This is a genomic window from Mycobacterium sp. NTMscope_MAC_12, from assembly GCF_976985675.1.
This window is the reverse complement of sequence record NZ_CDRJYY010000001.1, coordinates 2,467,699-2,525,369: the sequence shown is the minus strand read 5'-3', so window position 1 is coordinate 2,525,369 and position 57,671 is coordinate 2,467,699. Positions and strand designations below refer to the sequence as shown.

The 57,671-nt window shown below is 67.4% G+C and carries 47 protein-coding genes, 4 pseudogenes and 1 riboswitch (1 of these 52 running past the window's edge); of the genes and pseudogenes, 30 read left to right on the top strand and 21 right to left on the bottom strand.

Annotated elements, in window-relative coordinates; all coding sequences use genetic code 11:
* Positions 1–78 precede the first annotated feature (78 nt).
* Positions 79–888, bottom strand: coding sequence for a SigB/SigF/SigG family RNA polymerase sigma factor (locus tag AC0KS4_RS11620; RefSeq protein WP_238955895.1), 810 nt, complete (start codon positions 886–888; stop codon positions 79–81).
* Between the two features lie 557 nt (positions 889–1,445).
* Here AC0KS4_RS11620 and AC0KS4_RS11615 point away from each other — a divergent pair.
* Together AC0KS4_RS11615 and AC0KS4_RS11610 are read left to right on the top strand one after the other, a co-directional pair.
* The gene (locus tag AC0KS4_RS11615) at positions 1,446–1,640 is read left to right on the top strand and encodes a hypothetical protein (protein WP_225341287.1); all 195 of its coding nucleotides are present in this window, start codon (positions 1,446–1,448) and stop codon (positions 1,638–1,640) included.
* A complete protein-coding gene (locus AC0KS4_RS11610; RefSeq protein ID WP_238955894.1) occupies positions 1,637–2,536 on the top strand; it encodes an SDR family NAD(P)-dependent oxidoreductase in 900 nt (299 codons plus the stop codon). The genes AC0KS4_RS11615 and AC0KS4_RS11610 overlap by 4 nt, the downstream gene beginning before the upstream one ends.
* 172 nt (positions 2,537–2,708) lie before the next feature.
* On the opposite strand, the gene AC0KS4_RS11605 is transcribed toward AC0KS4_RS11610, so the two are convergent.
* The gene (locus AC0KS4_RS11605) at positions 2,709–3,380 is read right to left on the bottom strand and encodes a TetR/AcrR family transcriptional regulator (RefSeq protein WP_225328182.1); all 672 of its coding nucleotides are present in this window, start codon (positions 3,378–3,380) and stop codon (positions 2,709–2,711) included.
* Between the two features lie 181 nt (positions 3,381–3,561).
* On the opposite strand from AC0KS4_RS11605, the gene AC0KS4_RS11600 reads away from it, so the two are divergent.
* A complete protein-coding gene (locus AC0KS4_RS11600) occupies positions 3,562–5,328 on the top strand; it encodes an N-acyl-D-amino-acid deacylase family protein (protein WP_225328183.1) in 1,767 nt (588 codons plus the stop codon).
* Between the two features lie 26 nt (positions 5,329–5,354).
* Here the strand turns inward: AC0KS4_RS11600 and AC0KS4_RS11595 are convergent, their stop codons facing one another.
* Positions 5,355–5,957, bottom strand: a complete 603-nt coding sequence (locus AC0KS4_RS11595; protein ID WP_238955893.1) for a TetR/AcrR family transcriptional regulator — start codon at positions 5,955–5,957, stop codon at positions 5,355–5,357.
* Between the two features lie 118 nt (positions 5,958–6,075).
* Between AC0KS4_RS11595 and AC0KS4_RS11590 the strand changes: the two genes are divergently transcribed.
* Positions 6,076–6,621, top strand: coding sequence for a class I SAM-dependent methyltransferase (locus AC0KS4_RS11590; RefSeq protein WP_238955892.1), 546 nt, complete (start codon positions 6,076–6,078; stop codon positions 6,619–6,621).
* Positions 6,622–6,636: 15 nt separating this feature from the next.
* Here AC0KS4_RS11590 and AC0KS4_RS11585 read toward each other — a convergent pair whose 3' ends face one another.
* The 4 genes from AC0KS4_RS11585 to AC0KS4_RS11570 form a co-directional block, all read right to left on the bottom strand.
* Positions 6,637–8,001 carry a DEAD/DEAH box helicase gene (locus AC0KS4_RS11585; RefSeq protein WP_043954887.1) on the bottom strand — a complete coding sequence of 455 codons (1,365 nt, stop codon included), beginning with the start codon at positions 7,999–8,001 and terminating at the stop codon, positions 6,637–6,639.
* Positions 8,002–8,325: 324 nt separating this feature from the next.
* Positions 8,326–8,697 (bottom strand): thiocyanate hydrolase, encoded by a 372-nt coding sequence (locus tag AC0KS4_RS11580; RefSeq protein WP_238955891.1) that lies wholly within the window; start codon positions 8,695–8,697, stop codon positions 8,326–8,328.
* A gap of 7 nt (positions 8,698–8,704) precedes the next feature.
* Entirely contained in the window at positions 8,705–9,409 is a 705-nt protein-coding gene (scnC, locus tag AC0KS4_RS11575; protein WP_238955890.1) for a thiocyanate hydrolase subunit gamma, read from the bottom strand.
* A 33-nt stretch (positions 9,410–9,442) separates the two neighbouring features.
* Positions 9,443–10,258, bottom strand: a complete 816-nt coding sequence (locus tag AC0KS4_RS11570) for a nitrile hydratase subunit beta (protein ID WP_238955889.1) — start codon at positions 10,256–10,258, stop codon at positions 9,443–9,445.
* Positions 10,259–10,389: 131 nt separating this feature from the next.
* Between AC0KS4_RS11570 and AC0KS4_RS11565 the strand changes: the two genes are divergently transcribed.
* On the top strand, positions 10,390–11,238 hold the full coding sequence (locus AC0KS4_RS11565) for an enoyl-CoA hydratase-related protein (RefSeq protein WP_225328189.1): 849 nt from the start codon (positions 10,390–10,392) through the stop codon (positions 11,236–11,238).
* A gap of 110 nt (positions 11,239–11,348) precedes the next feature.
* Here the strand turns inward: AC0KS4_RS11565 and AC0KS4_RS11560 are convergent, their stop codons facing one another.
* From AC0KS4_RS11560 to AC0KS4_RS11525, 8 genes are read right to left on the bottom strand one after another with little or no spacing between them, the layout of a single operon-like run.
* Positions 11,349–13,025, bottom strand: a complete 1,677-nt coding sequence (locus tag AC0KS4_RS11560) for an FAD-binding protein (protein WP_238955888.1) — start codon at positions 13,023–13,025, stop codon at positions 11,349–11,351.
* Positions 13,022–14,374 (bottom strand): aromatic ring-hydroxylating oxygenase subunit alpha, encoded by a 1,353-nt coding sequence (locus AC0KS4_RS11555; protein ID WP_225328191.1) that lies wholly within the window; start codon positions 14,372–14,374, stop codon positions 13,022–13,024. Before AC0KS4_RS11555 ends, AC0KS4_RS11560 begins: the two co-directional genes overlap by 4 nt.
* Before the next feature lie 12 nt (positions 14,375–14,386).
* Complete coding sequence (locus AC0KS4_RS11550; protein ID WP_238955887.1) at positions 14,387–15,922, bottom strand: acyl-CoA synthetase; 1,536 nt, start codon at positions 15,920–15,922, stop codon at positions 14,387–14,389.
* Between the two features lie 8 nt (positions 15,923–15,930).
* Entirely contained in the window at positions 15,931–16,803 is an 873-nt protein-coding gene (locus AC0KS4_RS11545) for an enoyl-CoA hydratase-related protein (protein ID WP_225328193.1), read from the bottom strand.
* A gap of 16 nt (positions 16,804–16,819) precedes the next feature.
* Entirely contained in the window at positions 16,820–17,056 is a 237-nt protein-coding gene (locus tag AC0KS4_RS11540; protein ID WP_008257090.1) for a biotin/lipoyl-containing protein, read from the bottom strand.
* Positions 17,049–18,047: an alpha-ketoacid dehydrogenase subunit beta gene (locus tag AC0KS4_RS11535; RefSeq protein WP_238955886.1), complete on the bottom strand. Its 999-nt coding sequence runs from the start codon at positions 18,045–18,047 to the stop codon at positions 17,049–17,051. Before AC0KS4_RS11535 ends, AC0KS4_RS11540 begins: the two co-directional genes overlap by 8 nt.
* A 4-nt stretch (positions 18,048–18,051) precedes the next feature.
* Positions 18,052–19,056 (bottom strand): thiamine pyrophosphate-dependent dehydrogenase E1 component subunit alpha, encoded by a 1,005-nt coding sequence (locus AC0KS4_RS11530; protein WP_238955885.1) that lies wholly within the window; start codon positions 19,054–19,056, stop codon positions 18,052–18,054.
* Positions 19,056–19,928, bottom strand: coding sequence for a mycofactocin-coupled SDR family oxidoreductase (locus AC0KS4_RS11525; RefSeq protein ID WP_238955884.1), 873 nt, complete (start codon positions 19,926–19,928; stop codon positions 19,056–19,058). The genes AC0KS4_RS11530 and AC0KS4_RS11525 overlap by 1 nt, the downstream gene beginning before the upstream one ends.
* A 284-nt stretch (positions 19,929–20,212) precedes the next feature.
* Here AC0KS4_RS11525 and AC0KS4_RS11520 point away from each other — a divergent pair, with 284 nt between their 5' ends.
* From AC0KS4_RS11520 to AC0KS4_RS11495, 6 genes and pseudogenes are all read left to right on the top strand, one after another.
* On the top strand, positions 20,213–21,436 hold the full coding sequence (locus AC0KS4_RS11520) for a CaiB/BaiF CoA transferase family protein (RefSeq protein WP_238955883.1): 1,224 nt from the start codon (positions 20,213–20,215) through the stop codon (positions 21,434–21,436).
* A 264-nt stretch (positions 21,437–21,700) separates the two neighbouring features.
* A complete protein-coding gene (locus AC0KS4_RS11515; RefSeq protein WP_225328198.1) occupies positions 21,701–21,988 on the top strand; it encodes an antitermination regulator in 288 nt (95 codons plus the stop codon).
* A 322-nt stretch (positions 21,989–22,310) separates the two neighbouring features.
* Positions 22,311–23,162, top strand: a pseudogene (locus tag AC0KS4_RS11510) (AraC family transcriptional regulator).
* 7 nt (positions 23,163–23,169) lie between these two features.
* A pseudogene (locus AC0KS4_RS11505) lies at positions 23,170–23,994 on the top strand (SAM-dependent methyltransferase).
* 168 nt (positions 23,995–24,162) lie between these two features.
* Positions 24,163–24,720 (top strand): hypothetical protein, encoded by a 558-nt coding sequence (locus tag AC0KS4_RS11500; RefSeq protein ID WP_014942085.1) that lies wholly within the window; start codon positions 24,163–24,165, stop codon positions 24,718–24,720.
* 109 nt (positions 24,721–24,829) lie between these two features.
* On the top strand, positions 24,830–25,258 hold the full coding sequence (locus AC0KS4_RS11495) for a type II toxin-antitoxin system Rv0910 family toxin (RefSeq protein ID WP_238955882.1): 429 nt from the start codon (positions 24,830–24,832) through the stop codon (positions 25,256–25,258).
* A 5-nt stretch (positions 25,259–25,263) separates the two neighbouring features.
* Here the strand turns inward: AC0KS4_RS11495 and AC0KS4_RS11490 are convergent, their stop codons facing one another.
* The 5 genes from AC0KS4_RS11490 to malQ all read right to left on the bottom strand — a co-directional run bounded on the left by AC0KS4_RS11490 (position 25,264) and on the right by malQ (position 31,243).
* A complete protein-coding gene (locus tag AC0KS4_RS11490; RefSeq protein ID WP_238955881.1) occupies positions 25,264–25,545 on the bottom strand; it encodes a LapA family protein in 282 nt (93 codons plus the stop codon).
* A gap of 93 nt (positions 25,546–25,638) precedes the next feature.
* A complete protein-coding gene (locus AC0KS4_RS11485; protein WP_238957287.1) occupies positions 25,639–27,414 on the bottom strand; it encodes a molybdopterin-dependent oxidoreductase in 1,776 nt (591 codons plus the stop codon).
* Between the two features lie 267 nt (positions 27,415–27,681).
* On the bottom strand, positions 27,682–28,152 hold the full coding sequence (locus tag AC0KS4_RS11480; RefSeq protein ID WP_225328202.1) for a nuclear transport factor 2 family protein: 471 nt from the start codon (positions 28,150–28,152) through the stop codon (positions 27,682–27,684).
* 5 nt (positions 28,153–28,157) lie between these two features.
* The gene (locus AC0KS4_RS11475) at positions 28,158–29,039 is read right to left on the bottom strand and encodes an LLM class F420-dependent oxidoreductase (RefSeq protein WP_238955880.1); all 882 of its coding nucleotides are present in this window, start codon (positions 29,037–29,039) and stop codon (positions 28,158–28,160) included.
* Positions 29,040–29,074: 35 nt separating this feature from the next.
* Positions 29,075–31,243, bottom strand: coding sequence for a 4-alpha-glucanotransferase (gene malQ / locus AC0KS4_RS11470; RefSeq protein ID WP_238955879.1), 2,169 nt, complete (start codon positions 31,241–31,243; stop codon positions 29,075–29,077).
* Positions 31,244–31,670: 427 nt separating this feature from the next.
* On the opposite strand from malQ, the gene eccB reads away from it, so the two are divergent.
* Positions 31,671–33,188: a type VII secretion protein EccB gene (gene eccB, locus AC0KS4_RS11465; RefSeq protein ID WP_014942094.1), complete on the top strand. Its 1,518-nt coding sequence runs from the start codon at positions 31,671–31,673 to the stop codon at positions 33,186–33,188.
* The gene (eccCa, locus tag AC0KS4_RS11460; protein ID WP_225328206.1) at positions 33,185–37,348 is read left to right on the top strand and encodes a type VII secretion protein EccCa; all 4,164 of its coding nucleotides are present in this window, start codon (positions 33,185–33,187) and stop codon (positions 37,346–37,348) included. The genes eccB and eccCa overlap by 4 nt, the downstream gene beginning before the upstream one ends.
* Positions 37,349–37,398: 50 nt before the next feature.
* Here the strand turns inward: eccCa and AC0KS4_RS11455 are convergent, their stop codons facing one another.
* Positions 37,399–38,562, bottom strand: a complete 1,164-nt coding sequence (locus tag AC0KS4_RS11455; protein WP_225328207.1) for a cytochrome P450 — start codon at positions 38,560–38,562, stop codon at positions 37,399–37,401.
* 189 nt (positions 38,563–38,751) lie between these two features.
* Here AC0KS4_RS11455 and AC0KS4_RS11450 point away from each other — a divergent pair, with 189 nt between their 5' ends.
* From AC0KS4_RS11450 to AC0KS4_RS11370, 17 genes and pseudogenes are all read left to right on the top strand, one after another.
* The gene (locus AC0KS4_RS11450; RefSeq protein ID WP_225328208.1) at positions 38,752–38,946 is read left to right on the top strand and encodes a ferredoxin; all 195 of its coding nucleotides are present in this window, start codon (positions 38,752–38,754) and stop codon (positions 38,944–38,946) included.
* 476 nt (positions 38,947–39,422) lie between these two features.
* Positions 39,423–40,652 carry a PPE family protein gene (locus AC0KS4_RS11445; RefSeq protein WP_225328209.1) on the top strand — a complete coding sequence of 410 codons (1,230 nt, stop codon included), beginning with the start codon at positions 39,423–39,425 and terminating at the stop codon, positions 40,650–40,652.
* Positions 40,653–40,702: 50 nt separating this feature from the next.
* A pseudogene (locus tag AC0KS4_RS11440) lies at positions 40,703–40,864 on the top strand (PE family protein); the annotation flags it as partial.
* 7 nt (positions 40,865–40,871) lie between these two features.
* On the top strand, positions 40,872–42,077 hold the full coding sequence (locus tag AC0KS4_RS11435) for a PPE family protein (protein ID WP_225341286.1): 1,206 nt from the start codon (positions 40,872–40,874) through the stop codon (positions 42,075–42,077).
* A gap of 80 nt (positions 42,078–42,157) precedes the next feature.
* Positions 42,158–42,409: a hypothetical protein gene (locus AC0KS4_RS11430; RefSeq protein WP_225328210.1), complete on the top strand. Its 252-nt coding sequence runs from the start codon at positions 42,158–42,160 to the stop codon at positions 42,407–42,409.
* A 169-nt stretch (positions 42,410–42,578) separates the two neighbouring features.
* The gene (locus AC0KS4_RS11425; RefSeq protein WP_225328211.1) at positions 42,579–43,835 is read left to right on the top strand and encodes a PPE family protein; all 1,257 of its coding nucleotides are present in this window, start codon (positions 42,579–42,581) and stop codon (positions 43,833–43,835) included.
* Positions 43,836–44,166: 331 nt separating this feature from the next.
* Entirely contained in the window at positions 44,167–45,366 is a 1,200-nt protein-coding gene (locus AC0KS4_RS11420; protein ID WP_014942103.1) for a PPE family protein, read from the top strand.
* Between the two features lie 377 nt (positions 45,367–45,743).
* A complete protein-coding gene (locus AC0KS4_RS11415) occupies positions 45,744–46,043 on the top strand; it encodes a PE family protein (RefSeq protein WP_014942104.1) in 300 nt (99 codons plus the stop codon).
* 317 nt (positions 46,044–46,360) lie between these two features.
* A complete protein-coding gene (locus tag AC0KS4_RS11410) occupies positions 46,361–46,657 on the top strand; it encodes a WXG100 family type VII secretion target (RefSeq protein ID WP_003874404.1) in 297 nt (98 codons plus the stop codon).
* A gap of 51 nt (positions 46,658–46,708) precedes the next feature.
* Positions 46,709–46,993: a WXG100 family type VII secretion target gene (locus AC0KS4_RS11405; protein ID WP_007771417.1), complete on the top strand. Its 285-nt coding sequence runs from the start codon at positions 46,709–46,711 to the stop codon at positions 46,991–46,993.
* Positions 46,994–47,101: 108 nt separating this feature from the next.
* Positions 47,102–48,004, top strand: coding sequence for an ESX secretion-associated protein EspG (locus tag AC0KS4_RS11400; RefSeq protein WP_225328212.1), 903 nt, complete (start codon positions 47,102–47,104; stop codon positions 48,002–48,004).
* A gap of 267 nt (positions 48,005–48,271) precedes the next feature.
* Positions 48,272–49,783 (top strand): type VII secretion integral membrane protein EccD, encoded by a 1,512-nt coding sequence (gene eccD / locus AC0KS4_RS11395; protein ID WP_238955878.1) that lies wholly within the window; start codon positions 48,272–48,274, stop codon positions 49,781–49,783.
* Positions 49,761–51,587: a type VII secretion-associated serine protease mycosin gene (locus tag AC0KS4_RS11390; RefSeq protein WP_225341295.1), complete on the top strand. Its 1,827-nt coding sequence runs from the start codon at positions 49,761–49,763 to the stop codon at positions 51,585–51,587. The genes eccD and AC0KS4_RS11390 overlap by 23 nt, the downstream gene beginning before the upstream one ends.
* A 19-nt stretch (positions 51,588–51,606) precedes the next feature.
* Entirely contained in the window at positions 51,607–52,806 is a 1,200-nt protein-coding gene (gene eccE, locus AC0KS4_RS11385) for a type VII secretion protein EccE (RefSeq protein ID WP_238955877.1), read from the top strand.
* Entirely contained in the window at positions 52,803–54,632 is a 1,830-nt protein-coding gene (gene eccA5, locus AC0KS4_RS11380) for a type VII secretion system ESX-5 AAA family ATPase EccA5 (protein ID WP_043954905.1), read from the top strand. Before eccE ends, eccA5 begins: the two co-directional genes overlap by 4 nt.
* An 84-nt stretch (positions 54,633–54,716) precedes the next feature.
* Positions 54,717–54,892, top strand: a riboswitch (M-box (ykoK) riboswitch).
* Between the two features lie 437 nt (positions 54,893–55,329).
* Positions 55,330–56,498: pseudogene (locus AC0KS4_RS11375) on the top strand (PPE family protein).
* A gap of 802 nt (positions 56,499–57,300) precedes the next feature.
* On the top strand, positions 57,301–57,671 hold the beginning of the coding sequence (locus AC0KS4_RS11370; protein WP_225329212.1) for a PPE family protein. It continues 889 nt past the right edge of the window; 371 of the gene's 1,260 nt are visible here — the first part of the coding sequence; it begins with the start codon at positions 57,301–57,303; its stop codon lies beyond the right edge, outside the window.

The following is a 57,671-nucleotide window of genomic DNA, read 5'->3' as shown; positions in this document are numbered from 1 at the left end:
TCGGGTCCGTCCTTCGAATCGCACAGTACATTGCTCCGCGGCGAGGGACGCCGCGGAGCGTACTGGGTGCCGGATGGGTTACTCGAGTTGGTCGCGCAGGCAGCGCAGGGTGTTTGCCAGGATGCGCGAGACCTGCATCTGCGACACCCCGATCCGCTCCGCGATCTGGCTCTGCGTCATCGATTCGAAGAACCGCATGCGCAAAACGTCGCGTTCGCGAGGCGGCAGCGTGGCGACGAGGACGCGCAGCGCTTCCCGGTTGGTGATGTGCTCGATCTGCGGATCGATGTCGCCCACCGAGTCGGCCACCGAGCGCGGCGTTCCGGAACTATCGGCGCCCAGCGGTGCGTCCAGGGAATCGAGCCGGTAGGCATCGCCCGCGACGAGGCATTCGACGATCTCCTCCCGTGGAACCTCGAGCATCTGCGATAGCTCGCCGGCGGTGGGGGCGCGCCCCAACTGCTGGGCGAGATCGGCTGTCGCCCTGCTGATTTGGACGTGCAGCTCGCGCAGCCGCCGTGGCACACGCATGCCCCAGCTGTGGTCGCGGAAGTAACGCCGGACCTCGCCCATCATGGTGGGGACGGCGAACCCGATGAAGCTGGGGCCCTTCGCGGGGTCGAACCGGTTGACGGCGTTCATCAGGCCCAGGCGCGCGACCTGAATCAGGTCCTCGAGGCCTTCGCCCCGGCGGGCAAAGTGGCTGGCCACGTGGTCGGCCAGTGGTAGGCATCGGGCCACGATGCGTTCGCGCTGGCGGCCGTACTCATGCGATTCGGCCGGCATCTGATTCAGTTCCACGAACATGTCGACGACGTCGTCGTAGGAATCGTCTGATTGTCGGGCGCCTGCCGGTGCCGGACGGGTTGGGGCAATCGTGTTGGTCATCGGGCGACGCACCTTGTGTTCACTCGAAAAATCGCGTAAACGCCTGCGCGAGAACAAGTTTGCATTGCCGACTCACTTCCCTGAGTCTATGCAGAAAGACATTGCGGAACGCCGCACAGTCGCCTCCACTGCATCCTGATCCGCGGGACTTGTCGTTTACCCACCGCACCCGCGCTACCAACGGGGAGATGACTCTCGGGTGTTTGATCGCCGGAGCCAGTACCAAGCTCAGTAGCCGTGGGGCTGACTGGCCGCTTTGAGCTAAACGGCGACAAGTCCAGAAGCGGACTTCAGTGGAGACTATACGCCCCCGCGCAGCACCCGGCGATCGGTCCCGGCAGCCGGTTGGTGGCATTGCTTAACTGTTTCCGCGGTGTACTAGTGGCGTTCAGCAAGTCGGCGATCTGGGCGCCGCGCCTGCACGCTGGCTGCCGTCATGGTCCCGAGCTGCGGTGTTGTGAACTACCGGCGGCCCGACCACCCAGGACGCGGCATGGTTGGCAAACAGAGTCGTCGTCTCGCTCGGCTGGCGCCGCCTGCGGGTTGGTGGCTGGGCCATGGACGCGAACACCCGGTTTGAAGAGGGCGTTTGCGACTCGGGTGGCCCGAAGATGATCGGCGCCAGTGTTCGCTTCGGTATCGTTCGCCTGATGTTCATGATCCAATCCAGTGGCGTGCGTGGGACCGATCGCGAGAGCGATTCGCGCGCAATGCTTTACGTGGGCCGTGCGGTGTGCCGGGGCTCCCGGTGAGCGGACGTGGCGCGCAGGCCCTGCTGGAGGGGCGCGGGGTGGCGGTGTCCGGTGGCAGTCGCGGGATCGGACGCGCCGTCGCCGAATTGTTGGGCGTCCTGGGCGCCGGTGTGGTCGTCAACGGGCGCGACGGGCACGCCGTGGAGGAGACGGTCGCCGCGATCATCGCGTCGGGCGGACGCGCCGCCGCGGTGGTGGGAGCCGCGGATGAGGAACGCGTGGCCCAAACACTCGTCGACGCGTGCGTCAGCACTTTCGGGCGGCTGGACTCGCTGATCAATTGCGCCGGAATCGCCGAGCCGCCGGGTTCCTCGATCCTGAAGATCTCCGCGGCCGAGTTTGACCGGCTGATCGGTGCGCACCTGGGCACGGCGTTTCACACGTGCCGGGCCGCCGCGCCGGTCATGGCCGCGCAGGGCCACGGAGCCATCATCAACACCAGTTCGGTGGCGTTTCTGGGCGACTACGGCGGGACCGGCTACCCCGCGGGCAAGGGGGCCGTCAACGGCCTGACGATGGCCATCGCCGCCGAACTGAAGCCCCACGGCGTTCGCGCCAACGTGGTGTGTCCCGGCGCCAGGACGCGGCTTTCTACGGGTCTCGAGTACGAAAGACATATCGAAGACCTGCACCGCCGCGGGCTGCTCGACGACGTGACGATGCGGGCCTCGCTCGACAGCGCGCCGCCCGCATTCGTGGCCCCGGTCTACGCCTATCTCGCGAGCGACTTGGCGCGTGACGTGACGGGCCAGATCCTCGTGGCCGCGGGCGGTTTCGTCGGCAGCTTCGACCGCCACACGCCGCGCCTGTTGGGTTATCGCGATCACCACGAGGCCGGTCCGTGGTCAGTGGAAGACGTGCACAACATGATCGGCGCCGCGACCGAGGCGCGATGAGCGGTGGCGCACCGGACGTCCGAAAGCCGCCGCCTGCCGCATGATCCGGGCCGGCGGGCCCCGCACCGTTTACGGGCGAACACACCCGCGATGGACATATCGATGGAAATGTATGGCCACCGTCGGGGCGCCCGGCGGGTGCGGTACGTGCGAGCCTCTTCGGCGGTCCGGGTCAGGATGCCTTTGACGAGCGCCGGCGCGTTCGCGGCGGCTCGGCGGTGCCCAGCGCATCCATCGCGCGGACCAGCTGCGGGTAGGCGATCGCCGGCCCGATCCAGCGGGTGAGATAGCGCCGCAGATCGGCTCCGCTGCGCGGCGGCCGCCCGGGGTCGGTGAGGAAGGAATGCAGGACCCGCAACGAGAATTCGTTCAGCTCGTCCAGGCCCGCCTCGTCGAAACCGTAATGCTCCCAATCGATGTCGTAGCGATGCAGCATCGACCGACCGAATGCCAACGCGGTATCGGAGATGATCGACACCTTCTGGCCACCGCGATGGCGCTGGTTGAGGACGAATTCGACCTGATTGTCCGAGGCCAGCTCCTCGACGGCGAAGGCCATCCCCTCCGTGATGGCCACGACCGGGTCGGTAACGCCTTCGAGATGGGCCGCCATGCGATCGAGGAAGCCGTCGGCCGAACGCATCGCGGACGCCACCAACAACGCCTGGGTTCCGGGGAAATAGCGATAGACGGTCTGGCGGGTGACGCCCAGCGCCCGCGCCACGTCGGCGATCCGCAACGCTGAACCGCGTTCGTCGATGATCCTGTCGGCGGCGTCGAGGATGCGCTCGATGGCCTCCGTATCGGAAGCCGGAGTATTTCCTGCCCAACCGTGACTGCGCATGATTACCGAACGGCAAACCGGTAGGCGGTGATCCCCACAGCTGGATCATAGCGTCCGTCGCGGCGCCGCCGTTGCTGGCTAACCATCGCGTCGCGGACCGAGAACGCGGCCAGACACTATGCCCAGTATGTATGATCACTGTGGATCCAGCAGGCAGGGCGCCCGGCAGAAAGGCCGACCGATGCAGTACGACACCGTGATCACCAACGGGCGCTGGTTCGACGGGACCGGAGGACCTTCGGCGCTGCGGGACATCGGGGTACGTGACGGCCGCGTCGTCACCATCGCCGAGGGGCCACTCGACACGACCGGCGCCGACGTCATCGACGCGACGGGCCAATGGGTGATCCCCGGCATCATCGACATCCACACCCACTATGATGTCGAAATCCTTTGCGCGCCTGACCTTTCCGAATCGCTGCGGCATGGTGTGACGACCGTGATGCTGGGATCGTGTTCGCTGTCCACCGTGTACCTGAACAGCGTTGACGCCGGTGACATCTTCGGCCGGGTCGAAGCCATCCCCAGGCGCTACGTCATCGAGCACCTCGACGCGGCGCGGTCGTGGACCAATCCCAGGGAGTATGTGGCCGAACTCGAACGCCTCAACCTGGGTCCGAACCTCGCGGCCTTCATCGGCCACTCCGATCTGCGCGCGGCGACGATGGGTCTGGATCGGGCGACGCGCAAGGACGTCCGGCCGTCCGCGGCGGAACTCGCCCGCATGGAAGCGATGCTGAACGATGCGCTCGATGAAGGTTTCGTCGGAATGTCCTCCCAGCAACTGCTGTTCGACAAACTCGACGGCGAAGTCTGCCGGTCGCGCACGCTGCCGTCGACGTACGCGTCACCGCGCGAGCTGCGCCGCCTGAACGCGATTCTGCGGCGCCGCGACAAGATCTTGCAGTCCGGCCCGGACATCAAGAACCCGCTGTCGGTGCTCTCGCAGCTGCTGACGTCGCTCGGGTTCCGCCGGCCCCGGCTGAAGACCAGCCTGTTGTCGGCGGCCGACATCAAGGCCATCCCGTTCGTCATTCACGTCATGGACCGGCTCGCCCGCGTCGTCAACGCCCTCGGCGGCAACTTCCGCTGGCAGCATCTGCCGGTGCCGTTCGAGGTCTACGCCGACGGGATCTCGTTGGTGGTGTTCGAGGAGTTCGGCTCCGGTGCGGCGGCGCTGCACCTGCAGACCGAGATCGAGCGCAATCAGCTCATGCGTGACGAGGAGTATCGGCGCAAGTTCCGCAAGGACTACGACAGCAAGTTCGGGCCACGGGTCTGGCACCGCGACTTCTTCGACGCCGAAATCGTGGCCTGCCCCGATGAATCCGTCATCGGCAAATCGTTCGGGCAGGTCGGCGTGGAGCGCGGCGGGCTGCACCCGGTCGACGCCTTCCTCGACTTGGTCGTCGAACACGGCGAGAAGCTGCGCTGGCGCACCACGATCTCCAACCACCGCCCCGAGGTCCTCAAGAAGATGGCCCAGAGCCCGACCATCCAGATGGGGTTCTCCGACGCGGGCGCGCACCTACGCAACATGGCGTTCTACAACTCCGGACTGCGCCTGCTGCGACACGCGCACGACGCCGAGAAGTCCGGCAGGCCGTTCATCTCGATGGAGCACGCCGTGCACCGGCTGACCGGCGAGCTCGGGGAGTGGTACGGCATCGACGCCGGGACGCTGCGCGAGGGTGACCGCGCCGACATCGTCGTCATCGATCCCGACAAGCTCGACGACTCCCTCGACCGCTACGCCGAGCATCCCGTCGAGTCCTACGGCGGGCTGTCGCGGATGGTCAACCGCAACGACGAGACCGTCACGGCCGTGCTGGTGTCGGGGAAGCTCGCGTTCGCTGCGGGCAAGGCCGCGCCGGCGCTGGGCAAGGAACGATTCGGTCAGTTCCTGCGGGCGGGCCGCCCCTCCCGAAAGCTCGCCGCCACCGGCTAACGGATAAGCTTGCGCGGCAAGGGCTTTCACGCCACCGAGGCGCCCAGGATCAGGTTGACGGCCTCGTCGAGCTGGCCGGCTACCTCGGCGAAGCTGACGAACCGGGCGGTCATCAGCGCCCCCGAAAAGGTCATCTGCAGCGTGGATTTCACCGCACGCGGCCAACCCGGCCCCAACGCGGCGCCGATCCGCCGGGACACCTCCTCGCCGATCTGTTCCCGCAGCGGCGTGACCGCCGGATCGTCGGCCATCAGCGCCGCGCCGCACGCGGCGGTCAACTCCGGCTCATCGGCGACCACCACCGCCATGTCCCGCAAGGTGGCGCTGACCCGGGTTTTGGTCGTCTCGTTGACGTCGGTGTGCAGCGGCAGGTCGCGCAGGAAGCGCAGGTACACCGCGGCGACCAGCGCGCTCTTCGACGGGAAGTAGGTGTAGGCGCTCGCCGGTGACACCCCTGCGCGAGTCGCCACGGCCCGCATCGTCAGGTTCGCGTACGACGATTCCCGCAACTCCTCCAACCCGGCATCGAGTACCTTGCGAATCGTCTGGCCCGGACGGCGATCCGACCGGCGGGCCGCACCGGCGGCGGTTCCGGCGACAACCGCCGGGAACGACGCCTCTTTGGACACTCGTCCAGTGTAGGAAGGCGGCCCGCTGCCAACAACTTCCATTCCTCGCGGTCGTCTTCGCCGCGCGATTCCAATAGCAGACAGCTGTCCAGAAGAAGCGGGTCCTAGAGTGTCGCGTATGGGCGAATCGGACCGGCATCGCTGGGACGAGCGGTACGCGGCGAAGGCGCCGCCGACGCTGGATTCGGTTGCGCCGCCCGATGTTTTCGCGCGCCACGCGCAGGAGTTTCCCACCGCCGGCACCGCGCTCGACCTGGCCTGCGGGCAGGGAATCGGCTCGGTCTGGCTGGCGTTGCGCGGCCTGGACGTGGTGGGGCTGGACATCTCCCCGGTGGCGATCGCCCACGCGCGGGATTTGGCTCAGCGTGCCTCGGTGGCCGGCCGCTGTCGCTTCGACGTCGCCGATTTCGACGGCGGCCTGCCGGCGGGTGCGCCCGTCGACGTCGTCCTCTGCTGCAAGTTCCGGGACCGTCGCCTCGACCGTGCGATCATCGAGCGCCTGGCGCCCGGTGGGCTGCTGGCGATCGCCGTGCTCAGCGAGGTGGGGGCGCCACCGGGGCCGTTTCGCGCGGCGCCGGGCGAGCTCACCGCCGCGTTCGCCCAACTGGAACCGGTCGCCGCCGGTGAAGGAGGCGGTCAGGCCTGGCTGCTGGCGCGAGCCTGACCGCCAGAAGGCGGACTATCCGGCGCTGCCTTGTGCGCGGCTCGAGCGGCGACGATCCAGCCGCCGCGTCGGTGTGGCGTTGCGGTGCGATATCGCCGGTTCGGCGGGGGAACTGGCCTTGGGTGACCGGGCGTTGCCCCGTCGCCCCCGGTTACCGCCGGTGTTCTGGCGATGCTGGCGCGCGGGAACGTTGGCGGGCGCCGGGGCCTGGTAGGGCGCGACCTCACCCACGAGCACCTGCACCGCATCCGACGTCGCGGTCACCTGCTGAGGAGCGACCTTGATGCCGGCCTTGCGCAGCAACACCTGCGTATCCTGGCGCTGCTCGGGCAGCACCACGGTGACGACATCACCGGCGCTTCCCGCCCGCGCGGTGCGTCCCGACCGATGCAGGTAGGACTTGTGCTCGCTCGGCGGGTCGATGTGCACGACGAGTTCGACCTCGTCGACGTGCACACCGCGCGCGGCGATATCGGTCGCCACCAGCACGCGGGCGCGACCGGAGGCAAACATGGCCAGGTTGCGCTCGCGCGCGGGCTGAGACAGGTTGCCATGCAGGTCGACCGACGGAACGCCGGACTCGGTGAGCTGCTTGGCGAGCTTGCGGGCTTGATGCTTGGTGCGCATGAACAGGATCCGACGCCCGGTGCCGGAAGCGAGCCGGTGCACCAGGTCCTTCTTGGCCGCAGCGTTGGCCACGTGGAACACGTGATGGGTCATTTGCGCCACCGGTGAGTCGGCCCCGTCGACGGAGTGCAACACCTCGTTCTGGAGGAACCGGGTGACGAGCTTGTCGACGCCATTGTCCAGGGTCGCCGAGAACATCATTCGTTGGCCGCCGTTCGGGGTCGCGGCCAGGATCCGGGTGACGCCGGGCAGGAAACCGAGGTCGGCCATGTGATCCGCCTCGTCGATCACGGTGATCTCGATCGCCTCGAGGCTGATCACACGTTGCTTCATCAGGTCCTCGAGCCGGCCGGGGCAGGCGACGACGATGTCGACGCCGGATTTGAGCGCGGACACCTGACGGCTCTGCGATACCCCGCCGAAGATCGTGGTGACCCGCAGGCCGCAGGCCGCCGCCAACGGCTCGAGCGTCGCGGTGATCTGCGTTGCGAGCTCGCGGGTGGGCGCGAGAACCAACCCCGATGGTCGTGCGGGGCGCCGGTTTCCGGGGGAGAGGCGGCTGACGAGGGGGATCGAGAATGCGAGAGTCTTTCCGCTGCCGGTTTTCCCGCGGCCGAGGACATCTCGGCCGGCGAGTGTGTCGGGCAGGGTTTCCACCTGAATCGGAAAGGGGTGTGTTATGCCGCGCGCTGTGAGCGCGCTGACGATGTTTTTGCCCACGCCGAGTTCGGCGAAAGTCTTGTCGGTAGTCACTTTTCGGTGCCTTTCAGGCATCGGTGGTGCCGTGTCGGAGACGAGAGGTCACGCGGGCATCGGCACGAGGATGGCGAGATTGCCGGGTGGCAAAATCGATCGCCGCGAGACAAGCTAGTGCACGATGCACGCTCATCTAGGTGTCAAGCGCGATCTTCTTCGCTGGGCACCAGGGGGATGAGGAAGCGTTCCACGACGGTGTTGGCATGCAGTGTTACGAAGCCAACGTTGTCGCCAGCGTAGCGCATCGCCGACCGAAGCCCCTCATCAGCCGCGAAAAGCAAGGGTTGTTGTGCTGGAGCTCACTATTTGCGATGACGTCGCTCAGGATTCCAACCTGGCCCGCACGGCGGCCAGCCTTGCCTCGAGTTCGGATTCGTCGATGACGCCGCGCGCGACGAGCGAGTGGGCCAGCGCAACCAGCCGGTTCTCCGGGTAGGGCAGTTCGGCGTAGACGGTCGCCGACAGCGTGTCCTCATCCTCCCGCCGCTCGGCGAACCCGAGGGCCTCTGCGCCGCAACGGCTTTGGTCGATCGCATCGCAAATCCCGTCGAGGCTGGTCTGCCAGGGCGGTACCGGGTTGTCGACCCCGTACTTCGCGGCCATACGACTCCAGACCTGGTTGCGCTCAACGATTTTCGTCAGCGGCGCGACCGTGGATTCCGCGATCGGGCGTGGGGTGTGCGCGGTGCTCATCTGTGCCTCAGGGCGTCGCGGGATGGACGGCGGCTCGGGTCTGGGTGACGGCGTTGGTTGTCACCCCCGGCTTGGGCAGCGCGACACCGATCAGGCAGTCGCGCGTGACGATCTCGGCGAGTTGGTCTTCGGTCCAGCCTTGCGTTCCGTCGGGACGGAGGGGCATCACCATGAACCGGTGCTTCTGGTTGGAGTCTTCCACCCGGATCTCGACGTCCTCCGGGAGGATCAGGCCGAACTCCGCGAGCACCTGGCGGGGCCAGCGGACGATGCGGCGGCGATAGTTGGGCGTCCGATACCACTCGGGCGAATTGCCCAGAATCGGCCGCGGATAACACGAACACAGCGTGCAGACGATCACATGATGCAGCGTCGGGGTGTCTTCGAGCACGTGGAGGGCCGTGAAGTCACTCGGGGTCCCGAATCCGGTCGGTTCCAGCCAGTCGACGCCCACCTCCTTGCTGGCGGCAAGCGGATCCGAGCGAACCAGCTCCTTGTAGTCGGGATCGAGCCAGGCCCGCGCCACCAGGCGCGCCGCGGGCGTCGGGCCGATCTGTTCGGCGAACTCGGTGAAGCGGCGATGATCCTCCGCGGTGAAAAGCCCCTTCTCGATGCACAATTCGCGGAGCGCGATCTCGAGGACTTCGAAGTCGGTGATTTCATCCACCATGGGCGCGGCGGTGCGCTCGTGATCGTGTTCGTCAGCGCTCATGCCGTAGTCCTTTCTCGAACTCGGATCCCGTGGCTAGGCCGATTCCAGCCATCGTTCCGGGATCTCGGTCTGCAGGGTGTCGTTGCCGGGACCGGTATAGCCGTGCCACAGCTCGGAGAGGTTGAACCGGACGATGTAGAACCACTCGGGCCGTTGGTCCGCGCCGTCCCACGTCTCGTCCTCGGCGGCGGGGCTTTCATAGGACACGACCGCGATCTCGCCAGTCGCGCCGCGCACATATTCCTGGGTGCGGGTGTAGAGCAGCACGGGGAGATCGCGCACCACGACCTTGTCACCGACACCGAACTTCGGTGCGCCGGCCTGCCCGGCGTACACCTGTGGGTCACCCTTGCCCGCGGCGTGGATATGGTGCCGATTGCGGTTGACGGGTGCGGGATCGCCTTCGAACTTCGGCATGGCCGCCAAGGGCTTTCCGCTCGGGCCATCCGCGTAGCGGGCCTTGACCTCGGCCATTCGTTCGGCCAATTCGGTCAGGCCGATGTGGTGCTTTTCGGCGAGCACGCGTGCGACCGCCAGCAGCCACCGCCCGTAATAGGGAAGGCCGAGATAAATGGTGCGGCCGAGATCGACGTTGCCCATCCGGCGCCGTTCCTCGGACAGCCAGATGCCGCGCCAGCCGAGCACCTCGCACATGACATAGGTGTTGTGCTCCCAGATCTCGTACTCCTTGTTCTCGAACTCGATCGGGGCGTCCGGCTCGCCGCCGACGTCGTGCGGGGTCTTGACGTAGGCGGCGAATCGCTCGTGGTCGATGAGATCCGGCGTGGGAGCGTCCGGAAGTTCGGGGTAGGCGGATTTGAGCCGGGCCACGAGGTCCAGCTGCTGCACCCGTTCGAGAGGAGTCGCCGTCTCAGCCCCATCCGTCGGCACTGCGCACCCACTACAGCTCACTCCTCGCGCCGCGGTCGCGCAACCGCCAAATCACCGGTGCGCGGGATGCGGAAGGGTATGGTCCGACCATGGAGCGGCGCGAGCTCGAAGCGGTCATCTATGAACGCGAACCGCCAATTGCGCGGATCATCCTCAACCGAGCGGACAAGGCCAACACCAAAGACGCGATCCTGGTCACCGAGGTCGACGACTGCCTGCACGAGGCCGACCGCGACAAGGACATCAAGGTCGTCATCCTCAAAGCCAACGGCAAGGGATTCTGTGGTGGGCACGTGGCGCGTTGGGGCCCGGACGAAAACCCGTACCCGGATTTCGGCGAGACGTTCGAGGACCTTTACAAGGGCACCGCCGACCTGTTCCTGTGGCCGACGTTGTACCTGTGGGAATTCCCCAAGCCGACCATCTCGCAAATCCATGGCTATTGCATGGGCGGGGGAATCTATCTCGGCTTGCTGACCGACTTCTGCGTGGCCTCCGAGGACGCGTATTTCCAAATGCCCCTTGCCCAAAGCCTCGGCGAGCCCGGCGGGCACACCATGATCGAGCCGTGGCTGCTGATGAACTGGCACCGCACCATGGACTGGCTGCTGCTGGCGCCGACCCTCTCCGCGCAGCAGGCCCTGGACTGGGGTCTGCTGAACCGGGTGGTACCGCGCGATCAGCTCGAGGACACCGTCGAGGAGATGGCGCGCAGGATCGCCCAAATCCCGTTGACCACACTGATGGCCGTCAAGAACAACGTGAAGCGCGCGTGGGAATTGATGGGCATGCGGGTGCACCTGCAGGTCAGTCACATCCTGACGAACATGGTCGGCGCCGCGTCCGATGTGCAGGCGCGGCGGGCCGAGCTCATGCAGTCGGGCTTGAAGCCGCGTGAATTCGTCGACCGCGACGACGACGAGTCCCCGCCAACGTGACGACAGTGTCACGTTCGGCGGCGAGCGTGACGACAGTGTCACGTTCGGCGGCGAGCGTGACGACAGTGTCACGTTCGGCGGGAATGCCCGCCTGACGGGTCCTTTCGCCGTTACTTGCCGGCGGCGTGGCGGGCGGCGACGTAACCGAACACCATCGAGCTGGCGATGCTCGCCCCGGCACCCGGGTAGGTCCGGCCCATCACGGTCGCCGTGGTGTTGCCGGTGGCGTACAAGCCCTCGATCACCCGGTCCTGCTGGTCGAGGACCTGCGCGTGCTCGTTGGTGAGCACGCCCCCGCACGTTCCTACGTCGGCCGGGAGCACCCGGGTCGCGTAGTACGGCGCGGTGTCGAGCGGCCCGATGGCGGCGTTCGGCCGGTACCCCGGATCGCCGAGGCAGTCGTTATAGGCGGACTGGCCGCGGCCGAAGTCGGGATCCAGACCCTTGGCCGCGTACCGGTTGAACCGCTGGATCGTGCGGGCCAATTCGTCTGCGGGAAGGTCGATCTCGCCGGCGAGCTCTCCAATCGTCTCGGCCCGTTTCACGGCGCCGGACTCGATCAGCTCCGGCGGCAACGCCTGGTTCCGCTTGAGCGGGTTGGCGCTGGTGACGTATCTGCGGACGTATCCGTCGTCGAAGATCATCCAGCAGGGCACGGCCTTGTTGGCGTACATCGCTTTGCCGACCTCGACGTAGGAGTTCGATTCGTTGCAGAACCGCCGGCCGCTCGAGTCCACGTAGATGGCGCCGGGCCGCTGGCGGCCCGATCCGAGCGAGGCGGCCACGGCCCCACCGTTGGCGATGAAAACCGAAGGCAGCCACCACGCTTCGTCCAGCAGATCGGTCTTGGCGCCCAGGCGCATCGCCGCCTCGAGCACCTCGCCGGTGTCACCGGCGTTGGCGATCGACCACTGCCCTTCGTTGGGCTGGTCACCGCTGTACCGGCGGCGCATCTCCTTGTTGTGGCCGAATCCGCCCGCGGCCAGCAGGACTCCCTTGCGTGCCTCGACGTTCAACGGCGTGCCGTCGCGCACGACGCGCGCGCCCACCACGCGGCCGTCCTCGACGACGAGGTCCGCCATCGCGGCGTCGGTCCACAGCGGGGGATGCCCGTCGCTGAGATCCATCAGCGCCTTGAGCAGCTGAGCGATCAGCGAGGCGCCGTTGGTGAGGATCTGGCGCCGCCGGGCCCGCGCCGCGGCGGTGCGCAGGAACACCCGGGCCGCGACCGCGAACGCGCGCGGCGAGCGGTTGAAGTATTGCACCGAACGCAACTCGTTGGTCAGCACCACGTATCCGTAGTTCTTGGCCAGCGGCGGCTGCACCTTGTCGCGCCAATCACCCAACTGCGCGGCGTCGAACGGGATTCCCTCGACCGCGCGGCCGGACGCGTTGCCGCCCTTGTGGTTCGGGTAGTAGTCGCTCCAGCCCGCGCACCGGACCAATTTGACGCCCTTGCGGGTGAGGAAATTGATCATCCCGTGGCCCGCCGTGAGGAACATTTCGCGCCGCTCGGGCGAGGACGGCGCCCCGATGTCGCCGACCACGTCGGCCAGGTAGGCCAAACCGTCCTCGTGCGAGTCGGCGACGCCATCCCTGCGCATCAGTGGGTTGTTCGGCAGCCACACGATGCCCCCCGACAGGCCCGTCGAACCGCCGACCAGTGACTGCTTTTCGATGATGAGGGGCTCGAGCCCGCAGTCCAGGGCGGCCAGCCCGGCGACCATGCCACCGCCGCCGCTGCCCGCGATTAGCAGATCCACGGAGCGGTCCCACTGGGCGCTCATCGCGCCTCCACGGAGCTCGCCGTGAAGCCGAGATCGGCGATCGGCACGTCGATGGTGGTGTTGGTCTTCTGGATCGCGGGCACCAGCGCGTCGTACGGCAGGCCCGCCAGGAAACCGTCGATGACACGCTCGAAGTTGGAGATCAGTCCTTCGATCTGGTGGGACAACCGCATGAAGTCAAAGCCCTTGGAATGCAATCCTTTTTGTTGCCGCGGCAGGTTGGAGAAGTCCTGGGCGGGAATCGGCGGCCAGCGCGGGTCGTCGGGCGCCATCGGTACCGGGGGCGTCGGTTTACCGGCCGACGCGTCGTTGGGAAGCCGGGCGAGGGACCAGATCTCGAACAACGTGTCCTCGGGCCCCAGCGGCCGGATGCGGTACGACGACGCGCTGCTGTAGGTGGGCAGGATGAAGTAATGCGGGAATGCGAACCCGATCGCGTCGGTGATCCCGCGGCGGACCAGGTCGTTGAGGTCGGGCATGCCGCTGCCCCGGGCGCGATGCCAGTCGACGACGGCGTCGTTCAGCGCGCTGCGCCACGCGGCCATCGCCGCCGCCGGGTCGGACGGCAGCTCGATGTTCTGCAGGCCCTCGGCGATGCGGATGTCGTTCTCGTGCGTCATGCCCGCCATGCCGTCACCGAGGGTGCGCATGAAATACAGGCTGCTCGCCACGACCGGGTGCACCGCCGCGGCAACGTCGCCGGTCTGCGCGGACGGCAGCAACTGGGGATGGGTCTGCGGGACGTGGTAGCCCTCCATGAACGCCGCGGCGGCGAGTTTCCAATTCACCGGCAGTCGGCACGATTTCCACCACTCGACGCGCAGCGAGTCGACCTGCCAGGCGTCGTACACCGATGCGAACGGTTCCATCCAGTCACGCAGCGCCGGGGCGTCGTCGTCGAGGTTGATCCACGCGCAACCGCCCCAGAGCTCGCATCGCACCGGCACGAGTCGAAGGTCGTCGGCGGCCAGGTTCTCGTCGGCGAAGGCTTCGGGCCGCAGCACAAACGTGTTGTGGCCGTCGAGGCCCCAGCACCAGCCGTGGAAGGGGCATACGAAGGTGCGGCGGTTCCCGTTGCCCTCCACCAGCTTTACGCCGCGATGCCGGCAGGCGTTGTGGTAGGCGCGCACCGTCTGGCTGTCCACCCGCACCACGATGACGGACTCGTCGAGGATTTCGTATTCGACGTAATCGCCGGGCCGGGGGATCTCCTCCAGCCGGCACGCCATTTGCCACGTGCGGGGCCACAGCATCTCGGCTTCCAGCGCGTAGAAATCCGGGTCGTAGTAGCGCTGCTTGGGGATCCGATCGGGGGTCCGGACCGCCCACGGCACGTTCCTAGCGTTCATAGCCATCCTCGTTCACAAGATCCGCGATACCCGTCCCTGCCAGTACCGTTCGCGGATGCGCCTCTTGTAGAGCTTTCCGTTCGGGTCCCGCGGCAGCGCGCGGTCGAACTCCACGCTGCGCGGGCACTTGTAGCCGGCCAGGTGGGCCCGGCAGTAGTCGATGAGCTCGGCCTCGAGGTCCGGCCCGGCCACGATGCCGGCGGCCGGCTGCACGACGGCCTTGACCTCTTCGCCGAATTCCTCGTTGGGGACCCCGAATACGGCTGCGTCGACCAGCTTTGGATGCATGACGAGCAGGTTCTCCGCCTCTTGCGGATAGATGTTGACCCCGCCGGAGACGATCATGAACGTCGACCGGTCGGTGAGGTACAGGTACCCGTCTTCGTCGACGTATCCGATGTCACCGAGCGAGCGCCAGCCGCGGTCGTTGTACACCGACGCGGTCTTGGCGGGATCCTTGAAGTATTCGAAGTCCGGTCCAGCCTCGAAATAGAGTTCGCCGGATTGACCGACGGGAAGCTCCCGCCCGTCTTCGCCGACCACGTGCACCGGGGCCATCGGGATGCCCACCGAACCCGGATGGTCGAGCCACTCCCGTGGTCCGATCGTGGTGCCCGCGAATCCCTCGGTGCCGCCGTAGTATTCGTGGATGATCGGTCCGAACCACTCCATCATCCGGTGCTTGACATCGACCGGGCACGGTGCCGCCGCGTGGATGACGCACCGCAGGCTCGACACGTCGTAGCGCCGTCGCACGGCTTCGGGCAGTTTGAGCATGCGCACGAACATTGTCGGCACGAACTGGGCGTGGGTCACCCGGTGGGTCTCGATCAGCCGCAGCACGGTCTCGGCGTCGAACCTGCGCATGAGGACCGACGCGGCGCCGACGCGGTTGGCGGCCATGGTGTAGTTCACCCCCGCCGCGTGATACAGCGGCGCGGGGGACAGGTACACACTCGACGGGCCCATCCCGTACTTGTGGATCAGGGCCATCTCCAGCACCGACTGCGCCCAGGATCCGTTGCCGTCCTCGGGAAGCGGCCGCCGCACCGCCTTGGGCTGTCCCGTGGTGCCCGACGAATACAGCATCTCCGAGCCATCCGACACCGGTGGCGCTTCGCCGGCCGCGGCAAGCGCGTCCTCGTAGCACTGCCAGCCGGCCGTCGAGCCCCCGACGGCGACGTGGGCGACCGGCGCGGCATTGGCGGAACGCAGGTGCGCGGCGAGTTCGGGCCTCGAGGCGTCGACAAACACCGCTTTGGCGTCGGAGTCGTCGATGACGTAGGCCACCTCGTCGGGGGTGAAGTGGGTGTTGACGGGGGTGTAGTAGAGGCCGGACAGCTGAGCACCCCAGGCGATTTCGAGGAATTCGGGCCGGTTCGGCAGGACCAGCGCGACGCCGTCGCCGCGTCGTAGCCCGGCGTCGTGCAGCAGCGCGGCGACCCGCCGGCTGCGCGCGTGCAGCTGGGCGTACGAGATCACCTCGCCGTCCGCGACGATGAGCGCCGGCGACTGCGCGGCACTGCGGGCGTGGTCGGCGATGTTCACCGCGAACCCTATGTGGTTGCGGCGCCGTCGGTCTGGGCGGCCGCGGCGGCCTGGCGGCGGGCGTGCTCGGACGGCAGCACCTTGTCCTTGAACACCGTCTGGATCAGCTGCTGCACGTCCTTGCTGATCGACGCGAGCGCGACCAGGTCGTTGGAGCTCTGCCAGTGCACCCGCATGCCCATCAGCTCCCAGGCCCGCTTGAGATTGGCCTTGGTGAGCATCAGCGTCGTCAATGGCGCCTGGGCGATGTGGCGGGCGATCGCGTCCACCCGGGCGTCGAGGTCCTCACGCTTGACCACCTCGTTGACGAGGCCGACTTCCAGCGCCTTCCTGGCGTCGATCACCTCGGCGGTGAACAGGTAGTAGGCGGCGCGCCGCCAGTTCATGAAAACCCAAGGCTCGATGGAACATTCGCCCGACGGCATGCCGAACCCCTGCAGGGGTGGGTAGGAGAAGTAGGCGTCCTCGGAGGCGATGACGATGTCGGTGGTCAGGCCCATGTGCGTGCCGCCGCCCACGCAGTAGCCGTGCACCTGGGCGATGGTGGGTTTGGAGAACTCCCACAGGTTCAGTGTCGGCTTGACGAACAAGTCGCTCTGGGCTTTCCAGGGGTGGCCGGTGACCATGGCGTTCTCTACGAACGACGGGTAATCGACGGCGTTGTTGCCGATCGCGTGGCCCGAGCAGAAGCCCTTGCCGTTGGCCTTGAGGATGAGCACCTTGATGTCGTAGTCGCGGTCGGCGTCGGCCAGTGCCGCGTCGACTTCCTCGGCCAGCTTCTGGTCCTGGGCGTTGGCCTTCTCCGGCCAGTTCAGGGTGACGCGCGCGATGGGGCCGTCCTTTTCGTAGATGATTCTCTCGCGGGTCTCGTTGAGGTCCATGGGATACCTTTCTTCGTTATGACGAGATGACGCCGATTTCGGCGCCGATGTCGTAGGTGGTCCCGACCTGGCCCGTCCACCGCACGGTCCCCGTCGCCCCGGCTTCGATCTCCTGCTCGACCTTCTCGGTGGCGATGACGTAGATCGGCGTGCCCGCCTCGACGTGCTCGCCGGCGCCGACGAGCAGCCCGGTCAGTTCGGCCTCCGAGACCGCCACCGAGACCCGGGGGATGCGAATGATGAAGTCAGCCACGCACCTTCGTCCTCTCGCAGGTGCGCAGGGCCGCTTCGACGATCCGCGCCGGCGTCGGATACACCTGGGCCTCCAGCGCCGCCGCGGCCGGGTTGGGGACGAATCGTGCGGCGACCCGCTCGACCGCCGCGGCGAGCTCCCCGAAGAGCTGTGCGTGCAGGATCGCGGCGATCTCCGCTCCGGGGCCCCCGAATTGCACGGCGTCATGGACGATCACGGCTCGGCGCGTGCGGCGCACGGATCCCACGATGGTGTCGACGTCGAGCGGCACCAGGGTGCGCAGGTCGATCACCTCGGCGCTGACACCCCGTTCCCTTAGCGTCTCCGCGGCGCTCAGCGCGTCGTGCACGCAGCGGCCGTAGGCGATCACGCTGACGTCGGTGCCCGGCCGCTTGATGTCGGCCTGGCCGAGCGGGATGGAGAAGCCGGGCTCGGTGGGGACCGGGCCCTTCTTGCTCTGCAGCCGAATCGTTTCGACGAACAGGCAGGGATCGGGGTCGAAGATCGCCGCCGTCAGCAGCCCCTTGCCGTCCCGCGGGGTGGACGGCACGATCACCTTCATCCCGGGGATGTGCATAAACCACGCCTCCAGGCTCTGCGAATGCGTTGCACCCGTGGCCAATCCGGCGTACACCTGGGTGCGGACGGTGATGGGCGCCGACGTGCGCCCGGCGGTCATGAACCTCAGCTTGGCGGCGTTGTTGATCAGCTGATCGGCGGCGATCCCGATGAAATCCATGATCATGATCTCGGCGACGGGCAGCAGCCCGTCGATCGCGGCGCCGATGGCCGCGCCCACGATCGCGGCCTCCGAGATCGGCGTGTCGAGGACGCGGTCGTGGCCGTACTTCGTCGACAAGCCCGCCGTCGGCCCGGAAGCGCCGGGATCGGCGATGTCCTCCCCGAGTAGGAACACCCGTTCGTCGGCCGCGAGCGCCTGGTCCAGCGCGAGGTTGAGCGCCTCGCGCATGGTCATCTCCTTGTCGTCCATGCGGTTACACCGGGAACGCGATCGGGGTGGCGTATACGTCGCGGTCGAGTTCGTCGATCGACGGGGGGTCCGCGCCGAGCACGATTTGCAGCGCCGCCTCTACCGCGGCTGACGCGTCGCTGTCGATGCGGTCGAGTTCGTCGTCATTGCAGACGCCGGTCGCGGCCAGGTGGCCGCGGAACCGGGGCACCGGGTCGGCGGCCATCGCGGCCTCGAGTTGCTCTTTGGGGATGTAGGGCGTCCGGTCGCCGAAGTAGTGGCCGCGGAAGCGGAACGTGACGCATTCGATGAAGGTGGGGCCGTCTCCGTCGCGCGCCCGCCGCAGCGCGTCGTCGAGCGCCGCTTTCACGGCGAGCGGGTCGTTGCCGTCGACGCGCACGCCCGGCATGCCGTAGCCGGCGGCCCGGTCGGCGACGTGTTCGAGCTTCATGGTGTCCGACGTCGGCGTCATCTCGGCGTAGAGGTTGTTCTGGCAGACGAAGACAAGCGGCAGGTCCCACAGCGCGGCCATGTTGGCCGCCTCGTGAAACGAGCCCGTGTTCGTGGCGCCGTCGCCGAAGCTGACCACAGTGACGCGGTCGATGCCCTTGCGTTTGGCGGCCATCGCCAGCCCGACGGCCACCGGTGGTCCGGCACCGACGATGCCGGTCGAAAGCATCACGCCCTTGGCGGGATTGGCGATGTGCATGGTGCCGCCCTTGCCCCGGCCGGCGCCGACCGTGCGGCCCATCATCTCGCCGTAGATCTCCTCGAGCGGGACGCCCTTGCCGATCAGGTCGTGCATGCCGCGGTAGGTCGTCACCAGCTGGTCGTCGGGCCGCAGCGCCACGCCCATCGCGGCGGCGATCGCCTCCTGGCCCCGCGAGGGCCAGTACACGCACATGAACTCGCCGGTGCCGATGCCTTTGGACAGTCGATCGTCGGCCGCCTTCATCAGCACCATCAGCTCGTACAGGCGGCGCTCGGCGCCCTCTGAGCCCCATTGCGGTGCACCGCGTTTGGTGGTCATCACGCTCCCGACCAGGGTTTGACCTTCAGGAAGCCCCCGGCGTCGACGCGCAACTGCTGTCCGGTGATGTAGCGCGCCGCATCCGAAGCGAGGAACAGCACCGCCTCGCTGATGTCTTCGGGTTCGACGTAGGGGACTGGCATCGCCTGCACGAGCGGGAACACCGGCTCGGCATCCTCGCGGGTCGGTTCTGTCAAATCCGGCCGGAACGCGCGGTACATCGGTGGGCTGTGCAGCATGTCGGTGTTGACGTTCGTCGGATGCACCGCGTTCATCCGGATGGAAAACCGGGCGAGCGCCAACGCGAAGTCGTTGACATAGTGTGCGGCAGCCAGTTTCGCGAAGGCATACCCGGCCCCGCCGGGGCCGCCGACCCCACTCTCAGCGCCGGAGGTGCTCAGGGATGACATGAACGCCGCGTTGGAGCCGATGACGATGATCGACGCGCCGGACCGCAGATGTTTGAGGCTCGCGTGCACCAGGTTCAGCACGCCGATGAGATCCACGTCCACGGCGTCGGCGAAAGCCTGCGGCGGCAGACCCGCGGTCAGGGGGCAGATCCCCGCGTTGGCGACCACGACGTCCAGATGCCCCAACTCGGCGACGCCGGCATCGATGGCCGCGGACAAGGCGACGCGATCGCGAACGTCCGCGACCGCCGTGTATGCGCGTTGCCCTTCCTTTTCGACCAGCCGCGCCGTCTCGTCGAGGTCCTCCGGACGGGCCAGGGGGTACTCGTTGGTCTCGATGTCCGCGCACAGGTCCACCGCGATGATGTCCGCACCCTCGGCGGCCAGCATCCGCGCGTGCGAACGGCCCTGGCCGCGCGCGGCGCCGCTGATGACGGCCACCTTGCCCGCTACTCTGCCCATCCCTCGTCCTTCGTCCGTGCGGCTATATCACGATCGACCTTGGGGCCCAACGGCATTCGGTTTGACGGCCGCCGCTGCGCCGGGAAGGAGGGGGCCGGTCACCCGGCCGGGTCGTGCCGCGACACGCAATCACCGCGGTGGGCGGCGAAATGAGACCTTCGCTCGGCTCCATCGCGTCTCTTCCCCGAAAAACTGCGCTGACCTGCGGACGGGCTATCACTACGCCCAAGACTAGCTAGAATATCTAAAATAGCAAGGAATGGCAGCGAGCAAGGGGGTTGGCGATGTCCGACGGTGTTCTCCACGGCGTGCGGGTCATCGAGTTGGCGTCGTGGACCTACGTGCCGTCGGCCGGTGCCGCCCTGTCGGACTGGGGCGCCGACGTCATCAAGGTGGAGGGCGTCACCTCGGGTGACCCGGGCCGCGCGCTGGTGGTCGGCGGTTTCACCCGGCAAGCCGCCCGCCCCGACGCCGACTTCATCCTCGAGTTGGGCAACCGCGGGAAGCGCAGCATCGGGATCGACATCAAGTCGGCGACCGGCCGTGAGCTCTTCGGCCGGCTGCTGGCCAGCGCGGACGTGTTCTTGACCAATTGGCTGCCGGGCGCGCTCGAGCGGGCGCGCCTGACCGTCGACGACATCCGCTCGTTCAACCCGAAAATCATCATCGCGCGCGGCACCGGGCTGGGAGTGCGGGGCCCGGACCGGGACAGGGGCGGGTTCGACGCCGCGACGTACCTCGCGCGGGGCGGGGTGGCGTACACGCTCACACCGTTCGGCAGCGAGACCCCAGCGGTTCAGGGACCCGGTTTCGGTGACCTGCAGGGTGGTGCGACGCTGGCCGGCGGCGTCTGCGCCGCCCTGTTCCATCGCGAACGCACCGGCGAACCGACGATCGTCGACTCCTCGCTGCTGGCCCAGGCGATGTGGTCGATAGCGCCGTCCATTTCGGCCGCCGACTTCTTCGACATCGACGGCATTCCGGGCGCCCCGCCGGGCCTGGCCATCAACCCCCTCGTCAACCGGTACAAGACCAAGGACGGCAGGTGGATCCAGCTGGTATTCCTGCAGCCGGACAAATTCTGGGTGGGCTTCTGCCAGCGCATGGGCCTGGCCGAGCTGGCCGACGACGAGCGCTTCGTCCCGTCGAGCAACCTGATCGCCAACGCCGCCGCGGCGACCGAACTTTTCGCGAATGCGTTCGCCCGCTACGACCTCGCGCACTGGCAACGCGCGCTCGCGGACGAACCCGGCGTGTGGGGCGCCCTGGCGACGCCGCGGGAGACCCTCAACGACCCGCAGGTCGAGCCCAACGGCTACGTGGTGACCAACGTCGACGACCACGGCGAGAAGTACCGAATCGTCGCCGCGCCGGTGCAATTCGACGAAACCCCGCCGGCGCCCGCGCGTGCGCCCGAACACGGACAGCACACCGAGGAAATCCTGCTGGAGCTCGACGTCGATTGGGACGACATCGCCAAGGCCAAGGAACTCAAGGCGATTCTCTAGGGTAGGGGATCGGCCTAATCGCGCATTTTTGCAACCCAGTTTCGATACCACGCGTCGCGGATTCCGTGGTTAGCAACCGATTCCGAAACGGTCACGGGCGCATATCGATGTCGGCGGCGGTCTGGCAGAACGCGGGCAATCGACAAATCATGGCACAGGGCGCTTTTGAGGTATGCGGCCGCGACGATGCGTAGCACACACGAATTCCTCGTCCGGTACGTGAGTGACGGATTCATGAACGGCGCCGCAGGAGGTATCCACAGCATGTCAACGAACTGGGTTCCCGCCCAGACTTCGTGCGGTCCGCACTCCGGTCGCATTCTGGACACCGCGCGGGGCATTCTCATCGGGCTGCGCCGATGCCCCTCGGACGCCGCATTGGACGAACTGCACAGCGCGGCATTGCGGCACAAGGTGCCGGTGTTCGCGATGGCATGGGCCCTGGTGCATCTGGCCGGCGATGGCCAACAGACACCGAGCTTCGTCGATGCGCAATCCGCGGCCCGGCGCGAATGGGGACCGCTGTTCGAGTCCGCCGCAGTGACCTGTTGAGCGGGCACCAAGACGTTGGGACGGCCGAGCTTTCGAGGGGTAACCCGGCCGTCTCCAACTCTTTCGATAACTCTTTCGATGAAGCACCGGACCGTTCCGCGGGTCGCGCCTTCGGGCTCGAGCTCTATTGGCCGGCGCGCGGGCGGGGTAGCAGGCGCTGGCGGAAGATCAGGGCGGCCAATCGACCGATGTCCGAAACCGACTACGGCATAAGCCTGTTCCGCTGACGGGCGCGCACCGTATCCAAGGTCGTAGGCGTCGAGCGAAGTGCGAGAATGTCATCTGTGACCGGTGTCCAACGCGATGTGAACCGGGTCTGCTGATGGGCTCGGCGCCGCAGCTGTACCGCCCGGGCTCTGTGCTGGCGGACCATATCGAATTCTTTGGGCATTGGCTTCATCGCGGGGCGAGATACCGAAGCCGAGCGCTGCCGCGCGGCGCGGTGACGATCGTCTTCGACGTTGGCCACCGCCAGCACCTGGACCTTTATGCCGCCGACGGCACCACCGAGATGAGCGTTCCGCCTGCGTTCGTCACGGGATCGTAGAACACGCCCTACGTCTCGGACATCGCGGCCGACGAGGCCGTCATGGCCATTCATTTTCGACCCGGGGGCGCATTTCCGTTTCTGGGCATACCGTTGGGCGACCTGGCGGATGGACCCGTGGGCGGCGGTGAGATCTGGGGACGGCGAGGACGCGACTTGCACGAGCGCTTGATCGAGGCGCCGTCCGTCCCGGCCAGGTTTCGTCTGCTGGAGGAGTTCATGCTGGCGCAGGCGCGCTCGTCGGTGCATCGGCATCCCGGCGTCGCTGCCGCGATGGTTGCGGTCGAAGCCGATCCCTCGATTCGACTGGCTGATGTCCGCCGCATGACGGGTTTGTCCACCAAGCGGCTCATCGCACTGTTCCGCGCCGAAGTTGGCTTGCCCCCAAAGGAATTCGCCCGTGCCCGGCGCTTCCAAGCCGCGCTGAGGCGCCTTGGCGACGGCACGGGCGGCGCCCGCATCGCCGCCGACTTAGGGTATTTCGACCAATCCCACTTCGTGCGGGAATTCCGGGCGTTCAGCGGGACGACGCCGACGTACTACCGGCGGCAGCGCATCCTGTTGCCCAGCCACGTCCCGCTCGAGCGGCACAAATATCCAAGACCATTCGCTCGGGCGTGCACATGATTGCGACATGGAAGACACCGGACGAGCCGTAGCTCACACAGGCCTGTTGGTTGCCGCGATGCGCGCCGAGGAATCGTCGCGCCGGGACCGACTGTTCACCGATCCGTTCGCCGAACGGCTCGCCGGCAACGAAGGTCGCGAATTGCTTGCCAAAGCCGTGGCGAAGACGGGCGCGACGTCACCGCAAATCGCCATCCGGACTCGCTTCTGGGATGAGCGCCTGCTGCGGGCTCAATCGGACGGCATTTCGCAGGTGGTGATCCTCGCCGCGGGCATGGACGCCCGCGCTTACCGTCTGCCGTGGCAGCCGGGCACCACCGTTTACGAAGTCGACCAGCCGCGGGTGACCACGATCAAAGACGAACGGCTCGCCGGCGAGCAACCCCGGTGCCATCGGGTCACGGTGGGAATCGATCTGGCCGACGATTGGCCGAAGGCCTTGCGTTCCTATGGATTTTCATCATCTGCACCGGCGGTGTGACTAGTCGAGGGTCTGCTGCAGTACCTCGAGGCATCGGATGTCGGCGCCTTGTTCACCAGGATCGACGCGTTATCAGCGCCGGGTTCGCGGGTGCTCTATGACCTGGTCGGGGCGACGTTGATGGAAGCGGAATTCCTGCAGCCCACCCTGGAATTCATGCGGCGCCTCGGTGCGCCATGGACGTTCGGTACCGACGCACCGGCGTCCCTTGTCGAGCGGCACGGCTGGACGGCCCAAGTTACCGATGTCGCCGAGCCCGGAACGAAGTGGAATCGCTGGGACCATCCGGTGGTCCCGCTCGACGTGCCCGGAATACCGCGCGGCTACTTCGTCGAGGCGATCAAGGCCTAGCGTCGGTTCGCAAGCCCGCCGCGTGTGGCGGGCTTCACAGGCCGGCGGGATCGACGCAGATCACCCGCCGGGCGGGCCCGGTTTACCGGGACGGGAACTGGCGCGTATTCCTGCGACGCGAGCGGATCAGCGGCCGTTCGGGCAGGTGACGTGAGACCGTATAAGCCTATGTCGAATCACGATTTTGTCACCTACGAGGAATTCGGTCGCAGGTTCTTCGAGGTCGCCGTCACTCCCGAGCGTGTTGCCGCCGCGTTCGCCGACATCGCGGGCAGCGAGTTCGACATGGAGCCGATCGCCCAGGGGCCGGGCAAGATCGCCAAGGTCAGCGCGAACGTGAAAATCCAGGAACCCCGCGTCACCCGCCGGCTGGGCGACAGCATCACCTTCGTCATCCACATTCCGCTGTCGATCGATCTGCTGGTGGACCTGTGGCTCGACAAGCAGCGCTTCGTGGTCTCGGGCGACATCGCCCTGCGTGCGACGGCGCGCGCGGCCGAACCGCTGCTGTTGATCGTCGACGTCGCCAAGCCGCGGCCTTCCGACATCACCGTCAACGTCTCGTCCAAATCCATCCGCGGCGAGGTGCTGCGGATCTTGGCCGGGGTGGACGGCGAGATCCGGCGATTCATCGCGCAGTATGTCGCGACCGAGATCGACGCGCCGGCGTCGCAGGCCGCGCAGATCATCGACGTCGCTCAGCAACTCGAACAGGCGTGGCCCTGAGCCTGGCCAACGAATAGGGCCGGCGGTGTTGGGGTACTCATCCACGGTTGTGCGTGTGTCACCGGTGGGTGGCAGCGCTGGTGATGTGGCGGAGGAGCGGAGAAACGCCTTGGCTCGAGTAGATGTTTCGGTGTCCTCGAAGGTGGAGCCGGAAGCGGCCTGGAAGCTGGCGTCGGACCTGGACCGGTTCGACGAGTGGATGACGATCTTCGCCGGATGGCGAAGTCCCGTTCCGGCCACGATCGAGAAGGGCACCTGCGTCTCGTCGTGCGTGAAAGTCAAGGGTTTCCGCAACGTCATCCATTGGACCGTCACCCGGTATGACGAGCCGAAATCGATTGAGCTGCAAGGCCGCGGCCGTGGTGGAATCCGGCTCAACGTGGAGATGACCGTCTCCGCGAACAACCCGGGATCGACCTTTCACCTCGCCGCCGATCTCAAGGGCGGCTTACTCAGCGGGCCGATCGGGGGACTGGTCGCCCGGGTGCTGCGATCCGATGTGCAAAAGTCCGTGAACAATCTCGCGTCGTTGCGGTAGCGGAGCTAGCGGCCGGGGTGTCCGATCACCCACTCGCGCTGTTCCTGGCGAATCCGCCTGCGGTCCATCGCAAGCCACGCCAGCCCCGCCCCGAACGCGAGCATCGCGACGATCGCGGCGGTGACGCCCGCGCGCGCCTGCCCCAGAGCGAAATTCGCGACGCACACCACGAACGCCAGCGCCGCGGCGCAGACCACGACCAGTCCGGGCGTCGGCGCCGCATCAGGCATCGATTCGTCGCGATCGTGGGTGGCGGTCCGATGATGGTCGACAGGGCTGTGCCTCATGGGCGTCTCCTCTGCTGTCGCTTCCGTCCGGCCGATTCTTTGGAGCTACCCAAAACGCCCGGTGGACAAACGACTTGGAGGAGTTGACGGGCCTTACAGGGTTTGGTGTCGCCCGAAGTACTTGTGGTCTTCGCTGTAGCCGCCGTAACCGCTTCCGATGTCGCGGTAGTCGGCGACGAATTCGATGCCCTTGATCCACTTGACCAGTTTGAAGCCGTGTTGCAGCTCGTTGCGCAGCCGCAGCGGCCTGCCGTGCATGTACGGCAGCTGCTGGTCATTCATGTTGTAGGCCAGCATCGTCATGTGGTGGTCCATCTGGCCGATGTGATGGGCGTTGTAGTAGATGCCCCCGGTGGCGCCGAGACCCATCGAATAGAAGACCGCCCATTTCGCCTCGGGCAGTGGCTTGACGATGTCCATGATCGTTTTCATTTGCACGCCACCCCATTTGGCGACGCCCGACCATGCCTGGATGCAGAAGTGCTGGCTGATCTGCTCGTGGTAGGGCAGCGCCATCAAGTCCTCGAGCGAGAACTCCATCGGGTGCTCGACCAGCCCGTAGACCTTCAGCCGCCAGTCCTTGAAGTCGTCGCGCTCGAGTTCTTTGTACTCGACGGTCTCCGGCAGGCGTCCGTTGCGCCAGTGGTGCGGCGAGATGTCCTTTTGGGTGAAGGCGCCCGGCTTGGGGTCCAGCCGCTCGAGCACCCGCTGGAACGGGCCGACCAGGGCGTACCCGACCCGCTGAACGACCCGCGGGTGCTTGATGGTGAACGGTGTGGCCCACACCCACGCGACGGCCGTCAGCACCATGGCCGCGGCGAAGATCCAGAAACCGATCCAGCTGTTGTCGTCGCGGGAGGCGAACATGTGGTTGAGGTTCCGCAGTGCCTGAGTGGTCAACACCATCGTCACGTGTACCAGGATGAAGAACAGGAAGTACACCAGCACCAGGAAATGCAGCGACCGTGCGTGCTGAATGCTCAGGCGTTTGCTCAGCCAGTGCACGCGCTGCGACAGCGCCGGCGACATCCCGAGGCCGGTGATCAACGCGGCAGGCGCGGCGATGAAGACGGTGGTGAAGTACGACAGCAGCTGCAGGCCGTTGTAGGCGACCCAGCCGTTGTCAGTCGGCCAGTCCAGCGACATGTACTGAATCGTGACCGACGCGGCGTTGGGGAAGACGTCCCAGCTGGTCGGCACGATGTGGCGCCACTGCCCGGTGGTGAACAGCAGCACGTAGAACACGGCCCCGTTGAGGAGCCACAGCACGTCGACGCCGAGGTGCCACCACCGCGCCAGCCCGATGGAGTGCCGGAATCCGGGCAGGCCGAATTGCGGTGGGAGGGCGACGGTGTCGGCGTTGGCGGTCCAGAGCTCGTCGTCAGGCACCGGTGGGCCGACCCGCAGCCACTCATCTTTGCCCGGGGTGGCGTTGCGGCTGAAGTAAAGCCGGGGATGGTCACAGAGAATCTGAATCCCCGTCCTGATGATGAACATCATCATGAAGAGGTTGAAAAAGTGCGTCCAACCGATCCACGCCGGCAGCCCGGCCGGAGCGCCGCTGTGCGGGTCGGTCCCGGGGTAGCGCGCGATGAACGACTGGATGGCCGGGATGTTGTGCAAACCCTTACCGATCGCCACCGACGCGATCAACAAGGCAAAGCCGATCGGGATCAGCCACAGTAGGTTGAACCACCGGTCGCGGCCGACGCGCAACTTCGGGGCGGTCGCCCGCCTCGTGAGATCGAACCCGCCGCCGTACTCCTCAACATCGATGGTGTCGTGAGCGGTATGGATCTCGTGCCGATAACCAGGATCGGATGTCAGCGGCGTGCCTACCGCCAACGTCGAGATCGAGCTGTTCCCCACCGGATCAACGTGCTTGCTTTCGGCATGCGTCACGGGCTTGAAAATACACGAAAACACCTGGATAAATCCAAGTTTGATTGGAAAAAACGCCGCTGGGCGAGTCTTGTCGCGCCATATATTCGTCGGCAACAGTTGCCAGCGGGCAGAATCCGCCAGGGCATTGGTGACGATCGCCGCAACTGCGACAGGAAGGCGAAGGCTTACGCCGCAAACTCGGACCCTGGGCGGTAGCTGTGAGTTTACCTACAACTTCCGGGATGGTCGGGGCTACGCCGGGTCGCGGGGCCGCAATCGTTTGGCCGGCCGAGCCTCGATGGCGTTGATGGTCAAGACCCGGCGGTCGATCCGCCAGCGCCCGTCGGTCAGGCGGTAGTCATCGTCGTAGCGCAGATGCCACACCACATCCACCACCTCGTCGCCGCGCTGGTTCCAGTGGTGGGCGACGCACGTGACGCGCCCTCGTGCGGTGCCCGGCCGCCCGGCCGCCTCGTACACCTCACCGACGATCGCGTGCTCGGTGCGCGCGACCGCGGCGACGGCCGCGACGGCCCTCGCGATGGCTTCCCGGCCGCGATGCGCATGTATCGGCAGCAGATCGGCCGGTGGTGCGGGCACGACCAACTCGGCCTCGACGGTGAAAAGGTCCGCGACGGCATCGAATTCACGGTCGTCGACGTGGGCGGCGTACCGGTGGACCACATCGCTGAGCGCCATTCGCTCGTCGGCGGACAGCGTCATCGGCCTCACGAAACCAGTGACAGCCGCTGCGCGCACGCCGACAGGGCGTCTTTGGCCTGCTCGATGTCGGCGGTCGGCGGCATGGCCAACACCAGCCGGTCGGCGCCCTGATCGACGAGGCTCGCCGCGCGCTCGGCGTCGATCTTGGTGACACTGTGGCCGAGCGAAACCTCCAGGGTCGCGGGATCGCGGCCCGCCGCCGAGGCCTCGTCGCGCATGAGCGCGATCAGCGAGGCGAGCCGGTCTCCGGTGACGCCGAGCGGCTGGAAGCCCTCGCCGAAGCGCCCCGCCCGGCGCGCGGCCGCTCGGCTATGGCCGCCGATGTGCACCGGAAACCGTTCCGCGGTAACGGGTTTGGGATAGCTCGTCACATTGTCGAAGCTGAAGAAGTCGCCGTGGAATGATGCCCCCCGGGGTTGGTCGGCCCACAGCGCGCGCATCACCGCCAGCTGCTCGTCGGCACGCCTGCCCCGGTTGTCGAAGTCCGCGCCGCACGCCTGCAGCTCTTCTTTGAGCCAGCCGACGCCCACGCACAGCCGCAGCCTTCCGCCCGAGAGCACATCGACGGTGGCGACCCGCTTGGCGAGCACCACCGGGTGGTGATTGGGCAGTACCAGCACCCCGGTGGCCAGCCCGAGGCTGGTGGTGTGGCCCGCCAGAAACGCCAGCAGATCGAGCGGGTCGGGAATGGGACAGTCGGCCGCCAGCCCGACCCGTCCGGAACTGTCGTAGGGATAAACGCTGTCGTAGCGCGTGAGCAGGACCGTGTGCTCGACGGCGACGATCGATTCGAATCCGCACGCCTCGAGGTGGCGCGCGAAAGCCACCATCCAATCGGGGTCCGCGGTGACACCGTCGGCGACCGGGGCCACGACTGAGACCTTCATGGTTGCTGAAGCTAACAAGGCGGCCGGTCGCGCCGTCAGCGGGTCGCGCCTTCCCTGCTTTCTGAGGGTGCGACCGCGGCGCGCACGGCCTCGGCCAGCGTGGCGGCCCGGGGATCGGTGAAGACGTCTTCGAGCATCACATCGCGCCCGTCCAGGCCGGTCAGCGGGACCCGCCAATTGGGGTATTCGTCCGTGGTGCCGGGCTGGTTCTGGGTGCGGCGGTCACCGACGGCATCGGTCAACGCCACCCCCAGCAGCCGCGACGACGTCCTGCCCAGATACCGGTACAGCGCCACGACGACCCGCTCCGGGTCGTCGTCGCCGTCCTCGAGCAGACCCACCCGCCGCAACTCGGCCAGCCACGCCGCCAACTCGGCACGGTCGGACTCGAGCTCCTCGGCGACGGGCCGGGTCAGCAATCCCAGCGAATCGCGCAGCCGCACATGGTCGCCCGCCAGGTAGCCGGCGGTCGGCGGCAGGTCGTGGGTGGTGACCGAGGACAGGCAGTACTCCCGCCAGCGCTCGGCCGGCAGTGGCCCGCCGTTCCCGTCGCGATCCAACTCGAACCAGAGGATCGAGGTGCCCAGCAAGCCGCGTAACAGGAGGTAATCCCGCACCCACGGCTCGACCGTCCCGAGATCCTCGCCCACCACCACCGCGCCCGCCCGATGCGCTTCCAGGGCGACGATGCCGATCATGGCTTCGTGGTCGTAGCGCACGTAGGTGCCCTCGGTGGGTGACGCGCCCCGCGGGATCCACCAGAGCCGGAACAACCCGATGATGTGGTCGATGCGCACCCCGCCGGCATGCCGCAGCACCGCGCGGATCAACGCGCGAAAGGGCCGGTATTCGTGCTCGTCCAACCGGTCCGGCCGCCACGGCGGCTGCGACCAGTCCTGGCCGAGCTGGTTGAACTCGTCCGGCGGCGCGCCGGCGGTCACGCCCAGCGCCATCACGTCCTGCAGCGCCCAGGCGTCGGCGCCGTTGGGGTGCACACCGACGGCCAGGTCATGCATGATGCCCAACGCCATTCCGGCCCGGACCGCCTGGGACTGCGCCGCGGCGAGCTGCTCGTCGAGCTGCCACTGCAACCAGCGGTGGAAATCCACTGTGTCGGAATGCTTTTCGACGAAGTCCGCGACCCCGGAGGCATCGGGATGCTGCAGCGCTTCGGGCCAGGAATGCCAGTCGTCGCCGTACGTTTCGGCCAACGCGCACCAGGTCGCGAAGTCATCGAGCGCGCGGCCCTCCCGGTCGCGAAAGGCGACATAGGACAGCTCCCGGCCGGCCGACCGCGGTTCCTCGTGCAGCAGCTTGAGGGCGACCCGTTTGGCCGCCCACGAGCTGTCGCGGTCGACGGCGTCGAGGCGGCCGGCGCGCTGCTGGACTTCCGAGCGCAGCCGGCGGACCCGGCTGCGCTTGCCCAGGTCGGCGAATTCGGGGATCGCCTCGACGCGAAGATAAATCGGGTTGACGAAGCGCCGCGACGTCGGCAGGTACGGCGAGGGCTCCATCCGGCTCTTCGGACCGGGAGGCGCCGCCGCATGCAGCGGATTGACCAAGAGGTAGTCGGCGCCGTGCCGCGACGCCGACCACACCGCGAGGTCGGTCAGATCGGTGAGATCCCCGACGCCCCAGGACTTCCGGGACCGCACGCTGTAGAGCTGCGTGGCCAGGCCCCACGCGCGGCGACTGCCCAGCTGCTCCGGCAGCCCGAGCCAATCGGGCGTCACGATCAGCGCGGTGCTGGTCTCGGAGTCCCCGGAACGCAGGTGCACCCGGTGATATCCCAGCGGCAGGTCGGTGGGCAGCAGGAAGCTGGCCTCGCCGACCCAGCGTCCGTCCAGGTCGAACGGCGGGGTGAAATTGTCGACCTGCACGACGCCGCCGCGCACCGTGCCGTCCTCGAGCGCCAACCACACCTCGGCGGGGTCACCGTGGGTGACGTGGGCCCAAAACCGGATCTGCTCGCCGGTACGTCCGACGATGGTCGCCGGCAGTCGCCGCGCCCAGTGTGACCGTAACTTGGCGGTCAGCGCGACGTTGCGTTCCTGTTCGTTGTCGGCCGCGACGCCGAGCGCGGCCAGCACGGCCTTCAGCGTCGTCTCGGAGACTCGCACCCGCGCGCCGCTCCAGTCCTCGTACTCCGTCGCGATGCCGTACCTCCGGGCGAGTTCGATCAGCGACGGCGCGAGTTCGGTCATAGGGCCATCTTGCTGCCAGGATTCGTGGACCGGCGACCCGGACCCGGCGCGAGTTGGCGTTTTCTTTGCTGGACGGTCGCCTGCCGTTCATTTATCTCGCCCGTCGGTAACCCGCTCGCGCGCTCAACAGGACGCCGACGCCATGGGCCACTACGATGCCCTGAGGGGACCGACAAGAATCCGGTGAACTGATCCGTGGGGGAACAGAAACTGCCAGCTCAGTGGTGTCATCCGCCGCCGTCGGCGCGGCGGGCTCCGGCGCGGTGAACGGCGCCGGATTCGGGTGCCTCGACAGATGTGGAAATGCATGCGCTTCGGCGCCGCATGGCGAGGTCCGTGCAGGTGCCTTACCGTTGTCATGTAATTCGCGCTGGATCGGTCCCGAGAGACGAAATCCAGGCGTTCGAGCAAACCGGATGGTGAATTAGTGGCGGAAGAGAGTCGCGGGCAGCGCGGGTCGGGGTACGGCCTCGGGCTGTCGACGCGGACCCAGGTCACCGGCTATCAGTTCCTTGCCCGCCGGACCGCGATAGCGCTGACCCGGTGGCGCGTGCGCATGGAGGTCGAGCCCGGTCGGCGCCAGAACCTTGCGGTAGTGGCCTCGATTTCGGCCGCGCTGGTGATCTGCCTGGGCGCGCTGCTCTACTCCTTCATCAGCCCGGCCGGCCAGATCAACGAATCGCCGATCATCGCCGACCGCGACTCGGGCGCCCTGTACGTCCGCGTGGGGGACCGGTTGTATCCCGCGCTGAACCTGGCGTCGGCGCGCCTGATCACCGGTCGCCCGGACAACCCCCACCTGGTCCGGTCGAGCCAAATCGCGACCCTGCCGCGCGGCCCGATGGTGGGTATCCCGGGTGCGCCCTCGAGCTTCCACCCCACCAGCCCGGCCGCGTCGTCGTGGCTGGTGTGCGACACCGTGGCGAATTCGACCGGTGCCGGGGCGCCGTCCGGCGTGACGGTCACGGTCATCGACGGCAACCCCGATCTGAGCCACCACCGACGGGTGCTGACGGGGACGGACGCGGTGGTGCTGAATTACGGCGGCGACGCCTGGGTGATCCGCGACGGACGCCGCTCGCGCATCGACGCCGCGAACCGGTCGGTGCTGCTGCCGCTGGGCCTGACCCCCGAGCAGGTCAGCATGGCCAAGCCGATGAGCCGCGCCCTGTACGACGCGTTGCCGGTGGGCCCGGAACTGACAGTGCCCCAGATTCAGAACGCGGGCGCCGGCGCCTCGTTCCCGGGGGCGCCCGGACCCATCGGCACGGTGATCGTCACCCCGCAAATCAGTGGGCCGCAACAGTATTCGTTGGTATTGGCCGACGGTGTGCAGACGCTGCCGCCGTTGGTGGCCCAGATCCTGCAGAACGCCGGACCGGGCAACACCAAACCGGTGACCGTGGAACCGTCGGCGTTGGCGAAGATGCCGGTGGTCAACAAGCTGGATTTGTCGTCCTACCCGGATGCGCCCCTGAACGTGATGGACATCCGCGAGAATCCGGCGACCTGCTGGTGGTGGCAGAAGACCTCCGGTGAAAACCGGGCCCGTGTGCAGGTGATCTCGGGCGCGACCATCCCGGTCGAGTCCAAGGACGTCAACCGGGTGGTGTCGCTGGTCAAGGCCGACACCACCGGCCGCGAAGCCGACCAGGTGTTCTTCGGGCCCGACTACGCGAACTTCGTCGCCGTCACCGGAAACGATCCCGGCGCCAAGACCACCGAATCGCTGTGGTGGCTCACGGATGCCGGCGCCCGATTCGGGGTCGACGACACCCGCGAAGTCCGAGAAGCGTTGGGCCTGAAGACGAAACCGGCCCTGGCGCCGTGGGTGGCGCTGCGGCTGCTGCCGCAAGGGCCGACGTTGTCGCGCTCCGATGCGCTGGTGCAGCACGACACGCTGCCGATGGATATGTCCCCAGGAGAGTTGGCGGTACCCAAGTGAAACGCGGATTTGCCCGGCCGACACCGGAGAAGCCCCCGGTCATCAAGCCGGAGAACATCGTCCTTCCGACCCCGCTGAGCATTCCGCCACCGGAAGGCAAGCCGTGGTGGCTGGTCGTGGTCGGTGTCCTGGTGGTCGGCCTGCTGATCGGCATGGTCGGCATGACCTTCGCCAGCGGCTCGCACGTGTTCGGCGGCGCGGGCGCCATCTTCCCGATCTTCATGATCGGCGGCGTCGCGATGATGATGTTCGGCGGCCGATTCGGCGGCCAGCAGCAGATGAGCCGGCCCAAGCTGGACTCGATGCGGGCCCAGTTCATGTTGATGCTGGACATGCTGCGCGAGACCGCCCACGAGTCGGCCGACAGCATGGACGCCAACTACCGGTGGTTCCACCCCGCGCCCACCACGCTGGCCGCCGCGGTCGGCTCGTCGCGCATGTGGGAACGCAAACCCGACGGCAAGGACCTCAACTTCGGTGTCGTCCGCGTCGGCGTCGGTATGACACGCCCCGAGGTGACCTGGGGTGAGCCCCAGAACATGCCGACCGACATCGAGCTCGAGCCGGTGACCGGTAAGGCGCTGCAGGAGTTCGGGCGCTACCAAAGCGTCGTTTACAACCTGCCCAAGATGATCTCGGTGCTGGTCGAACCCTGGTACTCGCTGGACGGGGACCGCGAGCAGGTCCTGGGATTGATGCGGGCGATCATCTGCCAGCTGGCGTTCTCCCACGGACCCGACCACGTGCGGATGATCGTCGTCAGTTCGGATCTGGACGAATGGGACTGGGTGAAATGGCTGCCCCACTTCGGTGATCCGCGCCGCCAGGACGCCGCGGGCAATGCCCGGATGGTCTACAGCTCGGTGCGCGAGTTTGCCGCCGAGCAGGCCGAATTGTTCGCCGGCCGTGGGTCTTTCACTCCCCGGCACGCCAGCTCGTCCGCGCAGACCCCGACACCGCACACGGTGATCATCGCCGACGCCGTTGACCCCCAATGGGAATACGTGATCAGCGGTGAAGGCGTCGACGGGGTGACGTTCTTCGATCTCACCGGCTCGCCGATGTGGAGCGCCGTCCCGGAGCGGACCCTGCGGTTCGACAAGAAGGGTGTGATCGAGGCGCTGCCCCGCGACCGCGACACCTGGATGGTGATCGACGAGAAGCCCTGGTTCTTCGCCCTCACCGATCACATCAGCGTCGCCGAGGCGGAGGAGTTCTCGCAAAAGCTGGCGCGCTGGCGGCTCGCCGAGGCATACGAAGAGATCGGCCAACGGGTGGCGCACATCGGCGCCCGAGACATCATGGCCTACTACGGAATTGACGATCCTGGCCACATCGACTTCGAGGCGCTGTGGGGCAGCCGCAACGACTCGATGGGCCGGTCGCGGTTGCGGGCCCCGTTCGGTGTTCGTTCCGACAACGGCGAGTTGTTGTTCTTGGACATGAAGTCGCTGGACGAAGGCGGCGACGGCCCACACGGGGTCATGTCCGGAACGACGGGTTCGGGAAAATCGACCCTGGTGCGGACCGTGATCGAATCCCTGATGCTCAGCCACCCGCCGGAGGAGCTGCAGTTCGTGCTCGCCGACCTCAAGGGTGGTTCGGCGGTCAAGCCGTTCGCCGGGGTCCCGCACGTGTCCCGGATCATCACCGACCTGGAAGAAGACCAGGCGTTGATGGAGCGCTTCCTCGACGCGCTCTGGGGTGAGATCGCGCGCCGCAAGGCGATCTGCGACAGCGCCGGCGTCGACGACGCCAAGGAATACAACTCGGTGCGCAGCCGGATGCGGGCGCGAGGGCAGGACATGGCGCCGCTGCCGATGCTCGTGGTGGTCATCGACGAGTTTTACGAATGGTTCCGCATCATGCCGACGGCGGTCGACGTCCTCGACTCGATCGGCCGTCAGGGCCGCGCCTACTGGATTCACCTGATGATGGCGTCGCAGACCATCGAAAGCCGCGCCGAAAAGCTCATGGAGAACATGGGTTACCGGCTGGTGCTGAAGGCGCGTACCGCCGGTGCGGCGCAGGCGGCCGGCGTGCCGAACGCGGTCAACCTGCCCGCCCAGGCGGGCCTGGGCTATTTCCGCCGCAGCCTGGAGGACATCGTCCGGTTCCAGGCCGAATTCCTGTGGCGGGACTACTTTCCGCGCGGCCTCACCGACGACGGGGACGAGGCGCCGGCGTTGGTGCACAGCATCGACTACGTGCGCCCGCAGCTGTTCACCAACTCGTTCACCCCGCTGGAGGTCAGCGTCGGGGGACCCGAGGTCAACGTCCCGGCCATCCCCACCGACGGCGACGTACTTCCGATCGAGGCGGCCGAGGAGGACGTCGAGGGGATCAGGACGCCGAAGGTCGGCACCGTCATCATCGATCAGCTGCGCAAGATCGACTTCCAGCCGTACCGGCTGTGGCAGCCGCCGCTGAACCAGCCGGTCGCCATCGACGATTTGGTGAACCGGTTCCTCGGTCACCCGTGGCAGCAGGAGTACGGCACCGCGCAGGATCTGGTCTTCCCGATCGGGATCATCGACCGCCCGTTCAAGCACGACCAGCCACCGTGGACGGTCGACACGTCCGGCCCCGGCGCCAACGTCCTGATCCTGGGGGCCGGCGGTTCGGGCAAGACCACCGCGCTGCAGACCCTGATCTGCGCGGCGGCGCTGACCCACACGCCCGAGCAGATCCAGTTCTACTGCTTGGCCTACAGCAGCACCGCGCTGACCACGGTCGCCCGGCTGCCCCACGTCGGTGAGGTGGCCGGTCCGACCGACCCGTACGGCGTGCGCCGCACGGTGGCCGAGCTGCTGGCGCTGGTGCGGGAGCGCAAACGCACCTTCCTCGAGTACGGGATCGCCTCGATGGAGGTGTTCCGGCGGCGCAAGTTCGGCGGTGAGCCCGGCCCGGTCCCCAACGACGGGTTCGGCGACGTCTACCTGGTGGTGGACAACTACCGGGCGCTGGCCGAAGAGAACGAGGTGCTGATCGAGCAGGTGAACGTGATCATCAACCAGGGCCCCTCGTTCGGGGTGCACGTGGTGGTCACCGCCGACCGCGAATCCGAGTTGCGGCCACCGGTGCGCAGCGGCTTCGGCTCCCGGGTCGAGTTGCGGCTGGCCGCCGTCGAAGACGCCAAGCTGGTGCGCTCCCGGTTCGCCAAGGACGTTCCGGTCAAGCCGGGTCGCGGCATGGTCGCGGTCAACTACGTCCGCCTCGACGCCGACCCCCAGTCCGGTCTGCACACGCTGGTGGCCCGGCCCGCGCTGGCCAGCACGCCGGACAACCGTTTCGAGTCCGACAGCGTCGTCGAAGCCGTCAGCCGGATCGCGAGCGGCCAGGCCCCGCCGGTGCGCCGGCTGCCGGCGACCTTCGGCGTGGAGCAGCTGCGGGAGATCGCCGCCCGAGACACCCGCCAGGGCGTCGGCGCGGGCGGAATCGCCTGGGCCATCTCGGAATTGGACCTGTCGCCGGTCTATCTCAATTTCGCCGAGAACGCGCACCTGATGGTCACCGGCCGCCGCGAATGTGGGCGGACCACGACGCTGGCCACCATCATGTCCGAGATCGGGCGGCTCTACGCGCCGGGAGCGACCAGCGCGCCGCCGCCGCCGGCCGGACAGCCCTCGGCCCAGGTGTGGCTGGTGGACCCGCGCCGTCAGCTGCTGACCACGCTGGGCTCCGACTACGTGGAGAAATTCGCCTACAACCTCGACGGCGTGCAGGCGATGATGGGCGAACTGGCCGCGGTCCTGGCCGGCCGCGAACCACCGCCCGGCTTGTCCGCCGAAGAGTTGTTGTCGCGGTCGTGGTGGAGCGGACCGGAGATCTTCCTGATCGTCGACGACATCCAGCAGCTGCCGGCAGGTTTCGATTCGCCGCTGCACAAGGCCGCACCGTGGGTGACCCGGGCCGCCGACGTCGGCCTGCACGTGATCGTCACCCGGACGTTCGGTGGTTGGTCGTCGGCGGGCAGCGACCCGATGTTGCGGGCGCTGGCCCAGGCGAACGCGCCCCTGCTGGTGATGGACGCCGACCCCGACGAGGGATTCATCCGCGGCAAGATGAAGGGTGGCCCGCTGCCCCGCGGCCGTGGCCTGCTGATGGCCGAGGACACCGGTGTGTTCGTCCAGGTCGCGGCGACCCAGTTGCGCAAGTAGGGCCCATGGGGACTGCAGCCGCTGCGCCGGGGCCGGGCGGGAGATCCCGCTCAGCCCCAGCACAGCGGCAGTTCCTTGAGCGCGAAACTCTTTGAGGGGTAATTGATCACGGGGGAGTAGTCCGCGGGCAGCTCGAAATCCGGAATCTGGGTGAGCCACTCCGCGACGATCACCGTCAGCTCGATGCGCGCCAGGTGCGAACCCAGGCAGCGGTGCGGGCCGCCGCCAAACCCCCAGTGCCGGTGCACTTTTCCGTCCATGTTGAGCTCATTGGTGGACATCGAGTCGCTGTCGTCGCGGTTGACGGCCGCCATGCAGAGCCGCACCGAGGTGCCCGGCGGCAACGTCATGCCGCCGACTTCGACGAACTCGGTGGTGATCCGCGGCGCCACCGGCGCCGAGGGTTCCAGCCGGACGATCTCTTCGATGAAAACCCTGATCTGCTTGGGGTTGTCGCGAAGTTCCGTGCGCAGCTGCGGCCGGCGCGCCAATTCGAAGAGCGAGAATCCGATCGCCGCGGTCACCGTGTCCAGACCGGCGAGGATCAACAGGTGACTCATGCCGAGCAGCTCGATGTCACTGAAGCCGCCGTCGCCGGTCATCACCTGCGACAACATGTCCGAACCCGGATTCTGCCGGCGTTGCGCGATGGCGTCGACGAGGTACTGCAGCAGCTGCTGGCCCTTCGCCATATCGGCCTGGGTGAGGAACGGCTTGTCGGAGATGACGGAGTCTTTCCAGTCGATCAGCCGATCACGATCCTCGAGGGGCAGACCGTAGAGGTCCAGGAACACCTGAAACGGGTACAGGCTCGCCAGATCCGCCATCACTTCGCACGCACCCCGGCCGGCCAGCGCCCCGATCATGTCGCGGGCGTGCCGCTCCAGCGCGGGGCGGGACTTGCTCAGCGCGTGCGGGCTGAAATACGGCTGCAGGATCTTGCGGTAGCGGGTGTGTTGCGGCGGGTCAAAAGCCAGGGGCAGCACCGGCAGCGGGTGGCCGGGGGGCTGCAGCACCGTCGACGAGAAGACCTTGGGATTACGAAGCGCGGACAGCACGTCTTCGCGGCGCGTGATGTAGTAGTGGCCGTTCATGAAGACGACCGGCCCCGCGTCGCGCAGCGTCTTCCACCCCAGGCCGCGATCGGCGCTCATCGGCAGCTTGTCGAATTCCAGCCGGGGTAGGTGGAACGAGCCGTATTGACCGTCGCTCATGCCGGCAGCAACATCTGGGGGCGCATCAATATTGCATGGGGGGCAAAGGAACACGGATCCGAGCACCCGAACCGATGCGAGCCATTCGGCGCCCGGTTCTCGATGGCGAACATCTTCGATACATTACCGACCGGCTAATCTGGGTATCGGACCGTGAAGCGCAATGTCGGGCCGCGTAGGGAGGAATTCGTGAGGGTTCGTCTGGACCAGTCGAAATGCGTGGGCCACGCCCAGTGTTACGCCGTCGACCCCGACCTTTTTCCCATTGACGAGTCCGGCTATTCAATTCTTCAGGAGCACGACGTCCGGCCCGAAGACGAGCAATTGACTCGCGATGGCGTCGCCTCCTGCCCCGAGATGGCGCTGATCCTCGACGAGGACTGACGGCGCGAAACCGCGGCACGGCGCGGTGGAAAGCAAACGGTTAATGAACAAACCGTTGCCCTGTATGAACTGCTGCCGACCGGGAATGAACAGTGGTTGGCCATTAATGAACAGGGCCCTTTGCGTGTCGGCGATTGCCCCGTAACGAACTAATCTCAGTGCCGGGCGGCAGTTCGAAGACACGGGGCTGTCGCTCGGTTGCTGAAAACGGGATTGGCCGAGGCAGAAGGTGCATGTCGTTTTTGACCAGACGTCCGAGAAGCGTGGTGGCAGATCACCTTTCCGGGCGCAGCCCCTTGGTCAGCATGCGCCGGCCCGCCCGGCCGGCCGAGTCGCGGTCCGAAGGGCCGCTGACGGGCTCCCGCGGACGCAGCGATCGACCGGTGGGGTCGTTTACAGAGCCGTGATTACCGCCACCACTGATTCCCATGTGCCAGCCGAAATCGCCTGCGGGCTCGGCCGACTGAGGAGGATAGGTGCTTGAGTTCGGTGCGTTACCGCCCGAAATCAATTCAGGTCGCATGTATGCGGGTCCGGGCTCGGGGCCGATGATGGCCGCGGCCGCCGCCTGGGACGAGATCGCGGCCGAGGTGGGCGTGGCGGCCACCGGCTACAACTCGGTGGTCACGGAGCTCATCAGTGGGCCATGGGTGGGGCCGGCGTCGATCTCGATGATCTCGGCGATCACCCCGTTCATCAGCTGGCTCAGTGCCGTGGCCGCGCAGGCCGAAGAGGCCGCCAGCCAGGGCCGGGTGGCCGCGGCGGCGTTCGAGGCGGCGTTTGCGATGACGGTGCCGCCGCCGGTGATCGCGGCCAATCGGGTGTTGCTGGCGAATCTGATCGCGACGAACTTCTTCGGGCAGAACACCCCGGCGATCGCGGCCACCGAGGCGCAGTACATGGAGATGTGGGCTCAGGACGCCGTGGCGATGTACGGGTACGCCGCATCGTCGGCGACTGCCTCGGAGTTGGCCCCGTTCGCGCCGCCGCCCAACACCACTGCCCCGGACGCAACCGGCAATCAGGGCGCCGCGGTGGCGAAGGCCGTCGCCGAGCCGGCGGGCAACACCGCACAAACCACGTCGCAGCTGGCCTCGCCACAAGCGTTGACGCTGAACACAGCTCAAGCCATGCAGGTCCAGGCCACGGCGACGAACGCATCGGCTCAGGGGTCGACGACGACCGGGGTCTCGAGCTCGCTGCAGGACCTTCTGGGGCTCAATCCCACTGTCTACGACACGATCCTGAAGCGGACGACGGGTCTGGCGTACTTCTCGAACGGCATGGGGCAGTTCGCGTCGTCGATCGCCCAGCAGTTGACCTTTGGTCCCGGTGGTAGCACGGCGGGTGCCGGCGGTGCGTGGTTCCCCACGCCGCAGTTCGCGAACCTGGGATTGGGCAACCTCGGTGGTGGAGCGGGCCACCTGAGCGCGGTTACCGCGAGTGCCGGGCAGGCCGCGCGGGTGGGGACGTTGTCGGTGCCCCAGCATTGGGCGACGCTGACCTCGGCGGTCAGCCCTTCGACGGTCTCGGAGCTGGAGGCCGCCCCCGTGCAGGCCGCCGCGACCGGGACCACCGGACCGGCCAACGGACTACTGCGCGGCATGCCCGCCGGGGCACTGGGACGGCGGGGCGCCTCCGCCGGCTATGTCAACAAATACGGATTCCGCTACAGCGTGCTGACACGCCCGCCCTCGGCCGGATGACCCCCCATGGACAGCTCGACATACGGAGGCGATGCCCCATGATCCACCTCATCCCGGAGGTGACTGCGGCGCCGTTCGCTGCGCACGCACAGATGTATCAGGTCGTCGGCGCGCAGGCGGCGGCAATCCACGAAACGTTCGTCAACACCCTGAGCACCGGCTCCGGGTCGTACGCGGTGACTGAGGCGGCCAACGCGGCCGCGACGGGTTAAGGAGTCAATGATGTTGGATTACGGGGCTTTTCCGCCGGAGTTCAATTCGGCGCGGATTTATTCGGGTCCGGGGTCGGGTTCGTTGGTGTCTGCGGCGTCGGCGTGGAGTGCGTTGGCTGCGGAGTTGAATTCGGCGGCGCTTTCTTACGAGAAGGTGGTGACCGCTTTGAGTAGTGAGGAGTGGTTGGGTTCGGCGTCGGCGACGATGGCTCAGGCGGTGGAGCCGTACGTTGCGTGGATGACCTCGGCGGCGGCGCAGGCTGAGGAGGCGGCGACGCAGGCGCGGGCAGCGGCGGCGGCGTATGAGGCGGCGTTGTCGGCGTCGGTGCCGCCGCCGTTGGTGGCGTCGAATCGGATGCAGGTCTCTCAGTTGCAGGCGACGAATGTGTTGGGGCAGAACACGCCGTTGATTGCGCAGTTGGAGGCCCAGTATGGCGAGTATTGGGCTCAGGATGCGGGTGCGATGTATGGGTATGCGGGTCAGTCGTCGTCGGCGACCAAGCAGACGCCGTTTCAGAAGGCTCCCGAGATCACTAATGCGTCGGGGCAGGCCACCCAGAATGCGGCGGTCACCAAGGCGACCACGGATTCCTCGGCGGTCAACACGTCCAAGGTGTTGCAGTCGCTGGCCCAGCCCACCACCAACGCCACGACGCAGGCGACGTCGCAGGGCTCGGATCCACTCTCTGCCATCTGGTACCTGTTGACCGGCCAGACCACCTTCCCCACCAGCCTGGGAACGGCCGTCAATGGCTATAGTCCGTTCGCCAGCCTCTTCTATAACACCGAGGGTCTGCCGTACTTCAGCATTGGTATGGGGAACAACTTTGTGCAGATCTCGAAGTCGTTGGGGTTGATCGGTAGTGCGGCCCCGGCGGCGGCCAAGGCCTTGCCCGCGCTGGGTGGTTTGGGCGGCATGCTCGGTGGGGGGGCTGCGGCGGCGCATCCGGTGGCGGCGTTGGGCAGTGCGGCCTCGATCGGGGGCAAGTTGTCGGTGCCGGTTGCGTGGTCGGGGGCCCCGGCGGCGGCGCCGGCGCTCGGGCATGCGATTCCGGTCAGCACCATCAGCGCGGCCCCCGAGGCCGCCGGTGGACCCGGAAACCTGCTCGGCGGGATGCCGTTGGCCGGTGCCGGTGCCGGCGGACACGGCGTGGCCGGACCCAAATACGGCTTCCGGCCCACTGTCATGGCCCGACCACCCTTCGCCGGATAGCTTCCCCGGGCCCCGCGAGCCCGGGAGCGATCGAGAACACGCCCTGCCCCGAAAGCAAAAGCGGCAGGGCGTGTTTCGTCGTGACAGCTGCCGCCCTGTTCGCGGCCGTCGTGCTGGCCGCGGTGGTCGCCGCAGCGGCGAACCTCGCAACGGCTTTATCTGCGGCCGGATTTTTATCCCGCGGTGGGGCTTTTGACCTGCGCGCAGACACCCGGAATCGGCCCGCCGACCCGGGACGACGGCGCGCCCTGGTGGGCACGGACGCGGTGTTCCCGCAGGTAATCGGTCGCCGCGGCGCGACACGGCCCAGCGCGGCGACGCGCCGGCGCTGAGTCGTAACTCCGCTCTGGGCGCGGCCGTCGCCGCACCAGCGGCCGTGCGACCAGGCGGCGATAAGCCGGGCGGCCACTTAGCCTTCCCAAGCAAGCCAATGCTGAATTTCACCGACTCAATGCCACGTACGAGGGGATACATGTCGTTCGAGCCCGGCGCTTCATAGCCATGGACTTCGGGGCATTACCGCCGGAGGTCAATTCCGGTCGCATGTATGCGGGTCCGGGCTCGGGGCCGATGATGGCCGCGGCGGCGGCCTGGGATGGACTCGGCGCCGAGTTAGACACGGCCGCAAGCGGTTACGCGGTGGTGATCTCGGAACTGACCCACGCTCCCTGGGTGGGCCCGGCATCCGCGTCGATGTTGTCTGCGGTCACGCCGTATGTGAGCTGGCTGAGCATCCTGGCCGCGCAGGCCGAGGAGACGGCCGGCCAGGCACGCGCCGCCGCGGCGGCGTTCGAGGCGGCGTTTGCGATGACGGTGCCGCCGCCGGTGATCGCGACCAATCGGGTGCTGCTGGCGAATCTGGTCGCAACGAATTTCCTCGGCCAGAACACGCCGGCGATCGCGGCCACCGAGGCGCAGTACATGGAGATGTGGGCCCAGGACGCCGCGGCGATGTACGGGTACTCCGGCTCGTCGCTGACCGCGTCGGAGTTGGCCCCGTTCACGGCGCCGCCGCACACCACGACCCCCGACGGGGACTCCGGGCAGGCCGCTGCGGTGGCCCAGGCGGTTGCCGAGCCGGCGGGCAACACCGCACAAACGACCTCACAGCTGGCGTCGCCACAAGCCTTGTCGCTCAGCGCAACTCAAGCCGCGCAGGCGCCGGCGACCGTGACCAACGCCTCGGAATCAGGGTTGCTCACGAGCACGCTTCAGAACTTGCTGCAGAACGGGCTGCCGACCCCCACCAACAACTGGCTGGGGCTGACCCCCACGATCTACGACACGATCCTGAAGCGGACGACGGGTCTGGCGTATTTCTCCAACGGTATGGCCAGCTTTTGCACATCGATCGCGCAACAGCTGACCTCTGGTCCCGGTGGTAGCACGGCGGGTGCCGGTGGTGCGTGGTTCCCCACGCCGCAGTTCGCAAGTTTGGGTCTGGGCAACCTGGGCGGGGGGCTGGGCCATGCGAGCGGGGGGGTTGCCGCCGGTGCCGGGCAGGCCGCGCGGGTGGGGATGTTGTCGGTGCCCCAGCATTGGGCGACGCTGACCTCGGCGGTCAGTCCTTCGACGGTCTCGGAGCTGGAGGCCGCCCCCGTCCAGGCCGCCGCGACGGGCACCACCGGTGGACCGGCCAACGGGTTGCTGCGTGGCATGCCGGCCGGGTCGCTGGGTCGTCGTGGCGCGGCCGCCGGTTATGTCAACAAATACGGATTCCGCTACAGCGTGCTGACACGCCCGCCCTCGGCCGGATAAGCGGCGGAATTCGGCATGCGCACCCTCACCTTTATCCGCGACCGGATTTTATCCCCGGCCCCGATACCCGTGCCCCGAGCGACCACGACATCGCACCGCGGTAGCCCGACCGGGCGCACCCTCGGTTCCGGCCGTTTCCGCAGTTCCAGACCGCTATCCGGGCCGACCACCGCGCGGTCCGCCGGCGGCGAGCGGCGCATGGCGCCGGCCACCCGAGAGGCGGGCCGGAAGGCCGCCCGCCATTCGAGCGGGGCGGGGCCGGCCACCAGCGCATTAACGTCTTTCGCAACTCGACGCGTCGATTCGCAGATCACAGGTTAAGGGGCTATTCGTGCTGGACTATGGGGCTTTTCCGCCGGAGTTCAATTCGGCGCGGATTTATTCGGGTCCGGGGTCGGGTTCGTTGGTGTCTGCGGCGTCGGCGTGGAGTGCGTTGGCTGCGGAGTTGAATTCGGCGGCGCTTTCTTACGAGAAGGTGGTGACCGCTTTGAGTAGTGAGGAGTGGTTGGGTTCGGCGTCGGCGACGATGGCTCAGGCGGTGGAGCCGTACGTTGCGTGGATGACCTCGGCGGCGGCGCAGGCTGAGGAGGCGGCGACGCAGGCGCGGGCAGCGGCGGCGGCGTATGAGGCGGCGTTGTCGGCGTCGGTGCCGCCGCCGTTGGTGGCGTCGAATCGGATGCAGGTCTCTCAGTTGCAGGCGACGAATGTGTTGGGGCAGAACACGCCGTTGATTGCGCAGTTGGAGGCCCAGTATGGCGAGTATTGGGCTCAGGATGCGGGTGCGATGTATGGGTATGCGGGTCAGTCGTCGTCGGCGACCAAGCAGACGCCGTTTCAGAAGGCTCCCGAGATCACTAATGCGTCGGGGCAGGCCACCCAGAATGCGGCGGTCACCAAGGCGACCACGGATTCCTCGGCGGTCAACACGTCCAAGGTGTTGCAGTCGCTGGCCCAGCCCACCACCAACGCCACGACGCAGGCGACGACGGCCACCGACCCGCTGACCGAGATCTGGTTCCTGTTGACCGGGCAGACTACGCTCCCCACCAGCCTGGGAACCGCGGTGAACGGCTACACCCCGTTTGCGGGATTGTTCTATAACACCGAGGGTCTGCCGTACTTCAGCATTGGTATGGGGAACAACTTTGTGCAGATCTCGAAGTCGTTGGGGTTGATCGGTAGTGCGGCCCCGGCGGCGGCCAAGGCCTTGCCCGCGCTGGGTGGTTTGGGCGGCATGCTCGGTGGGGGGGCTGCGGCGGCGCATCCGGTGGCGGCGTTGGGCAGTGCGGCCTCGATCGGGGGCAAGTTGTCGGTGCCGGTTGCGTGGTCGGGGGCCCCGGCGGCGGCGCCGGCGCTCGGGCATGCGATTCCGGTCAGCACCATCAGCGCGGCCCCCGAGGCCGCCGGTGGACCCGGAAACCTGCTCGGCGGGATGCCGTTGGCCGGTGCCGGTGCCGGCGGACACGGCGTGGCCGGACCCAAATACGGCTTCCGGCCCACTGTCATGGCCCGACCACCCTTCGCCGGCTGAGCCGCGGCCATCGGTGCGATCAACCAGCTGAAATGGACGAAAGGAGGTGCGAGCGACGCGCTAGTGGCAAAGGTCATCGCGATGACTCGGTGCGGCGAGTTCGTCGGCAGTCGGATCGTTGTGGCGCTCGACGTGGCCGCAGCAACCTGTCCGATGGCTACCAGCAACTTTTTCGACCGGGGCCAGATGCCGTTTGTTCTGACTGTCGCGCGAAGGGCTGCGGTCGAGGTCAGACGCTGTTACTGTGTCGTTAACGAAAGTGAATTCGCCGTACCACTACGTGAACAATTGCAAACACGCTGCGTCCACCCCGGCCTCGGGGGTCGCAGTCATCTACTCTCGCAGAGTCGGGGATTTGAACTAGGAGGGAAACAAATATGTCGTTCGTGACCACACAGCCGGAGGCTTTGGCCGCGGCGGCCGGGAATCTGCAGGCTATCGGGTCGACCTTGAGCGCCCAGAACGCAGCCGCTGCAGCCCCAACGACGGGGGTGGTACCCGCTGCTGCCGACGAGGTGTCGGCGTTGACCGCGGCTCAGTTCGCGGCGCACGCGCAGATGTACCAGGCGGTGAGCGCCCAGGCTGCCGCCATCCACGAGCAATTCGTGAACACCCTGTCCATGAGCTCCGGTTCGTACGCTGCCACCGAGGCAGCCAACGCGGCCGCCGCCGGCTGAGTCGCATCGGCGGTTCCGGGCTTGGGACAGATCCTCATCGACGTGGGTTCCCACGTAACCGCCCACCAGGGGCTGAGCGCGGGGCCGCAGGGTTCGCCCCACGCAGCAACCCCAACACCAACACGCATTCCGTCAACTCAAACGTCGCGGTTCGGGTCTGACGTCCGTCTTACCGTGACAACGCCCGGTGGCCGCCGGCTGACGGGAAGGGGGGGCCATTTCTATCCATTCGGCACGGCGGTTGCGTAATCCGTAAACGATCCGGCCACCGTCTTAAACCACACACCCACTAACTACGTAATAAGGAGACAGCCGACATGGCAACACGTTTCATGACCGACCCGCACGAGATGCGGGCGATGGCGGGGCGTTTCGAGGTGCACGCCCAGACCGTTGAGGACGAGGCCCGCAAGATGTGGGCGTCGTCGATGAACATCGCCGGCGCGGGCTGGAGCGGCCAGGCGCAGGCGACGTCCTACGACACCATGGGCCAGGTCAACCAGGCCTTCCGCAACATCGTCAACATGCTGCACGGGGTGCGCGACGGGCTGATCCGCGACGCGAACAACTACGAGCAGCAAGAGCAGGCCTCGCAGCAGATCCTCAGCAGCTAGCGCCGAAAACGGCCGCTGCCTAACATTTCGAGACTTTAGGAGAACACCGATATGAGCATTAACTACCAGTTCGGCGACGTGGACGCCCACGGTGCCCTGATCCGCGCCCAGGCCGCCTCCTTGGAGGCCGAGCACCAGGCCATCGTTCGCGATGTGCTTGCTGCCGGCGACTTTTGGGGCGGTGCAGGTTCGGTCGCGTGCCAGGAGTTCATCACCCAGTTGGGTCGCAACTTCCAGGTGATCTACGAGCAGGCCAACTCCCACGGACAGAAGGTTCAGTCCGCGGGCAGCAACATGGCCAGTACCGACAGCGCCGTCGGGTCCAGCTGGGCCTGACGCCTCGACCACAGGCGCGGCAGCACACCACCCGTCGGTGTGCTGCCGCGTCCTGCGGTTACCGTGCAGTGTGACGCTTGAGCTATTCAGGGACCAGTTGAGGAATTGATGGACCAACAGAGCACCCGCACCGACATCACCGTCAACGTCGACGGCTTCTGGATGCTCCAGGCGCTGCTGGACATCCGGCACGTCGCGCCGGAGTTGCGGTGCCGGCCCTACGTATCCACGGACTCGAACGACTGGCTCAACGAGCATCCCGGAATGGCGGTGATGCGCGAGCAGGGCATCGTCGAGAACGACCAGGTCAACGAGCAGGTGGCCGCTCGGATGAAAGTGCTCGCCGCGCCCGACCTCGAGGTGGTCGCCCTGCTGTCGCGGGGCAAGCTGGCCTACGGCGTCCTCGATGACGAGAATCAGCCCCCGGGCTCGCGCGACATCCCCGACAACGAATTTCGGGTAGTCCTGGCCCGCCGCGGCCAGCATTGGGTGTCGGCGGTCCGGGTCGGCGGTGAGATCACCGTCGACGACGTCGCCGTCGCCGACAGCGCCTCGATCGCGTCCCTGGTGATCGACGCGCTGGAATCCATTCACCACGCCGAGCCTGCGGCGATCAACGCGGTCAACGTGCCGCTGGAGGAGATGCTGGAAGCGACCAAGTCGTGGCAGGAGTCGGGCTTCAACGTTTTCTCCGGCGGAGACCTGCGCCGGATGGGCATCAGCGCCGCCACCGTGGCCGCGCTGGGCCAGGCGCTGTCGGACCCCGCCGCCGAGGTCGCCGTGTACGCCCGCCAATACCAGGACGACGCCAAGGGTCCCAGCGCGTCCGTGCTGTCGCTGAAAGACGGCTCCGGTGGCCGCATCGCGCTCTACCAGCAAGCCCGGACCGCGGGTTCGGGGGAGGCGTGGCTCGCCATCTGCCCGGCGACGCCGCAGCTCGTGCAGGTGGGCGTCAAAACCGTGCTCGACACACTTCCCTACGGCGAGTGGAAAACTCACAGCAGGGTGTGACACTCGCGCGAAACACAGATTTCATCAATGTCGTCGCACTCAACATGCGGTTGAGCTGCGAACACGGCATACTTCTGTCAAGACATCAGCAAATGTCAAAACGGTGTCAACCACAACTCTTAATCGCAAGGCGAGGCAGATGGAATTCCAATTAGTCGGAATGCGCTGCGGGGGGGACCCCAGCACCTCGGCGAGTACACCGGCGCCGGCCGGCACGCGGACGGCGGCACCGGCTCACCCATTCATCACGGTAGGGAGTGCAAGGCGATGACTGCGGTCGTTGAAGTACCACAGGCTGACGTTGAGGGCATCTCACAGCCCCAGGCGGTCGTCGTCGGCGTGATGGCCGGCACGGGCGTCCAGATCGGCGTCCTGCTGGACGCGAACGCCCCCGTCTCGGTCATGACCGACCCGTTGCTGAAGGTGGTCAACAGCCGGCTCCGCGAGCTCGGCGAGACTCCGCTGGAAGCCGCGGGCCGGGGCCGATGGGCGCTGTGCCTGGTGGACGGCTCGCCGCTGCGGGCCACCCAATCGCTCAGCGAGCAGGACGTCTACGACGGCGACCGGCTGTGGATCCGATTCATCCCGGACACCGAGCACCGCTCGCAGGTCATCGAGCACATCTCCACCGCGGTCGCCGCGGACCTCAGCAAGCGCTTCGCCGCCATCGACCCCGTGGTTGCCGTGCAGGTCGGTGCGGCGATGGTGGCCATCGGGGTGACGACCGCGACCGGTCTGCTCGGCTGGTGGCGCTGGCACCACAACTCGTGGCTGCCCACCGTCTACGCGGGCGTGATCGGCGTGCTGATGCTGGGCGTTTCGCTGTTGCTGTTGATGCGGGCGACCACCCAGCAGGATCGGCGCGTCGCCGACATCATGCTGTTGAGCAGCCTCGCACCGCTGTCGATCGCCGCGGCGTCCGCGCCGCCCGGCGGCGTCGGGTCGCCACACGCGGTGCTGGGCTTCGGCGTCCTCACCATCGCCGCGATCCTCGCGCTGCGTTTCACCGGGCGTCGGCTGTCGATCTACACCGCGATCGTCACCGTCAGCGCGATCGCGGCCGTGGCCGCGTTGGCGCGCATGGTGGCCATGACCAGCGCCGTGACGCTGCTGACCTGCGTCGTGCTCGTGTCGGTCCTGATCTACCAGAGTGCGCCCGCGATCTCCCGGCGGCTGGCCGGCATCCGCCTGCCCGTCTTCCCGTCGGCCACCAGCCGATGGGTGTTCGAGGCTCGGCCCGACCTGCCCACCACGGTGGTGCGCAACGACGGCGGCCCCCCGGTTTTGGAGGGACCCGCATCGGTCCGCGACGTGCTGACGCAGGCCGAACGCGCCCGTTCGTTCCTGTCGGGTTTGCTGATCGGGCTCGGCGTGCTGATGGTCGTCTCGCTGACCGCCCTGTCGGACCCGCACACCGGGCAGCGCTGGTTGCCGGTCCTGCTGGCGGGCTTCAGCGCGGGATTCCTGTTGCTGCGGGGCCGCTCGTACGTCGACCGCTGGCAGGCGATCACCCTGGCCGGCACCGGGGTGCTGATCGTCGGCGCTGTCGTGGTGCGCTACGCGCTCGTGCTGCAGTCCTCGCTGGCGGTGTCGATCTGCGCGGCGATCCTGGTTTTGGTGCCGGTCGCGGGGCTGACATCCGCGGCCGTCGTGCCAAACACCGTCTACAGCCCGCTATTCCGCAAATTCGTGGAATGGATCGAATACCTCTGCCTGATGCCAATTTTCCCGCTGGCATTGTGGTTGATGAATGTCTATGCAGCAATCCGCTACCGCTGACGGCAAAGTGTGGCGTGGCCGCGGCATCGCCGCGAGCGTCACCGCCGCCTTGCTCGCATCGGGCGCGTTGGCGAATCTGCCGCCGGCGTATGCGATCTCGCCTCCGACGATCGACGCCGCGGCGGTGCCGCCGGACGGTCCGCCCGGGCCGGGGGCGCCGATGAAGCAGAACTCGTACTGCACCGAGGTGGGCGTGCTGCCCGGCACCGATTTTCGGCTGCAGCCCAAATACATGGACATGCTCAATCTGCAGGAGGCGTGGCAGTTCGGTCGCGGCGCCGGCCAGAAGGTGGCCGTCATCGACACCGGCGTCACCCCGCACCCGCGCTTTCCGCACCTGATCCCGGGCGGCGACTACATCATGTCCGGTGACGGGCTGTCCGACTGCGACGCGCACGGCACCATCGTGGCGTCGATGATCGGGGCGGCCCAGGCCAACGGCGCGGGCGTACCGCCGGCGGCACCGCGCAAGCCGGTCACCATTCCCACTACGGAGCCACCGCCCAAAGCACCACCGCCGCAGACGGTGACCCTCTCACCGCTGCCCCAGACCGTGACGATGGTTCCCCCGCCGCCCCAGGAGCAGCAGCAGCCTCCGGGCCCCTTCGGGGCGCCCCCGCCGCCACCGGCCGCCCCGGCGCCCGGCGGGCCCGCCCCCGGACCCCCCCAAGGCGGGCAGGCCCCGGCGGGCAACCACGGCGCCGGCACGGTGACCATCCCCGGCTACTCCGGTGGTGGGCGTGTGGTCGAGGTAGACAATCCGCGTCCGCTCGACCCGCCGCCGCCGGCACCACCGCCACCCGCGCCCCCCAAGGGTGGTCCGGATGCGTTCAGCGGGATCGCACCTGACGTCGACATCATCGCGATCCGGCAGACCAGCCAGGCCTTCGGCCTCAAGGACGCCTACACCGGCGATGAGGATCCGCAGACGTCGGCGAAGATCGACAACGTCCAGACGATGGCACGGGCGATCGTGCACGCCGCCAACATGGGCGCGTCGGTGATCAACATCTCCGACGTGACGTGCATGAGCGCGCGCAACGTCATCGACCAGCGCTCGCTGGGCGCCGCGGTCCGCTACGCGGCCGTCGACAAGAACGTCGTCATCGTGGCCGCGGCCGGCGACACCAGCAAAAAGGACTGCAAGCAGAACCCGCCTCATGATCCGTTGCAGCCCAACGATCCTCGCAACTGGAATGCCGTCACCACCGTCGTGACGCCGTCCTGGTTCAGCGACTACGTCCTGACCGTCGGGGCGGTCGACGAGGAAGGCCGCCCGCTGAGCCAGGGCAATCAGGGCCAGGCGTCGACGAGCGTGGCCGGGCCGTGGGTGGGGATCGCCGCGCCCGGAACGGACGTCGTCGGGCTTTCGCCGCGCGACGACGGGCTGATCAACGCGATCGACGGACCGGACAACACGCTGCTGGTTCCTTCCGGCACCAGCTTCTCGGCGGCGATCGTGTCGGGGGTTGCGGCGCTCGTGCGCGCCAAGTTCCCGCAGCTATCGGCGTATCAGGTCATCAACCGGTTGACGCGCACGGCCCGGGCTCCCGCCCGCGGCGTGGACAACCAGGTCGGCCACGGGGTCGTCGACCCGGTCGCGGCACTGACCTGGGATGTGCCCGACGGTCCGGTGAAGCCGCCGCAGCAACTGTCGGCGCCGCTGACCGTTCCGAAACCGGCCCCGCCCCGCGATATGGTGCCAGTATGGGTTGCCGCCGGAGGATTGTTCGTGGCGTTGCTCATCGGCGGCGGAGTGTTCGGCACGGCGATGCTGATGAAGCGTTCTCGGAAACAGCAATAGGGGCGGAGCAGCAGCACTCATGAAGGCGCAGCGCAGGTTTGGGTTGTCTTTGTCGTGGCCGCGGGTGACCACGGTGTTCCTGGTCGACGTCGTGATCATGGCGGTGGCCAGTCACTGCCCGGAGACCTGGCAGGGCACCTACCGCATCGCCTTTTGGGTGGGGGTCGGTCTGGCCGCGCTGATCACGCTGCTGTCGCTGGTCACCTACCACGGCCTGACGGTGACGTCGGGGCTGGCGACCTGGCTGTGGGATTGGTCCGCCGATCCGGGCTCCGCGCTGGCGGCCGGCTGCACCCCGGCCATCGACCACCAACGCAAATTCGGCCGCGACAAGGTCGGCGTGCGCGAGTACCAGGGCCAGCTCGTCACGGTGATCGCCGTCAACGGCGGCGAGGACGATTCGGCGTCGCGCCATCGTCACCGGTCGTCGCGCCCCACGCTGCTGGTGCAGGCCGTCGCCTCGGGGCTGCGCCAGTTCGACATCCACCTCGATGACATCGACATCGTGTCGGTGAAGGTGCGCCGCGGCGGTAATGCCGCCGAGTTGTCCAAGCTCGACGACTGGGGCCCCGAGGAATGGGAGGTGGCGAATGACCAGCCCACCTCCTACGTGCGCCGGACCTGGCTGGTGCTGCGGATGAACCCGCAGCGCAACGTCGCCGCGGTGGCGGCCCGCGATTCGCTCGCGTCGACCCTGGTGGCCGCCACCGAGCGGCTCGCTCAGGATCTCGACGGATTGACCTGTGCGGCAAGGCCGTTGACCGCCGAGGAGCTCGCCGAAGTCGACCGCGCGGTGCTCGCCGATCTGGAGCCGACCTGGAGCCGGCCCGGGTGGCGCCGCCTCAAGCACTTCAACGGGTTCGTGACGAGCTTGTGGCTGACGCCGTCGGACATCACCACCGACAAGCTCGAGGAGCTCTGGGAGGACGACACTTTCGCCACCGTGCTGACCATTCGGCTCACCTCCCGCGGCGGCCGTCCGCAGGTGTCGGCGTGGGTGCGATACCACACCGAGAAGCGGCTGCGCAGAAACGTCTCGTCGGGACTCAACCGTCTCACCGGTCGTCAGCTGGCCGCGGTGCGAGCCAGCCTGCCCGCCCCGACGGCCCGCACACTGCTGGTGGTGCCGAGCCGTCCGTTGCGCGCCGACGACGATGACCTCGCGCTGTCCGTCGATCAGCTGCGAGGGAGCTCGGCGGGCGTACCTGTAGCGCAATGACGAGGCCCCAATCAACCGCCGAAGGCGCCCGTAACGCGATGGTCGCCGGCCTGTTGGCGTCGGGCGTGTCGGTCAACGGGCTGCAACCCAGCCACAACCCGCAGGTTGCGTCGCAGATGTTCACCACGGCGACCAACCTGGACCCGTCGATGTGTGACGCCTGGCTGGCGCGGATGCTGGCGGGCGAGCAGAGCCTCGACGTGCTCGCCGGCGCCTGGTCGTCGATCCGGACGTTCGGGTGGGAGACCCGCCGCCTCGGGGTCACCGAGCTGCAGTTCCGCCCGGAGGTGTCCGACGGGCTGTTCCTGCGGCTGGCGGTGACCAGCGTGGAGTCGCTGGCATGCGCCTACGCCGCGGTGCTTGCCGAAGCCAAACGCTATGCGGAAGCGGCGAAGCTGCTCGACGGCGTCGAACCCCGCCAGGCCTTCGAGGAGGAGCTGGTCAGCTACGTGCGCGGCGTCCTGTACTTCCGCACCGGGCGGTGGCCGGACGTGCTCAACCAATTCGCCGAGGGCAAGGGGTGGCGCCAGCCCGAGCTGAAGGCCGCCGGGGCGGCGATGGCCACCACGGCCCTTGCCTCGCTGGGCGTGTTCGAAGAGGCCCTGCGCCGGGGCCAGGACGCCATCGAGGGCGACCGGGTACCGGGCGCGGCCAACATCGCCCTGTACACCCAGGGCATGTGCCTGCGCCATCTGGGCCGCGAGGACGAGGCCGTCGAGCTGCTGCGGCGCGTGTATTCGCGGGATCCGAAGTTCACCCCGGCCCGGGAAGCGCTGGACAACCCGAACTTTCGCCTGATCCTGACCGACCCGGAAACGATCGAGGCCCGCACCGACCCGTGGGACCCCGACAGCGCGCCCACCCGCGCGGAGACGGAGGCCGCCCGCCACGCCGAGGATGCGGCGAAGTACCTGGCCGAGGGCGACGCCGAGCTCAACGCCATGCTCGGCATGGAGCGGGCCAAGCGGGAAATCAAGTTGATCAAGGCGACGACGAAGGTGAACCTGGCGCGCGCCAAGATGGGCCTACCCGTGCCGGTGACGTCGCGCCACACCTTGCTGCTCGGTCCGCCGGGGACCGGAAAGACTTCGGTGGCAAGGGCTTTCAGCAAGCAGCTGTGTGGGTTGACCGTGCTGCGCAAACCGGTGGTCGTCGAGACCAGCCGCACCAAGCTGCTGGGCCGGTACATGGCCGACGCGGAGAAGAACACCGAGGAGATGCTCGAGGGCGCCCTGGGCGGTGCGGTCTTCTTCGACGAGATGCACACGCTGCACGAGAAGGGCTATCAGCAGGGCGATCCCTACGGCAACGCCATCATCAACACGTTGTTGTTGTACATGGAGAACCATCGCGACGAGCTGGTCGTTTTCGGGGCTGGCTACGCCAAGGCCATGGACAAGATGCTTGAAGTGAATCAGGGTCTGCGACGGCGGTTTTCGACCGTGATCGAGTTCTTCAGCTACACCCCGGACGAACTCGTCGCGCTGACCCGGCTGATGGGCCAGGAAAACGAAGACGTCATCACCGATGAGTCGGCGCAGGCCTTGCTGCCGTCGTACACCAAGTTCTATCTCGACGAAACGTATTCGGAAGACGGGGATCTCATCCGCGGCATCGATACGCTCGGCAATGCCGGCTTCGTGCGCAACGTGGTGGAAAAGGCCCGGGATCATCGCAGTTTCCGTCTGGACGACGAGGACCTGGATGCGGTCCTGGCCAGCGACGTGACCGAGTTCACCGAGCGCCAACTGCTGCGGTTCAAGGAGCTGACCCGCGAGGATCTCGCGGAGGGCCTCAGCGCAGCGGTGGCCGAGAAGTCGGACTAGCGGCGTAGCCGGGCTCGGCGGGCATGGGGATTGTGCTGCACGTCAATTTGACTCAACGAATCCCGGGTGCCACCATGGCCTGTGCAAGCACCTCGCTAGGTGAGGCGTCTGCACGGACATAGGCCACTGACCTCGAACGTCGAGAGACGCCCAGGGTCAGGACAGCTCCTCCCGGATTAAGGGTTGAGCCCAAGTGGCTTCCGGCTCTGGTGAGGCGGATACGCCGTGTGGTGCCGAAGCTCTGACGAGAGGGGTGCCCGCCCAACGGTTCTCGCGTTGGGCGCTTCTCCCCGTGTGCGACGTATGGCATCCCCGTATGCCCTGGCCGCGAGGAGGTGAGGAGCGAAATGAGTTCCGGTGATAGTCCGCATCCCAGATCGATGACCATTTCGTTGCGATCCGACCCCGGCCACCTTTCGTAGCCTGATCGGCTCCTTCCACTTATTCTCGCGCACGCCAACGCTTTTCGCGTGCGTGCGCGAGTGTGCGCGGAATTAGCCCGACTGGCACATCACGGCTGAGTTCGGTCTCTTCAGTGAGGAGAACTCCGATGTCGTTTCCGATGACGCGTTGCGAAGCCGTTGCTGAGTTATCAGCGTCAACCGCAACACAATTCAGCGTCGACGCCATGTGCCGGACGTCAGGGGCACGGGCGATGGCCGACACGATCGCAGCGAGCTAGGGGAGGGGGCCCGAAATGTTTGTGGACTTCGCAATGCTCGCACCCGAGATCAACTCCGCGCGTATGTATGCCGGACCCGGGTCGGGCCCGATGCTGGTCGCCGCGTCGGCGTGGCATGGCTTGGCCGCGGAATTGCGTTCGGCCGCACTGTCGTACGGGTCGGCGCTCTCGTCGCTGGCGAGCGAGGAATGGCACGGCCCGGCATCGGCGGCGATGGTCGCCGCCGCGACGCCGTACGTGGCCTGGATGAGCACCACCGCCACGCGAGCCGAGCAGGCCGCGGCCCAGGCCGAAGCCGCCGCGGCGGCCTACGAGGCCGCGTTCGCGGCCACGGTGCCACCGCCGGTGATCGCGGCGAACCGTGCGCAGCTGGCGACGCTGGTCGCCACCAACATGCTGGGCCAGAACACGCCGGCGATCGCGGCCACCGAGGCGCAGTACGGCGAAATGTGGGCCCAGGACGCGGCGACCATGTACGGCTACGCCGGCTCCTCGGTGCCGCGACCCGCCTGGCCATGTTCACCGACCCGACGCAAACGGCCAGCCAGGACGGCCAAGCCCGCCAGGCCGCCGCGGTCGCCCAGGCGACGGGCACCACGGCGGGAAACCAGCAGGCGACGTTGTCGCAGCTGAACACCGCCGTGCCCAATGCGCTGCAGACCCTGTCGTCACCGACGGAATCATCGACGCCCTCGACGTCGGGCGTGTCGTCGATCCTGGACCCGAACAGCAATTTCTGGAACACGATCACGTCGACCGGCGCAATTAACCCAGCCCAGATCGTGCAGAGCGTGACGAGCTCGACGCTGATCGGCGCCAGCGCCGGCGCGCTCAACGACATCGCCAGCGGGGCGCCGGCGGCGACGGGCATCGGCACAAGCGCCCAAGGACTGTCGGGTTTGGCGGGCGTGGGCAATGCGGGCGCATCGGTCTCGGCGGGGCTGGGCCGGGCGTCGCTGGTCGGTCCGCTGTCGGTGCCGCCGAGCTGGGCCCCTCCCGCGCCGGTCGCCAGCCCGTTGGGGCCGGCGCTGGGCGGCACCCCGATGGTGGCTCCACCTCCGGCGATGGCGGCTGGCCTGCCCGGTATGCCGTTCAGCCCCATGGGCAGCCACGGACTCGGACGCGCCATCCCGCAGTACGGCTTCCGGCCGAATTTCGTGGTGCGCCCGCCCGCGGCCGGATAGGTCTCCGGCACGCGCCCTTGGCTTTGGGGCGAAAACCGTTACCGCCCCGATCTTTACAACGGCGGATGGAAAAATTCGTGGTGCCGATCGCGCCGCCGCCGTGCGCCGAGAGGTCTGTGTCACACCCGAAAGCCGCTGCGCCTTACGGGAATTCATCCCACAGGAAATTGTCAGTGGCCCACCAGCGCCACAGCAGACTGGCCGCGTCTAGTGGTATGAACGGACCCCGTAGGACACAGCGTGACCACAACCGCCAGTTCGGCGATGACGACGCCGTCGGCTCGAACTGGGCTTAATCGCATTTCCGCGAAAATGGCGCGGAATCGTCCTTTGGCGATTCCGAAAGCCAGAACTCATCGTTGATAAAGAAAGTTTTTCGGTCGTCGCGTCGCGTCGCAATGCGGACACCTTCGAAGCAATACATCAGAACGCCCAACCCCGCCCGACGCGCGCATACCAGGTGATATGCGCCACTAATCGAAAGGATGTCATGCGCCGTTCTCACACCGGCACTGAAGGCTGCGACATCGATGTTTTACACGGCTTTACCTGGCGGGAACGCCGCCTGAATACCAACGGTGCAACATCGTCATTGCGATAGCAGCGTGGCTTGACTACTCATTCATCCGCCCTTTATGGCGCCGGTTTGCAGCTAGGAGAGTAGGGCTTGCTGTCTTCCAACCCGCGAAATGCGCGCCCGCAGTCGAAGGCATGCTTCGTGAATTCCCTTCCAGGCGCGAATTTGTCGACGCGCGGCCCCCGACGCCGCGCTCAGCGTGGCCGAGACTCGAGGAGGTCCTGAATGCTGGACTTCGGCGCGTACCCACCCGAATTCAACTCGGGGCGGATGTATGTCGGCGCGGGATCGGGGCCGCTGCTGGCCGCCGCCGCGGCCTGGGACGAGTTGGCCGCGGAATTGCAGACGACGGGAGCGTCTTACGGCTCGACCATCGAGACGCTCGCGACGGGCCCCTGGACGGGCCCCTCGTCGCTGGCGATGGCGGCCGCGGCCGCCCCCTACGTCGCCTGGATGCACGCGACCGGGGCGCAGGCCGAGGAAGCCGGCGCGCGGGCCAAGCTCGCCGCCGGCGCCTACGAGGCGGCATTCGCGGCCACGGTGCCGCCGCCGGTGATCGCGGCCAACCGCGCCCTGCTCGCCACGTTGGTCGCCAC

Coding starts and splice junctions, on each gene's coding strand:
- AC0KS4_RS11475 (WP_238955880.1), bottom strand. CDS start 29,039: ATGAAGGTCTCAGTCGTGGCCCCGGTCGCCGACGGTGTCACCGCGGAC.
- malQ (WP_238955879.1), bottom strand. CDS start 31,243: ATGACCGAACTCGCGCCGTCGCTGATCGAACTCGCCCGGAGGTACGGC.
- eccD (WP_238955878.1), top strand. CDS start 48,272: ATGACTGCGGTCGTTGAAGTACCACAGGCTGACGTTGAGGGCATCTCA.
- AC0KS4_RS11480 (WP_225328202.1), bottom strand. CDS start 28,152: ATGACGCTGTCCGCCGACGAGCGAATGGCGCTCAGCGATGTGGTCCAC.
- AC0KS4_RS11615 (WP_225341287.1), top strand. CDS start 1,446: ATGGACGCGAACACCCGGTTTGAAGAGGGCGTTTGCGACTCGGGTGGC.
- eccE (WP_238955877.1), top strand. CDS start 51,607: ATGAAGGCGCAGCGCAGGTTTGGGTTGTCTTTGTCGTGGCCGCGGGTG.
- AC0KS4_RS11500 (WP_014942085.1), top strand. CDS start 24,163: ATGTCGAATCACGATTTTGTCACCTACGAGGAATTCGGTCGCAGGTTC.
- AC0KS4_RS11415 (WP_014942104.1), top strand. CDS start 45,744: ATGTCGTTCGTGACCACACAGCCGGAGGCTTTGGCCGCGGCGGCCGGG.
- AC0KS4_RS11405 (WP_007771417.1), top strand. CDS start 46,709: ATGAGCATTAACTACCAGTTCGGCGACGTGGACGCCCACGGTGCCCTG.
- eccA5 (WP_043954905.1), top strand. CDS start 52,803: ATGACGAGGCCCCAATCAACCGCCGAAGGCGCCCGTAACGCGATGGTC.
- AC0KS4_RS11520 (WP_238955883.1), top strand. CDS start 20,213: ATGTCCGACGGTGTTCTCCACGGCGTGCGGGTCATCGAGTTGGCGTCG.
- AC0KS4_RS11580 (WP_238955891.1), bottom strand. CDS start 8,697: ATGAGCACCGCGCACACCCCACGCCCGATCGCGGAATCCACGGTCGCG.
- AC0KS4_RS11535 (WP_238955886.1), bottom strand. CDS start 18,047: ATGGACGACAAGGAGATGACCATGCGCGAGGCGCTCAACCTCGCGCTG.
- AC0KS4_RS11600 (WP_225328183.1), top strand. CDS start 3,562: ATGCAGTACGACACCGTGATCACCAACGGGCGCTGGTTCGACGGGACC.
- AC0KS4_RS11620 (WP_238955895.1), bottom strand. CDS start 888: ATGACCAACACGATTGCCCCAACCCGTCCGGCACCGGCAGGCGCCCGA.
- AC0KS4_RS11490 (WP_238955881.1), bottom strand. CDS start 25,545: ATGAGGCACAGCCCTGTCGACCATCATCGGACCGCCACCCACGATCGC.
- AC0KS4_RS11425 (WP_225328211.1), top strand. CDS start 42,579: ATGGACTTCGGGGCATTACCGCCGGAGGTCAATTCCGGTCGCATGTAT.
- AC0KS4_RS11565 (WP_225328189.1), top strand. CDS start 10,390: ATGGAGCGGCGCGAGCTCGAAGCGGTCATCTATGAACGCGAACCGCCA.
- AC0KS4_RS11390 (WP_225341295.1), top strand. CDS start 49,761: ATGCAGCAATCCGCTACCGCTGACGGCAAAGTGTGGCGTGGCCGCGGC.
- AC0KS4_RS11530 (WP_238955885.1), bottom strand. CDS start 19,056: ATGACCACCAAACGCGGTGCACCGCAATGGGGCTCAGAGGGCGCCGAG.
- AC0KS4_RS11560 (WP_238955888.1), bottom strand. CDS start 13,025: ATGAGCGCCCAGTGGGACCGCTCCGTGGATCTGCTAATCGCGGGCAGC.
- AC0KS4_RS11400 (WP_225328212.1), top strand. CDS start 47,102: ATGGACCAACAGAGCACCCGCACCGACATCACCGTCAACGTCGACGGC.
- AC0KS4_RS11590 (WP_238955892.1), top strand. CDS start 6,076: ATGGGCGAATCGGACCGGCATCGCTGGGACGAGCGGTACGCGGCGAAG.
- AC0KS4_RS11525 (WP_238955884.1), bottom strand. CDS start 19,928: ATGGGCAGAGTAGCGGGCAAGGTGGCCGTCATCAGCGGCGCCGCGCGC.
- AC0KS4_RS11605 (WP_225328182.1), bottom strand. CDS start 3,380: ATGCGCAGTCACGGTTGGGCAGGAAATACTCCGGCTTCCGATACGGAG.
- AC0KS4_RS11435 (WP_225341286.1), top strand. CDS start 40,872: ATGATGTTGGATTACGGGGCTTTTCCGCCGGAGTTCAATTCGGCGCGG.
- scnC (WP_238955890.1), bottom strand. CDS start 9,409: ATGAGCGCTGACGAACACGATCACGAGCGCACCGCCGCGCCCATGGTG.
- AC0KS4_RS11410 (WP_003874404.1), top strand. CDS start 46,361: ATGGCAACACGTTTCATGACCGACCCGCACGAGATGCGGGCGATGGCG.
- AC0KS4_RS11545 (WP_225328193.1), bottom strand. CDS start 16,803: ATGGACCTCAACGAGACCCGCGAGAGAATCATCTACGAAAAGGACGGC.
- AC0KS4_RS11555 (WP_225328191.1), bottom strand. CDS start 14,374: ATGAACGCTAGGAACGTGCCGTGGGCGGTCCGGACCCCCGATCGGATC.
- AC0KS4_RS11455 (WP_225328207.1), bottom strand. CDS start 38,562: ATGAGCGACGGTCAATACGGCTCGTTCCACCTACCCCGGCTGGAATTC.
- AC0KS4_RS11515 (WP_225328198.1), top strand. CDS start 21,701: ATGTCAACGAACTGGGTTCCCGCCCAGACTTCGTGCGGTCCGCACTCC.